This window comes from Alteromonas sp. ABE4_545, assembly GCF_056161325.1.
The window spans coordinates 1-57,414 of sequence record NZ_JBSWYY010000018.1; the positions used below are offsets into that span (position 1 = coordinate 1).

General features: G+C 45.3%; 59 protein-coding genes, 1 tRNA gene and 1 riboswitch (1 of these 61 only partly in view). Of the genes, 29 read left to right on the plus strand and 31 right to left on the minus strand.

Going from position 1 to position 57,414, the window contains the following annotated elements:
* Window positions 1–473: 473 nt before the first annotated feature.
* Window positions 474–1,427, minus strand: coding sequence for a bifunctional helix-turn-helix transcriptional regulator/GNAT family N-acetyltransferase (locus ACXAH6_RS14750; RefSeq protein WP_474878019.1), 954 nt, complete (start codon window positions 1,425–1,427; stop codon window positions 474–476).
* Window positions 1,428–1,598: 171 nt separating this feature from the next.
* Here ACXAH6_RS14750 and ACXAH6_RS14755 point away from each other — a divergent pair, with 171 nt between their 5' ends.
* From ACXAH6_RS14755 to ACXAH6_RS14765, 3 genes are read left to right on the plus strand one after another with little or no spacing between them, the layout of a single operon-like run.
* Entirely contained in the window at window positions 1,599–1,781 is a 183-nt protein-coding gene (locus ACXAH6_RS14755; protein WP_474878021.1) for a hypothetical protein, read from the plus strand.
* 1 nt (window position 1,782) lies between these two features.
* On the plus strand, window positions 1,783–1,971 hold the full coding sequence (locus ACXAH6_RS14760) for a hypothetical protein (RefSeq protein WP_474878023.1): 189 nt from the start codon (window positions 1,783–1,785) through the stop codon (window positions 1,969–1,971).
* 23 nt (window positions 1,972–1,994) lie between these two features.
* The gene (locus ACXAH6_RS14765) at window positions 1,995–2,315 is read left to right on the plus strand and encodes a hypothetical protein (protein ID WP_474878025.1); all 321 of its coding nucleotides are present in this window, start codon (window positions 1,995–1,997) and stop codon (window positions 2,313–2,315) included.
* A 52-nt stretch (window positions 2,316–2,367) separates the two neighbouring features.
* Here the strand turns inward: ACXAH6_RS14765 and ACXAH6_RS14770 are convergent, their stop codons facing one another.
* A complete protein-coding gene (locus tag ACXAH6_RS14770; protein ID WP_474878027.1) occupies window positions 2,368–3,276 on the minus strand; it encodes an acyl-CoA desaturase in 909 nt (302 codons plus the stop codon).
* Between the two features lie 14 nt (window positions 3,277–3,290).
* The gene (locus ACXAH6_RS14775) at window positions 3,291–4,256 is read right to left on the minus strand and encodes a hypothetical protein (protein ID WP_474878028.1); all 966 of its coding nucleotides are present in this window, start codon (window positions 4,254–4,256) and stop codon (window positions 3,291–3,293) included.
* 78 nt (window positions 4,257–4,334) lie between these two features.
* Here ACXAH6_RS14775 and ACXAH6_RS14780 point away from each other — a divergent pair, with 78 nt between their 5' ends.
* Window positions 4,335–4,664, plus strand: a complete 330-nt coding sequence (locus ACXAH6_RS14780) for a metalloregulator ArsR/SmtB family transcription factor (protein WP_474878030.1) — start codon at window positions 4,335–4,337, stop codon at window positions 4,662–4,664.
* A 29-nt stretch (window positions 4,665–4,693) separates the two neighbouring features.
* Here ACXAH6_RS14780 and ACXAH6_RS14785 read toward each other — a convergent pair whose 3' ends face one another.
* The 6 genes from ACXAH6_RS14785 to ACXAH6_RS14810 form a co-directional block, all read right to left on the minus strand.
* Window positions 4,694–5,875 (minus strand): BaiN/RdsA family NAD(P)/FAD-dependent oxidoreductase, encoded by a 1,182-nt coding sequence (locus ACXAH6_RS14785; RefSeq protein ID WP_474878032.1) that lies wholly within the window; start codon window positions 5,873–5,875, stop codon window positions 4,694–4,696.
* 80 nt (window positions 5,876–5,955) lie between these two features.
* Window positions 5,956–7,554, minus strand: coding sequence for a carboxylesterase/lipase family protein (locus ACXAH6_RS14790; RefSeq protein WP_474878034.1), 1,599 nt, complete (start codon window positions 7,552–7,554; stop codon window positions 5,956–5,958).
* 74 nt (window positions 7,555–7,628) lie between these two features.
* On the minus strand, window positions 7,629–8,102 hold the full coding sequence (locus ACXAH6_RS14795) for a redoxin family protein (RefSeq protein ID WP_474878036.1): 474 nt from the start codon (window positions 8,100–8,102) through the stop codon (window positions 7,629–7,631).
* 9 nt (window positions 8,103–8,111) lie between these two features.
* Window positions 8,112–8,927, minus strand: coding sequence for a class I SAM-dependent methyltransferase (locus ACXAH6_RS14800; protein ID WP_474878037.1), 816 nt, complete (start codon window positions 8,925–8,927; stop codon window positions 8,112–8,114).
* Window positions 8,869–10,941 (minus strand): ATP-dependent DNA helicase RecG, encoded by a 2,073-nt coding sequence (gene recG, locus ACXAH6_RS14805; protein WP_474878039.1) that lies wholly within the window; start codon window positions 10,939–10,941, stop codon window positions 8,869–8,871. The genes ACXAH6_RS14800 and recG overlap by 59 nt, the downstream gene beginning before the upstream one ends.
* 127 nt (window positions 10,942–11,068) lie before the next feature.
* Window positions 11,069–11,707 (minus strand): peroxiredoxin-like family protein, encoded by a 639-nt coding sequence (locus ACXAH6_RS14810; protein WP_474878040.1) that lies wholly within the window; start codon window positions 11,705–11,707, stop codon window positions 11,069–11,071.
* A 533-nt stretch (window positions 11,708–12,240) separates the two neighbouring features.
* Here ACXAH6_RS14810 and ACXAH6_RS14815 point away from each other — a divergent pair.
* Complete coding sequence (locus ACXAH6_RS14815) at window positions 12,241–12,504, plus strand: hypothetical protein (RefSeq protein ID WP_474878042.1); 264 nt, start codon at window positions 12,241–12,243, stop codon at window positions 12,502–12,504.
* Here ACXAH6_RS14815 and trmH read toward each other — a convergent pair whose 3' ends face one another.
* The 5 genes from trmH to gmk form a co-directional block, all read right to left on the minus strand.
* Entirely contained in the window at window positions 12,505–13,215 is a 711-nt protein-coding gene (gene trmH / locus ACXAH6_RS14820) for a tRNA (guanosine(18)-2'-O)-methyltransferase TrmH (RefSeq protein WP_474878043.1), read from the minus strand.
* A gap of 3 nt (window positions 13,216–13,218) precedes the next feature.
* A complete protein-coding gene (locus ACXAH6_RS14825; protein WP_474878045.1) occupies window positions 13,219–13,605 on the minus strand; it encodes a RidA family protein in 387 nt (128 codons plus the stop codon).
* A gap of 22 nt (window positions 13,606–13,627) precedes the next feature.
* Window positions 13,628–15,739, minus strand: a complete 2,112-nt coding sequence (gene spoT / locus ACXAH6_RS14830) for a bifunctional GTP diphosphokinase/guanosine-3',5'-bis pyrophosphate 3'-pyrophosphohydrolase (protein ID WP_474878047.1) — start codon at window positions 15,737–15,739, stop codon at window positions 13,628–13,630.
* A 135-nt stretch (window positions 15,740–15,874) separates the two neighbouring features.
* Window positions 15,875–16,147 (minus strand): DNA-directed RNA polymerase subunit omega, encoded by a 273-nt coding sequence (rpoZ, locus tag ACXAH6_RS14835; RefSeq protein ID WP_474878049.1) that lies wholly within the window; start codon window positions 16,145–16,147, stop codon window positions 15,875–15,877.
* Window positions 16,148–16,248: 101 nt separating this feature from the next.
* Entirely contained in the window at window positions 16,249–16,890 is a 642-nt protein-coding gene (gene gmk, locus ACXAH6_RS14840; RefSeq protein ID WP_474878051.1) for a guanylate kinase, read from the minus strand.
* Window positions 16,891–17,039: 149 nt separating this feature from the next.
* Between gmk and ACXAH6_RS14845 the strand changes: the two genes are divergently transcribed.
* The 6 genes from ACXAH6_RS14845 (at window position 17,040) to ACXAH6_RS14870 (ending at window position 22,405) form a co-directional block, all read left to right on the plus strand.
* Complete coding sequence (locus ACXAH6_RS14845; RefSeq protein ID WP_474878053.1) at window positions 17,040–17,711, plus strand: alpha/beta hydrolase; 672 nt, start codon at window positions 17,040–17,042, stop codon at window positions 17,709–17,711.
* An 81-nt stretch (window positions 17,712–17,792) separates the two neighbouring features.
* Window positions 17,793–18,728 (plus strand): hydroxymethylbilane synthase, encoded by a 936-nt coding sequence (gene hemC, locus ACXAH6_RS14850; RefSeq protein ID WP_474878055.1) that lies wholly within the window; start codon window positions 17,793–17,795, stop codon window positions 18,726–18,728.
* Between the two features lie 4 nt (window positions 18,729–18,732).
* Window positions 18,733–19,443 carry a uroporphyrinogen-III synthase gene (locus ACXAH6_RS14855; RefSeq protein WP_474878057.1) on the plus strand — a complete coding sequence of 237 codons (711 nt, stop codon included), beginning with the start codon at window positions 18,733–18,735 and terminating at the stop codon, window positions 19,441–19,443.
* A gap of 4 nt (window positions 19,444–19,447) precedes the next feature.
* Complete coding sequence (locus ACXAH6_RS14860) at window positions 19,448–20,647, plus strand: uroporphyrinogen-III C-methyltransferase (RefSeq protein WP_474878059.1); 1,200 nt, start codon at window positions 19,448–19,450, stop codon at window positions 20,645–20,647.
* Window positions 20,644–21,819: a heme biosynthesis HemY N-terminal domain-containing protein gene (locus tag ACXAH6_RS14865; RefSeq protein WP_474878061.1), complete on the plus strand. Its 1,176-nt coding sequence runs from the start codon at window positions 20,644–20,646 to the stop codon at window positions 21,817–21,819. The genes ACXAH6_RS14860 and ACXAH6_RS14865 overlap by 4 nt, the downstream gene beginning before the upstream one ends.
* A gap of 118 nt (window positions 21,820–21,937) precedes the next feature.
* On the plus strand, window positions 21,938–22,405 hold the full coding sequence (locus ACXAH6_RS14870) for a MarR family winged helix-turn-helix transcriptional regulator (RefSeq protein ID WP_474878063.1): 468 nt from the start codon (window positions 21,938–21,940) through the stop codon (window positions 22,403–22,405).
* Window positions 22,406–22,484: 79 nt separating this feature from the next.
* On the opposite strand, the gene feoB is transcribed toward ACXAH6_RS14870, so the two are convergent.
* Window positions 22,485–24,299, minus strand: a complete 1,815-nt coding sequence (gene feoB, locus ACXAH6_RS14875; protein WP_474878065.1) for a ferrous iron transporter B — start codon at window positions 24,297–24,299, stop codon at window positions 22,485–22,487.
* A gap of 45 nt (window positions 24,300–24,344) precedes the next feature.
* The gene (locus ACXAH6_RS14880; protein ID WP_474878066.1) at window positions 24,345–24,575 is read right to left on the minus strand and encodes a FeoA family protein; all 231 of its coding nucleotides are present in this window, start codon (window positions 24,573–24,575) and stop codon (window positions 24,345–24,347) included.
* A 269-nt stretch (window positions 24,576–24,844) separates the two neighbouring features.
* Window positions 24,845–24,961, plus strand: a riboswitch (TPP riboswitch).
* A 92-nt stretch (window positions 24,962–25,053) separates the two neighbouring features.
* On the opposite strand from ACXAH6_RS14880, the gene thiC reads away from it, so the two are divergent.
* The 6 genes from thiC to thiH are packed head-to-tail and all read left to right on the plus strand — an operon-like array spanning window position 25,054 to window position 31,267.
* A complete protein-coding gene (thiC, locus tag ACXAH6_RS14885; RefSeq protein WP_474878068.1) occupies window positions 25,054–26,955 on the plus strand; it encodes a phosphomethylpyrimidine synthase ThiC in 1,902 nt (633 codons plus the stop codon).
* Between the two features lie 10 nt (window positions 26,956–26,965).
* Window positions 26,966–28,444, plus strand: coding sequence for a thiamine phosphate synthase (gene thiE, locus ACXAH6_RS14890; RefSeq protein ID WP_474878069.1), 1,479 nt, complete (start codon window positions 26,966–26,968; stop codon window positions 28,442–28,444).
* Entirely contained in the window at window positions 28,437–29,183 is a 747-nt protein-coding gene (locus ACXAH6_RS14895; protein WP_474878071.1) for a HesA/MoeB/ThiF family protein, read from the plus strand. Before thiE ends, ACXAH6_RS14895 begins: the two co-directional genes overlap by 8 nt.
* On the plus strand, window positions 29,180–29,380 hold the full coding sequence (thiS, locus tag ACXAH6_RS14900) for a sulfur carrier protein ThiS (protein ID WP_474878073.1): 201 nt from the start codon (window positions 29,180–29,182) through the stop codon (window positions 29,378–29,380). The genes ACXAH6_RS14895 and thiS overlap by 4 nt, the downstream gene beginning before the upstream one ends.
* 1 nt (window position 29,381) lies before the next feature.
* Complete coding sequence (locus tag ACXAH6_RS14905; protein WP_474878074.1) at window positions 29,382–30,155, plus strand: thiazole synthase; 774 nt, start codon at window positions 29,382–29,384, stop codon at window positions 30,153–30,155.
* Window positions 30,152–31,267 carry a 2-iminoacetate synthase ThiH gene (gene thiH, locus ACXAH6_RS14910; RefSeq protein ID WP_474878076.1) on the plus strand — a complete coding sequence of 372 codons (1,116 nt, stop codon included), beginning with the start codon at window positions 30,152–30,154 and terminating at the stop codon, window positions 31,265–31,267. The genes ACXAH6_RS14905 and thiH overlap by 4 nt, the downstream gene beginning before the upstream one ends.
* 53 nt (window positions 31,268–31,320) lie before the next feature.
* Here the strand turns inward: thiH and ACXAH6_RS14915 are convergent, their stop codons facing one another.
* Window positions 31,321–32,166 (minus strand): LytR/AlgR family response regulator transcription factor, encoded by an 846-nt coding sequence (locus ACXAH6_RS14915; protein ID WP_474878077.1) that lies wholly within the window; start codon window positions 32,164–32,166, stop codon window positions 31,321–31,323.
* A gap of 65 nt (window positions 32,167–32,231) precedes the next feature.
* Between ACXAH6_RS14915 and ACXAH6_RS14920 the strand changes: the two genes are divergently transcribed.
* From ACXAH6_RS14920 to ACXAH6_RS14930, 3 genes are all read left to right on the plus strand, one after another.
* Complete coding sequence (locus ACXAH6_RS14920; RefSeq protein WP_474878079.1) at window positions 32,232–33,458, plus strand: acyltransferase family protein; 1,227 nt, start codon at window positions 32,232–32,234, stop codon at window positions 33,456–33,458.
* Between the two features lie 144 nt (window positions 33,459–33,602).
* The gene (locus ACXAH6_RS14925; protein ID WP_474878080.1) at window positions 33,603–33,800 is read left to right on the plus strand and encodes a hypothetical protein; all 198 of its coding nucleotides are present in this window, start codon (window positions 33,603–33,605) and stop codon (window positions 33,798–33,800) included.
* Between the two features lie 11 nt (window positions 33,801–33,811).
* Window positions 33,812–34,060, plus strand: coding sequence for a hypothetical protein (locus ACXAH6_RS14930; RefSeq protein WP_474878082.1), 249 nt, complete (start codon window positions 33,812–33,814; stop codon window positions 34,058–34,060).
* Between the two features lie 67 nt (window positions 34,061–34,127).
* On the opposite strand, the gene ACXAH6_RS14935 is transcribed toward ACXAH6_RS14930, so the two are convergent.
* The 4 genes from ACXAH6_RS14935 to ACXAH6_RS14950 form a co-directional block, all read right to left on the minus strand.
* Window positions 34,128–34,973: a helix-turn-helix domain-containing protein gene (locus tag ACXAH6_RS14935; protein WP_474878083.1), complete on the minus strand. Its 846-nt coding sequence runs from the start codon at window positions 34,971–34,973 to the stop codon at window positions 34,128–34,130.
* Window positions 34,974–35,077: 104 nt separating this feature from the next.
* Window positions 35,078–35,881: a DODA-type extradiol aromatic ring-opening family dioxygenase gene (locus tag ACXAH6_RS14940; protein WP_474878085.1), complete on the minus strand. Its 804-nt coding sequence runs from the start codon at window positions 35,879–35,881 to the stop codon at window positions 35,078–35,080.
* 216 nt (window positions 35,882–36,097) lie between these two features.
* A complete protein-coding gene (locus tag ACXAH6_RS14945) occupies window positions 36,098–37,015 on the minus strand; it encodes a DUF697 domain-containing protein (RefSeq protein WP_474878086.1) in 918 nt (305 codons plus the stop codon).
* An 8-nt stretch (window positions 37,016–37,023) separates the two neighbouring features.
* Window positions 37,024–38,403: a YcjX family protein gene (locus tag ACXAH6_RS14950; protein ID WP_474878087.1), complete on the minus strand. Its 1,380-nt coding sequence runs from the start codon at window positions 38,401–38,403 to the stop codon at window positions 37,024–37,026.
* A gap of 274 nt (window positions 38,404–38,677) precedes the next feature.
* On the opposite strand from ACXAH6_RS14950, the gene ACXAH6_RS14955 reads away from it, so the two are divergent.
* The 4 genes from ACXAH6_RS14955 (at window position 38,678) to ACXAH6_RS14970 (ending at window position 42,589) form a co-directional block, all read left to right on the plus strand.
* Window positions 38,678–39,904, plus strand: coding sequence for a threonine/serine exporter family protein (locus ACXAH6_RS14955; RefSeq protein ID WP_474878089.1), 1,227 nt, complete (start codon window positions 38,678–38,680; stop codon window positions 39,902–39,904).
* 156 nt (window positions 39,905–40,060) lie between these two features.
* A complete protein-coding gene (locus ACXAH6_RS14960; protein WP_474878090.1) occupies window positions 40,061–41,182 on the plus strand; it encodes a hypothetical protein in 1,122 nt (373 codons plus the stop codon).
* Window positions 41,179–41,841, plus strand: a complete 663-nt coding sequence (locus ACXAH6_RS14965; RefSeq protein WP_474878092.1) for a sulfotransferase family 2 domain-containing protein — start codon at window positions 41,179–41,181, stop codon at window positions 41,839–41,841. The genes ACXAH6_RS14960 and ACXAH6_RS14965 overlap by 4 nt, the downstream gene beginning before the upstream one ends.
* Window positions 41,828–42,589: a glycosyltransferase family 2 protein gene (locus ACXAH6_RS14970; protein ID WP_474878094.1), complete on the plus strand. Its 762-nt coding sequence runs from the start codon at window positions 41,828–41,830 to the stop codon at window positions 42,587–42,589. The genes ACXAH6_RS14965 and ACXAH6_RS14970 overlap by 14 nt, the downstream gene beginning before the upstream one ends.
* A gap of 5 nt (window positions 42,590–42,594) precedes the next feature.
* Here ACXAH6_RS14970 and ACXAH6_RS14975 read toward each other — a convergent pair whose 3' ends face one another.
* The 4 genes from ACXAH6_RS14975 to ACXAH6_RS14990 all read right to left on the minus strand — a co-directional run bounded on the left by ACXAH6_RS14975 (window position 42,595) and on the right by ACXAH6_RS14990 (window position 46,797).
* Window positions 42,595–43,644, minus strand: coding sequence for a hypothetical protein (locus ACXAH6_RS14975; protein WP_474878156.1), 1,050 nt, complete (start codon window positions 43,642–43,644; stop codon window positions 42,595–42,597).
* 318 nt (window positions 43,645–43,962) lie between these two features.
* Entirely contained in the window at window positions 43,963–45,252 is a 1,290-nt protein-coding gene (locus ACXAH6_RS14980) for an alginate export family protein (protein WP_474878096.1), read from the minus strand.
* Between the two features lie 104 nt (window positions 45,253–45,356).
* Window positions 45,357–46,223: a DNA ligase gene (locus ACXAH6_RS14985; RefSeq protein ID WP_474878098.1), complete on the minus strand. Its 867-nt coding sequence runs from the start codon at window positions 46,221–46,223 to the stop codon at window positions 45,357–45,359.
* 145 nt (window positions 46,224–46,368) lie between these two features.
* The gene (locus ACXAH6_RS14990; protein ID WP_474878099.1) at window positions 46,369–46,797 is read right to left on the minus strand and encodes a DUF3010 family protein; all 429 of its coding nucleotides are present in this window, start codon (window positions 46,795–46,797) and stop codon (window positions 46,369–46,371) included.
* An 825-nt stretch (window positions 46,798–47,622) separates the two neighbouring features.
* Here ACXAH6_RS14990 and ACXAH6_RS14995 point away from each other — a divergent pair.
* Window positions 47,623–48,141 carry a hypothetical protein gene (locus ACXAH6_RS14995; protein ID WP_474878101.1) on the plus strand — a complete coding sequence of 173 codons (519 nt, stop codon included), beginning with the start codon at window positions 47,623–47,625 and terminating at the stop codon, window positions 48,139–48,141.
* Between the two features lie 59 nt (window positions 48,142–48,200).
* On the opposite strand, the gene ACXAH6_RS15000 is transcribed toward ACXAH6_RS14995, so the two are convergent.
* From ACXAH6_RS15000 to ACXAH6_RS15010, 3 genes are all read right to left on the minus strand, one after another.
* Entirely contained in the window at window positions 48,201–48,503 is a 303-nt protein-coding gene (locus ACXAH6_RS15000; protein WP_474878102.1) for an STAS-like domain-containing protein, read from the minus strand.
* A gap of 6 nt (window positions 48,504–48,509) precedes the next feature.
* Window positions 48,510–49,460: a hypothetical protein gene (locus ACXAH6_RS15005; RefSeq protein ID WP_474878104.1), complete on the minus strand. Its 951-nt coding sequence runs from the start codon at window positions 49,458–49,460 to the stop codon at window positions 48,510–48,512.
* A gap of 159 nt (window positions 49,461–49,619) precedes the next feature.
* A tRNA-Arg gene (locus ACXAH6_RS15010) sits at window positions 49,620–49,696 on the minus strand.
* A 256-nt stretch (window positions 49,697–49,952) separates the two neighbouring features.
* Here ACXAH6_RS15010 and ACXAH6_RS15015 point away from each other — a divergent pair.
* Window positions 49,953–50,348, plus strand: a complete 396-nt coding sequence (locus ACXAH6_RS15015) for a c-type cytochrome (protein WP_474878105.1) — start codon at window positions 49,953–49,955, stop codon at window positions 50,346–50,348.
* Between the two features lie 106 nt (window positions 50,349–50,454).
* A complete protein-coding gene (locus tag ACXAH6_RS15020) occupies window positions 50,455–53,064 on the plus strand; it encodes an EAL domain-containing protein (RefSeq protein WP_474878107.1) in 2,610 nt (869 codons plus the stop codon).
* A 1-nt stretch (window position 53,065) separates the two neighbouring features.
* Here the strand turns inward: ACXAH6_RS15020 and rep are convergent, their stop codons facing one another.
* Window positions 53,066–55,087 carry a DNA helicase Rep gene (gene rep / locus ACXAH6_RS15025; protein ID WP_474878109.1) on the minus strand — a complete coding sequence of 674 codons (2,022 nt, stop codon included), beginning with the start codon at window positions 55,085–55,087 and terminating at the stop codon, window positions 53,066–53,068.
* Window positions 55,088–55,240: 153 nt separating this feature from the next.
* Between rep and ubiK the strand changes: the two genes are divergently transcribed.
* Entirely contained in the window at window positions 55,241–55,486 is a 246-nt protein-coding gene (ubiK, locus tag ACXAH6_RS15030; protein ID WP_474878110.1) for a ubiquinone biosynthesis accessory factor UbiK, read from the plus strand.
* Between the two features lie 57 nt (window positions 55,487–55,543).
* On the opposite strand, the gene ubiA is transcribed toward ubiK, so the two are convergent.
* Window positions 55,544–56,416, minus strand: a complete 873-nt coding sequence (ubiA, locus tag ACXAH6_RS15035) for a 4-hydroxybenzoate octaprenyltransferase (RefSeq protein WP_474878111.1) — start codon at window positions 56,414–56,416, stop codon at window positions 55,544–55,546.
* A 4-nt stretch (window positions 56,417–56,420) separates the two neighbouring features.
* Window positions 56,421–56,966 (minus strand): chorismate--pyruvate lyase family protein, encoded by a 546-nt coding sequence (locus ACXAH6_RS15040; RefSeq protein WP_474878113.1) that lies wholly within the window; start codon window positions 56,964–56,966, stop codon window positions 56,421–56,423.
* 158 nt (window positions 56,967–57,124) lie between these two features.
* On the opposite strand from ACXAH6_RS15040, the gene ACXAH6_RS15045 reads away from it, so the two are divergent.
* Window positions 57,125–57,414, plus strand: the 5' portion of a protein-coding gene (locus ACXAH6_RS15045; RefSeq protein WP_474878114.1) for a flagellar basal body-associated protein FliL. Its footprint extends 127 nt past the window's final position; only the first 290 of its 417 coding nucleotides appear in the window; its start codon is at window positions 57,125–57,127; its stop codon lies off the right edge, out of view.

The window sequence follows — 57,414 nt, forward strand, 5'->3', positions numbered from 1 at the left end:
TGATCAAACTCTTCAATTAAATATATCGAAATATGAATTGTCGTTGTGACACTCTTTAACGAGTGCCCACACAGATTGTCTTGTTATCAATTTTTAAAGAACAGTGCGAAACTTATCTCTTACAGAGAGTTTTCGCTGCTTCGTGAACTCTTTTAAGTTAGCCCCGAAGCGGGATGCGCATTCTACGCTCCTGGCTCTCTGTGTCAACACTTTTTTGAAAATTAATTTTCGAAGCGTTTCACTGAAACCCGCTTCAGACAAGGCCTGAAGCCCTTCTACGTTTCGGGCTGTTTGGCCTTCCCCGTCGAAGTGGAGCGCATTATAGAGAACTCACTCCTAGGGTCAACACCTTTTTTGAAAAACCCGCGATCTTTTTTCTGATCGCACAAAATGCACACGAAACGTGTGATTTTCATACGAAAAACCACACGTTTCATACGGATCCGTTCGTTACAAAGGGATCAACTGGATCCTCATGCTAATAAATTGAGTTCCATCTGAATATCACAACGCTCATAAGGTGACGCTATACTCTTTACTTCTACAAACCCCAACTTGGTATAAAGGTGAATAGCAGGAGCGAGTTTACGGTTACTTTCGAGAAATAGTTTTGATGCACCCTTGGATTTTGCAAACTTGATGGCTGCATAACCTAGCTTTTCACCGATCCCTAGACCTTGATAGTTGTCATCTACCGCCATCTTAGCTAACTCATAAACACCTGGGTTCATTGCGATCAGCGCGACCGTGCCGCAAATATCTCCGTTTTTCGTCTGAGCGAGTAAAATCTTTCCACCATTATCAAGGATATATTCCTTTGGTGATGTTAATGCTTTCAGATCTGCAGGCTCTAAGGTGAAATACCTTTGTATCCAACGTTTGTTTAATTCATAAAATGCGTTTTGATATTCCAGATCGAACTCAATAATCTTTATATCAGTATACTCTCGCTGTCTGCGCTCGGCTTTAACTCGGTTATAAAATGATTCTTGGTCTAATGCGTTATCCAATCTATCCAACCGTTTTACAAATTCACTATCTACTTCTTCTAATAGAGTTTGCATCGCGCTAGATACATCTGAAAGTTGTGGTTGTAGCGCTCGCCATTCTGATAGCCCTTTTTCCGTCAACGCAATCTTGTTTATTCGTTTATCTTTTGCCGAAGGTAGAGAATGAACAAGCTCTTTTGCCTTCATCTGTCGAATGGTTTTACTAATAAAAGGGTGCGACTGACCTGTTAGGGAGGCTATTTCAGTAATTGCGACACTTTTGTGATCAGACAGGAGATATAAAATCGGAAACCAACTAGGCTCTAACTCCACGCCATACCACTTGTACAAACTAGCCGCATCAGCTGTGAACTTTTCGGCCAGACGCCTAAAACGACTACCCAATGCCGCCGCACCGACTTGTTGCAAGATATCCAAAATACTTTCCCCCTATAAATGCGTAACTAGTTACATTGTTTTACATCAATTGAGACATAAATAGAAGCCGTTTTTGAATTCAGGAGCTCAGTACAGTTATTTTTAACTCTTTTAGATGTTCTTATTTATTTGCTTTTGTAAAAAGCAGACTTTTTGACATAGGAGCAAAGTATGAAAGAAATAACTCGGAACGAAATTGAATGTGTGAGTGGAGGTGTAGTAGTACTAATTCCACCAGCTTTGGGATTAGCAGCAAAGATTACCGGTATCTCCCTAGGGATTACCACTAGTGCTACTATCACTTATCTAGGATTGACTTCAGCTTATCGTTCTCTTTTCAAAGAGGATAACTAGCGTGAAAGAACTCAATATCAACGAAGTTCAAATGGTATCTGGTGGCGCATCAAAGAAAACTGTCGCTCTCTCAGCTGCCCGTATTATCGCTAAAAATGTGGCCAGAGGCTTTTTGTTTGGTTCCGGTGTGGGTACTGTCCTAGCGGTAGCGTGGTTTACTTATGATGTTATTAACGCAGCCAGTAATTAACGATAATTAATCCGGAGGAATACATGACATTTTACAGCAAAGTCATTGCATTAGTTAACCTTGGTGCATTGCTAGCATTACTGTTAAGCCAGAAGCCTGAATTTTACTTACCTGTTCTATTGGGGTTAGTGAGCTCGTTGTGTATTTTCTCCGCGCAAAAACAGAGCGATAAGCTACATCACATTGGTATTATATTTTTATGGCTACAATTAATTACGTTTTTTTTCGTTGCCTATCTGAAAGTGGGTTGGTTGGCAATTGCATTAGGCTTGTTAGCAATGGTTATAACCCGTTCAACTCTTCGCTATGTCGAAAAAGTGCAAGATGAACCTCCCTTCGAGTAACTGCTATGAGATTAAATACCGTCCGTGGTGAAAAATACTATTATGTGAGAATCTACAAATAGGTCGAATCTTCTATACGCTTTAATTCAGGTCTTTCAGGTAAGCTCTCTGGCAAAACAATATTCCACACCAAACCAAAGCGCGATAGCAATTTTAATACATTCCAACCTAAATCTATCTGTCCATCATGCAATGCTAACTTTGCCGAACCAGGGAATGCATGATGGTTGTTATGATAACTCTCGCCCATTGTAAGAATCGCAGCAAAGGGCACGTTGTGACCTTGAACACAGGCACCATTAACATGCCAATCTCGATGACCTTCATTATGAGCATGATAGCCTATTAACCAATGCCCAAAGATAGATACTGAAACTCTAACAAACACTCCCCATATTACCCATGATACGCCGCCCAACATGAACAAAAGCATTGCAATCGGTAACTGTTGGAGCATCCAAGTTTTCTCCATCAATTGATAGACTTTGTCATTGGCTACTTCAGGTTCAATTTGTATTTTTGGAGGGCTTTTCAATTTAATATCGCAAAACAACTGCCAATAAAAATCAGTAAACATCGGCTGTTGATGACCGAAATAGCTGTGACACTGTTCCTGCCTCTGTGCCCAATCACGAATATCATGAGTCCGCATCATACCAAACGGGCCTGCAAGTCCAACGATAACTCCCAAATGAACAAACAAATACTCCATCCATTTAGGGCACTCATAACTTTTATGTATCAACCGCCTATGCATTCCAAGTGAATGCCCTAAACACAAAGAAATCGCTGTCGAAACAATAAATATAATAACGGCATTCCACGAGAATGTGAGCCAACCTCCGATTATCGCTACTAAGAATACGCCACCGACCCAAAACAACTTCAATGGAGACATAATCACTTGCCCTTTACTCGCATTGGCTTGTTGCCCCGTGATAACTCTCTCGTTGCTATACATATTTGAGTCCCCCATCAGATATCTTGGACAGAATGTGGTACGAACAGCTCAGATAAGAGAAGCTCTGCCGTTTTACCAATTGCATATTCCTGCAACGGGCCGAAATACCAGACTGGATCAAGAAATCGAGTGTAATGTATCGTCAAAGTAACTTTAGTTTGTTCGTTATCGTGTTCTTCAAAACGAATTTCTGTTCCCTTTAAATCCATGTAGTTACTTATATAACTAGTATCTTCTAGAAATGTGGTTTTTATGTAATCGTCTGATACTTCAGTCAGCTCAAGTGACATTGACCCAGAGTGCGTATTGGTTACAAACCAGCGGTGATATACAAACTTTATATTATGAACATCTCCAGATGATAGGCTTCCAGCTTCAATATCGGTTGGCATTGGGAACAGGCTAAGTAACCAGTTTCGATCAACATCAAGCTCCATTGGTTGCTTTAATTGAGCTTGAATAACTTCCACAGGCGCATCAATCAAAATATCTCGGCTAACTGAGTAGTCCCGATCAAATTCGAATGAAGGCACAACTCCTTCAAACGCACTGACAACGATTAAAACAGGAAGGGCATGAGCATGTAATGTATTCTTCTTTTTATCATGTAGGCGAAGAACCATTGTATGAAAGAGGTACATGAGAAAAAGTATAAAGAAGTAGATTGGCATGAAAATAACAACACAAACAAAGCCTTCAAACAGTATTATCGAAGTGCCCAACATCACTATAAACGACCATTTCGAAGCATAAACGTAATAAGATCCGACCGTGTCATGCTGTGGTTTCTTTAAAATAGCTAACAATGCTATAGCGACAAAAAATGGTATCCCTACATACAAAAGAGCAGAGGTTTCAAATTCATAAGAATAAAGCAGGCGAATAAATACAGACGTAACACCTATCAAAACGAAGATAAGTATGTTGCGTTTTCTGCTGCTTATTGAAGGCTCGCATCCTTGCTTTTCCGATTCAGACATAGAGTTTTCCTTTCAGCTTAGCTATTATATTCTTATGTCGAATTTAGTTAATTAGCTTTTTAGCTAAATATATAACTCATGAATAACGTATTTCAAGCATTATCGTCATCCGTTAGACGAAAAATATTAGCTTACCTATCTGAGGCGAATTTAACTGCTGGCGAAATAGCAGAAAGATTTGAGATGAGTAAACCCTCGTTGTCAAAGCACCTAAATACTCTTGTTAACGCAAATTTAATTACATCAGAAAAAAAAGGCCAGTATGTCCACTACAGCTTGGTCAGAGAAAATTTGTTCGCGAGTATTAACGATTTTTTGGTGGACTTTTGCCCAGAAGGAAAGCCTCTTAAAACCGAAAGTAAAATGGTGGCTGATCAAAAATCTAATAAGGTAGCGGACTCAGAATAAAAAGTTTTTATGTGCGAAATTCAATCAAACTAAAAATCTTGCGCTGCTGCCCAGGCTGAAGACCACGCCCATTGGAAGTTGTAACCCCCTAACCAACCGGTAACATCCACCACTTCACCAATAAAATAAAGGCCGTCTACCTGCTTCGCCATCATAGTTTTCGATGAGAGTGCATCCGTATCAACACCGCCTAGCGTGACTTCTGCGGTGCGATAACCTTCAGTGCCATTTGGTTTTACTTGCCAGTTGTTCAGCATACTGCCAATGGTTTCAATTTCTTTATGAGTAAATTGCTTAACCGGTTTGTTGGCCCAACCGTTCATCTCAATTAGCGTTTGCGCCACTCGCTTAGGATAGAACTTTGACAAACAGGTTGATAATTGAGTATCAGGGGATTCTTTTTGTTGTGCAAACAGTGCTTCCGTTGCGTCTTCAGTTGGCAGTAAATCAATCGTCAAGGTATCGCCTGCTTCCCAAAATGACGATACTTGCAGCATTGCTGGCCCACTTAACCCACGATGGGTAAATAGCATAGCTTCTCTAAAGCCTGTATTTTGGCTGCTGGCGTAACAATCCACTGCCACACCACTCAACGGAGCCAGTTGTGCTTTGTCTTTATCGTGCAGCGTGAACGGCACTAAGCCAGCTCTGGTCGGCAATACGTTAATACCAAATTGCTCAGCGACTTGATAACCAAAGGGTGTTGCGCCTAGCTTAGGCATGCTCAAACCACCCGTAGCTATAACCAGCTTATTGCATTGATACTCGCCTAACGAAGTGTTCAGTGTATACCCTTCTTCTCGCTTCTCAAGGTTGAGAATTTCACAGCGCGTCGTCACTTTTGCACCGTATTTCTCACATTCAGACAGGAGTAAATCAACGATATCTGAGGCGCTATTGTCACAAAAGAGTTGGCCCAAGGTTTTTTCGTGATAAGGGATACCGTATTCCGCCACCAAGGATATAAAGTCCCACTGGGTATATCGACTTAATGCAGACTTACAAAAGTGAGGGTTTTGGCATAGATAGTTTTCGTGAGACGCATACATATTGGTGAAGTTACACCGGCCTCCGCCAGACATTAGAATTTTGCGGCCCACTTTCTTGGCATGGTCGAGTACTTCGACATTACAGCCACGCTGCGCCGCTTGGGCGGCACAGAATAACCCCGCCGCACCTGCTCCAATAATAATGACGTCTCTTTTTATCACACTAAGTCCCCTCAAATGAGGCGCGGATTATACGTGAAGTCTCATTGAGTCAAAGTACTTTTATCCACCATTGCTAGTATCTATTGTCGGCTCAGTTCCAATGCTTTTTCGACCAAGTCTAATCGTGGGGTCCAAGGATCGGGCCCATGTTGAGCCACACCATCCATATTAAGCAATAGCATATTATGTTTGTTGGTGTCATAAGGAAGCCAGTTAGGTAGACCTGGGCCATTAGGATCGCCAAACTGAGCAAAATTCATCAAATAACGATGCATAATTTTACCCGCCTGCTTATCTTGATCCGTCATAGTTGGCCCGTATTTTTCCGCCACTGTACTGAAAAAATAGGGAATATCAGACGCATGTTGCGCACCTTGCCCGTCTCGGATGTACTGAGCAACGTAATCAAACCGATAATAAAAGGCGTCTTGCCCCATTACCGTAACTTGGTTGGCAATAAACCGCGCTGGCTCTTGCATCATGCGATCTTGACCCACCTGGTATCCAACCGCAGCCAATGCCTTTTCACCATTAGGGTCATAAGTGGCTTTTGCCTCATCGGCAAGTTCACCAAAACTAGCAAACAATGCCTCTTTAGAAGGGAAAAAGGAAAAGCCAATATCTTGGCTGGTTGCGCCAACCATTACTGGCACTTTCGCAATGCGCTGCTGTTCGAATTGTGCCTCAAGATTGTCAGTCATAATACTGCCATCCATGATCGGGCCTGAATACGTGGGTATGCCCTCAAATTTAGGCGACATTGCCGCCAAATTTAAACCATCAACAACCGCCTCGGCAGGTAATGCACGCAGAGCCGCAAGAGTCTGTGATTCGGCACTATCAGGATTGGTAATCTGCTGACTTTTCGCAAAATTGACGCCCACTGCTTCGGCAGACAAGTTTGTATCACTTGAAAGTGGCATTGCCGCAAGTAGCCCTCTTCCACCACCTGACATGATGGCCGCGCGATGATATAAACCTTGAGCTTGTTGGGCTTGCAGAAGCGCTTGAACAGATACCGCCCCCGCAGATTCTCCAACAATCGTTACATTGTTTGGGTCACCTGCAAATTGGGCAATATTGTCTTTCACCCAATTTAGCGCCGCAATTTGATCCATAAATGCATAGTTGCCTAGCTGTGCATTATCACCCTTGGCGTTTGCTTCTGCCGTTAGCGCTGGGTGAGCAAAAAAACCAAAGCGACCTACGCGGTAATTAAAACTAACGAAAACCGCACCATATTTTGCGAACTGAGCGCCATTGTATACGTCGGGAGAAGAACCGCCATTAACGAAACCGCCCCCATAAATCCAAACAATAACGGGATATGCCCCTTCTTTCGGGGCTTTTTTAGGGCGCCACACATTGGCGTACAAGCAATCTTCTGCAGGCTCAACGCCAAGTGGAGCGGCGTCACTAGGAAAGGGAAGTTGCATACAATCTGGGCCAAAATCAGTTGCCGCTTGAATGTTCTGCCAAGGCCGGACTGGTTGAGGAGGCTGCCAGCGAAGATCCCCAATAGGCGGCGCTGCATATGGAATGCCTTTATAGATTATTGCCTTGCCCTCAACAATGCCTGTGATGCTCCCACCTGTTACCTGTACTTCAGTATTCACATCACCACATCCAGCTAACGCCACAACCAATGCCACTATCAAAGCCCAACTGTTTTTAAACAACTTCTTTCCCCTCACCGATAAAAACAAAAAAGCCGCGACGATCAACGACGCGGCAACAGCCTAATTCAATTCACTTATAGTGCGTTTAGCATAGTTTCTGCGTCGCTGACCTTAAATTGGCCTGGGTCGTCTACAAACAACTTCAATACAACACCGTCTTCCACCAACATCGAGTAGCGTTGAGAACGAATACCACCAAAGTTACTGGTATTCATCGACAAGCCAATGGCGTCAGAAAAATACGCGTTACCATCGCCAACCATCAACAATTCTTCGGCGTTATTTGCTTTGCCCCAAGCATCCATAACAAACGCATCATTTACAGATACGCAAATAATACTGTCGACACCTTTTGCTTTGATTTTATCTGCCAAGGCAACATAACCGGGCAAATGCGCCGCAGAGCAAGTTGGCGTAAAGGCACCGGGAACGCCAAAAAGTACCACTTTTTTATCGCCGAATAATGCGCCTGTGTGCGGGTTTGTCATTTCGCCGTTTACTAACAAGCTAAACGTGACTTCGGGTAATGTACTACCAACTTGAATCATTACTGTCTCCTAATGGTTTTGACAAAGGTAAACATCAAAGCGATGTTTTTTACTGGTTATTGCCATAGATGGCTGTTGGCCAGCGAGCACCTCTGCGGTATTCGGGCGTTTCACCACCACTCTTTTATTTGCTACTTTTAACGCTGGGCCAAGTAAATCACATTGATCGTCATCTGGCCCTAACAGTTGTTGAAAAAGGCGCATTTCTTTTTTAACCAAGGCCGACTTCTTTTTATGCGGGAACATTGGGTCTAAATACACACTATCAACCACATCGCCCTGCCACTCGGCTAGCACCTCTATACTGTTACCATGTATCAAGTTTATCTTTTCTGCAAGTTCTGGCGCTTGGTTTTGCAAGCGATAAATACCGTCGTCTAGCAGCGCAGCCACGATGGGAGAACGCTCAATTAGCGTGACATTACAGCCTACAGCAACCAAAACAAAGGCGTCTCGGCCCAAACCCGGTGTCGCATCAATTACAGTAACGGGTTTATTACCTTTAACACCCACTGCTTTTGCAATCGGTTCTTTTACCCCACCACCGTGTTGTTTTCTATACTGACTACCACCAGAAAGAAAGTCGACACTCACGCCATTCAGTTTAGGCTCATCGAAGTCTTTCAGGACTAGCATTTCTGCTTCCCAGCTCAACCCTAAACCTGCGGGTTGCTCGTTATTAATCGTTAAATGATAAGCCTGAGCTAGCGCAGCTGAACGTTGTCGCTCGTATTCAGAGGCATCTTCAGCTAGATAAATCACGATATCAGGCATGGCCATATTGTTCTTTAGCTCCAATCCAGCGATTAATAATTGCTTGCGCATGGCGCGGGTACGCTTCCCACAGTGTAGTCGCTATCTGCTGTACTTGAGGGATCAACTCGGCGTCGCGCACCAAGTCTGCTATTTTTAGTTCTGCCATACCGGTTTGTTTTGTACCCATCAATTCTCCCGGCCCTCTAATTTCCAAATCTTTTTGGGCAATGTAAAAACCGTCATTCGACTCTCTTAATACGCCAAGTCGTTTAGTCGCAGTTTTGGATAGTGGAGATTGATAAAGCAGTACGCAATGGCTTTCTACTGCTCCACGCCCCACTCGGCCGCGCAACTGATGCAATTGCGCTAACCCTAACCGCTCTGGGTTTTCAATAATCATTAAGCTTGCATTAGGCACGTCTACGCCCACTTCGATGACCGTAGTTGCCACCAATAAATCCAAATTACCGGCTTTAAATTCCGCCATGACACTCTGTTTTTCTTGCGCCTTTAAGCGACCATGAACCAGGCCTACTTTTAAATTTGGTAGAGCGGTTCGCAAGGTCACTGCTGCATCCTCTGCCGCTTGGCATTGCAACACTTCCGACTCATCAATTAACGTACACACCCAATAAGCCTGACGCCCTTGTTCCGCACACGCCTGTTGTACTCGCCCAATCACATCTGCCCGTCGCGAATCCGGCAAAGCGACGGTTTTTACCGGTGTTCTGCCCGGAGGAAGCTCGTCTATAATCGAGGTATCTAAATCGGCATACGCGGTCATCGCTAAAGTTCTTGGAATAGGTGTTGCAGTCATGATCAATTGATGTGGGAAACGCCCTTGTTGCTCACCTTTTTCGCGCAATGCTAAACGCTGATGTACGCCGAATCTGTGTTGTTCGTCTACAATCACTAGCGACAATTGCTGATAATTCACGTTTTCCTGAAAGATCGCATGCGTACCTACGAGCATTTGAATATGGCCGTTTTCCAATTCTGTCAGTACTTGCTCTCGCGCTTTTCCTTTGAGTTTACCGGCTAACCAGCCTACTTCGATCCCCAGTGGTGAAAGCCACTCTCTAAAATTATTGGCATGCTGCTCGGCAAGGAGTTCTGTTGGTGCCATTAGCGCAACTTGATACCCAGCACCTATGGCAGAAAGTGCAGCTAATGCTGCCACCAGAGTTTTACCCGAGCCCACATCGCCTTGCACCAACCTCATCATAGGTCGAGGCTGGCGCATATCCTGTTGAATTTCTTCCACCACTCTTTGCTGCGCGCCGGTCGGAGAAAACGGCAAAGCACTGAGGAGTTTATCGATTAACGGTTGGTTTATGTTAATCGCAATACCCGGTTGCGCGTCTGATTGCTGACGCACTTTTAGCACACTCAAATGATGAGAAAGTAACTCTTCGAGAATGAGACGTTTTTGGCTCGGATGCGCGCCCTCTTCCAATAAACTCAGATTAATATCTGGCGATGGTCGATGCACTGTGTACAACGCTTCTTTAAGCGATACTTGTTGCTGATACATGCCACTGGGCAGTAAATCTTCTAACACGCCCTTATCGAGCATTTTTAACGCTTGCTCGGTTAAGTTGCGTAACGTCAATTGCTTTACCCCGTCAGTAGTGGGGTACACAGGCGTTAACGACTCTTGCATGTCATTATTGTCTTCATCCACTAATTGGAATTCTGGGTGCATCATTTCTAGCCCCCACTTTCCGGTACGGATTTCGCCGAAACACCGCAGTACATTGCCCGGTGTCATTATTGCCCGTTGGGCAGCTCCAAAATGGAAAAAGCGCAGCGTGATCCCACCAGTGTTATCAGCTAACTTCACCACCAACATGCGCTTTTTGCCATATTGGATATCAGCCGTCATCACCGTACCCTGTATACTCACATGAGTGAAGGGTCGGCAGTCAGCTAATGGATAAATGCGGGTGCGATCTTCATATCGAGAAGGAAGATGAAATAGAATATCTTGAATTGTATTGAGACCAATTTTGGCCAACTTTTCTGCCACTTTAGCCCCAACACCTTTCAATGCTGTAATAGGCGTGGCCGCAAGAGACGGCATTAACGCAACCCTGTGTTTTCGTCGTAATTTATTCGATTTGCAGTGTACTCGATTGCGCTAAGGTTGGCGAGTTGAACCATCTCGCCAACCTACGGAGGTAGCCCCTCCACTCTCATTTGAATCTTAGCTATTCTGTCATCCCGGTAGCTTTGAGGGCTTTAGCAACCTGCTTAACTAATTCGGCTGAGGGACGTACCTGATAATTAGGGTTCACATAACTAAATTGGACACGCCCCTGCTTATCCACAATAAATATTGCGGGTGCAGGTAAAACAGGTTGGCCAGTTTTGTCTTTGGTCAGCACAATGTTGTAGCCCGCGTATTTGATACTCGTTGCTTTATCTACATAGTAGGCAATACCAAAATCAGTGACCGCGGAAAGTGTATGATCGGAAAGAATGGTTGCCTGCATCTCAGTTTTTAATTTCTGGGCATTGAGGCGCTCAACACTTTCAGGAGAAATAGCGAGAATTTGGTACCCCATCGCCACCAAATCACTTTCAATATCTTTGAGCTCAGCTAACTGTCGATTACAGTAAGGGCACCAACCACCGCGATAGAAAACAATAATAGCCGGCCGGTTTTTAACCGTTTCAATTAATGAGATAGCCTCACCGTCGGCGGTAAATACCTGACTATTTGGAATTGTAGTGCCGTCTAACAGCGGCGTTACCTCTTCTGAAGAATCCGCAATACCCGACCCAGCCCAAACAGGCTGGCATAAAAGTGTCAAAAAACTGGTGAATAATAACGCAGTGAAACGCATAGTATGTATTCCATTTAAAACCTAAGTACACACAAGACCTGTTTATTCGGAAAATGCTTTCAAATATGCTGTGTCGACTCAATTGGGTATTCAGTGTTTACAGACTATGTTGCTTGATTTTACAGTGAAAAAGTTAATTTTTGTCGACAAATGTAGACGAATCGCTTTCACTCAGGCAAACTGCTCTTCTGAACATTCGTATAATTTACGGTTCAGACTATTGTGAGAAAACTCCCACAATAAAAGGAGTAGTATTTAGTTTGCAATCTGCTAACTAAAATCAAGGAAAGGCTTCATTTGTGATAGCGTTTTTAGCCATAAAGCAAGACGTTAAAACTCATCTACCTTTTTTTCTTGAAATTGAATGCGGTCTTAACGGCGAGAGTTTTCGTCTGTCAAGCGCAAGGCCACGTCTGAAGTGAAAACGTGCATGCTAAATTTGCTTTAAACACTGAGCATTAGCGGTAATTAGTACGAATTTTAGATCGGTATCAATTCGAGTGATAGATCTTGTGCTAGTATAGGGTGGAGCTTTGGCAGTTAAGCATGCTAGGAAAGAAATTGTGCAACATGGAGCTAAAATGAGTTCAAAATTTAGTATTTTGTTAATGCTCACTGGGATTGTATGTCTATATACAAACCACCTGATTGCAGGCGTCATTGTGATGTTGATCGGAGTACTTTGTATTCCTCGTCAAAGAACAGAACAACAAGCCGCAAAAAAGGAAAATAAGCCTCAACCGTTCGTAAATGGCGGGCTGGCAGGCACTACAGAAACAGGGTCTAAAGGGGGCTAGTTATTTCAGCCCCACCTCATCACTAAAAGCCGCTTTCGACAATTGTAATTGTTGCCACCACGTTTCATCTTCATCAATTTTACCATCAGCATCAATCTTCGGGTATTTCATCCCTTTCTGTTTTACTACTGGTAATAATCGCGGGTAGCCGCCTTCAAACAGCATACGCTGGCATTCTTCTTCATCGAGATGTTGCACATCGTACATGCCCGCAATTTGACGTTGTCTTTGGGCTTCGTACAACACCAATGCCGCTGCCACAGACACATTGAGAGATTGCACCATGCCTACCATGGGAATAACAATATCTTGATCCGCCATGGCAATAGCTTCGTCAGTGGCGCCATATTTTTCTTGGCCAAATAACACTGCAGTAGGTTTGGTGTAATCAATCTCTCGAAAATCTACCGCTTTATCAGACAAGTGAGTAACGAGCACTTGCATGTTTTGCGACTTCAAATGCCCAATTGCATCACCAATGGTATCGTGATTGGTTACTCTCACCCACTGCTCACTCCCCATCGCCGTGCCAGCGCGCAGCTTGTATTTTTCTTCCCATGTCGTATGTACGCGATGAATGCCAATAGCATCACAGGTACGAACGATGGCAGAAACATTATGGGGCTTATGGACATTCTCCAGACAAACCGTCAAATCCGTTTGTCGCTTGGCCAGCATGTCTCGAATTCGCTGGTTTCTCTCTGGAGACATGCTTTACTCCGGTAATTCCATCACGCCATCAATTTCAATTTGCGAACCTTTTGGCAATTCTTTGATGCCAATTGCCGCACGTGCAGGATAAGGCTGAGTAAAGTACTTCGCCATAATTTCGTTAACAGTTGCAAAGTTACCCAAATCAAGTAAGTAAATATTTACTTTCACTAGGTCATTTGTTGTACCGCCAGCGGCATCACATACCGCTTTGATATTTTCAAACACTTGTGTCGCTTGTTCGGCAAAGTCTTCAGACACAATTTCCATGGTTTCAGGTACCAAAGGGATTTGGCCAGAAAGGTATACCGTCGTGCCAGCTTTTACCGCTTGGCTATAAGTACCAATAGCTTGTGGCGCTCGATCGGTTTGAATAATCGATTTAGACATAATAATTCCTGTTTTCTTGACGTTATTGTTGTCGAGATTGACTGTGTCTGGAAACTCGCTGCACTTCAGGCATAGTGCGAATTTTTCGCATTACATTCGCTAAGTGCACACGGTTATGCGTGGTTATCTCCAGGTCGATAAAGTATACATTACTTTCCTTTTCTTCGGTCTGGAGACCAATAATATTTGAATCACAACTCGCAATGGTGTTGGTGAGTGTTGCCAACGTACCCTGATGATTGAATAACTCTACGCGCAACGACGCCTTAAATTCGCCTTGTGCGTTGTCATCCCATTCCATCGGCAAAACACGTTGTGGCTCTTCCTTGGCAAGTCGACGAATATTGGTACAACCGGTTTGGTGAATCGTCATGCCCTTACCAGGACTAAGCACAGCTACAATTTCGTCATCGGGGATCGGGTGACAACAACGCGAATAAGTGACCAACAGACCTTCGGTCCCACGAATTGCCACGTTGCCTTTTTTCTCAGGCAGATCAGGGCTTTCACCCATCAAGCGGCGGGCAACAATGGCACTAAGCTCATTGCCTAAACCAATATCTACCAGTAAGGATTCAAAATCCTGATGTTTGGTTTCTGCCACCACGCGGTCGATATCAGATTGCGCAATGTCATCTAACTTCACCGTGCCCAAGGCATGGCGAAGCAAGCGATTACCCATGTTAACTGCTTCTTGAGACTGCTGCTTCCGCAGATATTGCCGGATACGGGTACGAGCACGAGCACTGACAACAAAGTTAAGCCAGTTGGCGTTGGGTTTCGCTTTCGGCGAGGTGATAATTTCTACCGTCTGACCGTTTTCAAGCGGCTTGCTTAAGCTGTAGTTGCGGCGTTCTACACGCACACCTACACAGGTGTTACCCACATCAGAGTGAACGGCATAAGCAAAATCTACTGCAGTCGCACCAGCAGGTAGCTCTATAATGCGACCATCAGGGGTAAACACGTAAATTTCATCGGGGAACAGGTCAGTTTTTACGCTCTCGATAAACTCGAAAGAGGAACTCGCGCTTTGTTGTAGTTCCAACAAAGTTTGCATCCACTTGCGCGCGCGCAATTGCGCTGTTGTATCACTGTCACCGGGTTCTTTATACATCCAGTGAGCCGCCACCCCTTTGTCAGCCATTTGATCCATGGCTTCGGTACGAATTTGTACTTCAACGGGAATTCCATGAGGCCCAATCAAGGATGTGTGCAGTGACTGATAACCATTGGTACGCGGGATCGCAATGTAATCCTTAAAGCGTGTTTCAATGGGCTTATATAAACCATGCATGGCGCCCAACGAGCGATAACAATTATCGACACTTTGCACCACAATACGAAAGGCGTAGATATCCATGACTTCATTGAACATCAGCTCTTTGTTTTTCATCTTGCGATAGATGGAATACAAGTGCTTTTCACGGCCCAGTACGGTGGCTTCAATCTGATACTCATCCAGTCGGGTCGCCAATTCTTCCCGAATGTTTTCAATGATTTCTTTTCGATTGCCTCTGGCTTGCTTCACTGCTGACTTTAATGCCCGATGACGCATGGGATACATAGCCTGAAAGCCTAAGTCTTCCAGCTCGTTTTTCACGTCATGAATACCCAAACGATGGGCAATCGGCGCATAAATCTCCAACGTTTCTAATGCAATTCGGCGGCGCTTATCCGGTCTTAACGACCCCAATGTACGCATGTTGTGAGTGCGGTCAGCGAGCTTAATCAATATCACTCGAATGTCCTGCACCATCGCCATCATCATTTTGCGAAAGTTTTCTGCCTGAGCTTCTTGCTTAGTACTGAAAGCAATTTTATCAAGTTTACTCACGCCTTCGACTAATTCGGCCACAGTTTGGCCAAACGCATCAGCGAGGTCTTCAAAAGTAAAATGGGTATCTTCGATCACGTCGTGGAGCAAGGCTGCCATCAATGTTTCGTGATCAAGGTGCATATCGGCCAAAATACTGGCCACGGCGACAGGATGGGTAATATAAGGGTCACCGCTAGAGCGCATTTGACCGTCATGGGCTTCATGCGCCAAGACAAAGGCATCTTGTACCAGCTGAACGCGTTCAGACGGCAAATAAGCGGACGCTTTTTGTTTTAACCCTTCGAATAGATACACGTGTTAGTGTAACTCCAGCATTATCATAGAGTTTTAAGAATACGGGGTAATTTTCGAATTGCCAATGGCAAAACGCCAGTGAGTAACATACTTTACTCACTGGCGCTGTCATATTTGACTTACAGCTAGTTGACCTTATTGGTCTGCAAGAATGTTTGCAACCGATGCAAACTCTGCACGCTCTTGCTGCTCTTGATCACGCAACTCTTCTTGTTCGATAGAAGCAGAAGTGACAAGACCTTCTTCGATTTCACGCAAAGCCGTTACTGTTGGCTTGTCGTTACTTACATCAACAAGGGGCTCTTTGCCTTCAGTCGCGATTTGACGTGCACGACGTGCCGCAACTAGTACTAGATCAAAACGATTACCAATTTTATCTACAGCATCTTCAACTGTTACGCGAGCCATGTCTCTCTCCGAATGCGACGGGTTATCTCTAAAATGGCCGCGTAGTATACAATAACGCAACCGTACAGGGTAGCCCTAGATGCAAGGATTTTTAGCGATCTTTACTGATCACCCACTAATTGATCCAATAGATCTTGATATCTCAACTGCTGTTTCGCCGTTAATTGGCGTTGAGCGGCAACAATATGGTTCAGCGAAGACAAGGCTGTATCAAAGTCATCATTGATCAACACATAGTCAAATTCATCATAATGGGACATTTCAGATACCGCTTCGCTCATTCGCGCGGCGATCACTTCTTCACTGTCTTGCCCGCGATTGGTTAGGCGTTCTTTTAACACAGCAACCGACGGTGGCAGAATAAAAACCGTACACGTTTCAGGCATAAGGGCTTTCACCTGACGCGCGCCTTGCCAGTCGATATCTAAAAATACATCGACACCTTTATGCAGAGTTTGTTCGATGGTTTCCCGTGATGTGCCGTAGTAGTTACCAAACACTTCTGCGTATTCAAAAAAGACGCCTTTGTCTATTAAGCGTTCAAACTCTTCGTGGTCAACAAAATGATAATGCACGCCGTCTTCTTCACCTGGGCGAGGCTTACGCGTGGTATGAGACACAGATACTTGCACTGGAAAGTCGGGATGAGAACCGTGTTTTTCCAATAGCGCTTTGATAAGGCTTGATTTTCCGGCTCCCGAAGGGGCGGCAAGGATAAATAGATTTCCGAGTAAAGCAGACATGTAGTAACTAATTCATCATTCAGTCGGTTGGCATACGTCGCAAGGTTAGCATAAATCGATGCATTGCGCCTATTTTACTGATTTCACCCGTAAATCTATTCATGCTATCTTCATAACCCAATAACAGATTATCAAAGGCCTTGTACGGTATGTCAGACACCTTGTTACCCTATGTTGAAATTAACCCAAGTCAAACCCCTACCGCTACCGTGATATGGCTGCATGGTTTGGGTGACTCCGGCCACGGGTTTGCGCCAATAGTGCCCGAGTTACAGTTACCAGATTCAATGTCGGTAAGATTTGTGTTCCCACATGCGCCAGAAAGGCCAGTCACCATTAACAATGGGATGCGGATGCGCGCTTGGTATGACATCAAGTCGTTCGATTTTAACAGCCGCGCCGATGTTGAAGGCGTCAAGGATTCTGCTGAGCGCGTAGAAAAGCTCATTGAAGCAGAAATTGCTCGGGGTGTACCCGCCAACCGCATCATACTCGCCGGGTTTTCACAAGGCGGTGTGATTGCTCTGCATTTAGGTACGCGTTTTGGTACTCAACTGGCCGGTATTTTAGCGCTATCAACTTATATGAGCGAACCGGGAACGTTGGCGTCTCAGGCTCATGAAGCCAACAAATCTACCTCGATCATGATGGCTCACGGTGAACATGACGAAGTAGTACCTATTTTTATGGGGAATGCCGCTTACCAAACCCTTAAAGAGAATGGCTACGATGCAAGTTGGCACACCTATAATATGCAACACAATGTATGTATGCCTGAATTAAAAGACATCGCTAGCTGGATGCAGAAAGTGTTGCCTTAAAGATCGAGATCAATCTCGTTCACGCACAAACGTAGATAATAGCCAGACCTTTCTGGTCTCAATTGAAGTAATAGGTGAGTCATGACTCAAACCTCAGCACGCACAATTCGTATTGCCACGCGCAAAAGCGCATTAGCCTTATGGCAAGCCGAATATGTAAAAGCCGCCCTTGAACATCATCACTCGGGGTTGAGCGTAGAACTGGTCCCGATGAGTACACAAGGCGATCGCATCTTAGACACCCCTTTAGCCAAAATTGGCGGTAAAGGTTTGTTTATAAAAGAACTGGAAGTTGCCATGTTAGAAGGCCGAGCTGATATAGCGGTGCATTCGATGAAAGACGTGCCAGTGGCGTTTCCTGAAGGGTTTGGTTTACATGCGATTTGCGAGCGCGAAAACCCTTTTGATGCGTTCGTTTCCAACCAATATGACGCTATTGATGCCTTGCCGCAAGGTGCTTTGGTGGGCACATCAAGCCTACGCAGGCAGTGCCAATTACGCAAATATCGCCCCGACCTTGTGATCAAGGATTTACGCGGCAACGTGAATACCCGCTTGGCTAAGCTGGACGCAGGAGAATACGACGCAATCATTCTCGCGTCTGCAGGGCTTATTCGCCTTGGAATGGCTGACAGAATCACCCAACCCATTCCTGCAACCCTCTCTCTGCCAGCCGTTGGACAGGGCGCGGTGGGTATTGAATGTCGCGATGATGACCACGAACTGATTGCCCTGTTGGCGCCACTGAATCACGATGCTACGGCCACGCGTGTCACTGCAGAACGAGCGATGAACGCTACGCTAGAAGGAGGCTGTCAGGTACCAATTGGCAGTTTTGCGACTATCGATGAGGATCAGCTTACACTAAAAGGCATGGTAGGCAGCGTCGATGGAGAAACCTTGTTATTTGCTGAAGCCTCCGGTGATATAGCAGATGCTGCAGCGATTGGCGATAAAGTTGCCAATGACTTACTCGCCCAAGGTGCAGGTGAGCTGCTCAAAGCATTATACGACTAACCGCATGTATTTATTAACCCGCCCATTGGAAAAGGCACAGACCAGTGCTGCGGCTTTTGCCAATGCGGGGATTAGCGTTAATGTGGTGGCGTTAGTGTCGACGCCACCAACGCCAACAGCCCTATCCCAATTCACGCAATTATCCCTTGCGCGGCCAGATATAATGGTTGTCACCAGTACACAGGCCGCAAAACTCATTGTGCAGCATTTGTCGCCAAACACCATACAAAACCCCATGATCGCCATTGGCGAAACAACCTATGGTTTACTGAAAAATGCAGGCTTCAACACACTTTGCCCAGCAGAGCATACCTCAGAATCCTTACTTGCTCTGCCCATCGTCAAGCATGTGAATAACAAGTCGGTAGCAATAGTCAAAGGCGCTGGCGGCCGCACGTTGATCAATGATGCATTGTTTGAACGTGGTGCTATCATCACTCAATACAATGTATACGAAAGAAAGGCACTAACGCCGGCTGTCGCCACGGGCGCTGTTGATAAATCTCTTGTCAGTGGCGTGATTGCCACCAGTGCAGAGTTGGCTCATTTACTGATAAAGCAATACCCTTGGCTTGCCGACCATCCAGTTCCTTGGTTAACCGTGAGCGAACGCATCGCTGAAATATTGAAAGAAATGGGTATGACCAATATATCGGTAAGTACTGGCGCAAGTGACAAGGCATTGATAAAGTGGGTGCAGGATTTTTGGGAGTAAATGAATGAACGAAGGTTCAGATAAGACGGGCCAAAACAACAAGCTGGCCGAGTTAGAAGCAAGCTTGACAACAAAACGTACTGCTTCGAGTACAACGGCAAGTCGTAAGAAAAGCGAAAAAGACACAGCTCAATCGAACCCTAAGCCTAAAACCGTGATGTTATGGGCCTTGGTGGTATTGAACTTCGCGATACTGGCCTGCGCCCTTGCTGGCGCGTGGTATTTTGTTTACCCCAAATATCAATCACAACAAATGATGGAAGCCGATTACGCTCGCCTTAAGCAGCGTATGCAAGCACAAGAACAAGATTTATCACAAACGAAATTAGCACTCACTAACCAACAACAAAAGAATGAAAAGCTGGCGCAACAAAGTACAGCTGAAATTAACGCGCTGGCTAACCAAGCTAAAGAAAATGCCCAATCATTGTACGAAGCAACCAGCAAGCTCGAGTCGCTAGATGGCCGCCGCCCTGCAGATTGGCTCATTGCTGAAGCAGATTATCTGGTACGTATGGCTGGCCGCAAAGTTTGGTTAGAAAAAGATACACGCACGGCGATCATGTTACTCGCTAACGCCGACCAACGTTTGTCTGAATTAGCAGACCCTTCATTGTTACCGGTAAGAAGTTTGATCGCGGAAGATATTCAAACATTACGCCAAGCTAACCCTGTCTCACTCACTAGCATTGCTCTCGCGTTGAACGGCTTAACCGCAAAAGTGAACTCTCTGCCATTGAACACAATTCAACTCCCTGACCTCACTCAGGCCGAGCAGGACACCGAAGTAAGCGACTCAATAGCCGATTGGCGGGCAAACTTAAGTAAAGCATGGGACGACTTTACATCTAAATTTATCCGTTTACGCCATCGTGAAGCCCCCGTAGAACCAATGATGACACAAGCTCAAGAATGGTTAGCGAAAGAGCAACTAAAATTGCAGCTGCAAACAGCACAAAGTGCGGCGTTGAAAGCTCAACCCACGCTCTATCAAGCAGCTTTGGATCAAGCGCTCACCATTATTCACGAGCAATTCGATACCCAAACCCCACAGGTACAAGGGTACATCAACGGCATCAACCAGCTTAAATCCAGTGATGTGGCTGAAGTGCTGCCTAGTGAGTTAGCCAGCCAAGCGGCATTAACACAATTGCTTGAGAGTCGTGTTAATCATGTATTCGGTCAAGGAGCGAATGCATTATGAGGCGTTTAGTCATTTACCTCGTGATTTTTGTATTGGCGCTATTGGCCATGATAGTCGCGCCATCACTGGTGGGCGAAGAAGGCTACGTACTTATTTCATTGGGATTATGGACCTTTGAAACCACCGTGGTTTACGGTGTCTTTATACTTTTGATAACAGGTTTCGCCGTTTATCTACTCGCCAAGCTGATTTTAAAAAGCTTGGGCATGATGAAAGGCTCCAGCCACTGGCTTGGTACTTGGGGAAGCCGCAAGAAGCAAGCCGCCTTCGAGCGAGGATTACACGCCATGATCCAAGGTGATTTTTTGGCTGCTCGTGAGCACATGAAAAACACTGAGTCGGGCGATTTCGATGGGGTTAATTACCTCGTGACGGCTCAAGCGGCAAAGGCGTTAGGCGAAGTAGACAAAGTTGACTATCTTTTAAACCGAGCGGCAGAATCACCGGCTGCTGAATATACCGTGCAAATAATTAGAGCAAGGCATGCTATTGAAGCTAACGATGCAAAATCAGCCCTGCGCTACCTCGATAATGTCGACGAAAACAAAAAACACACTGCCGCATATAAAAAGTTGTATGCCAGCGCGTTAGCCGCCGCGGGAGAGTTTGAAAAGCTGGAAGGTTTACTCAAACCCTGGAAAAAAGCTCTAGGAAACGAGTATCAACACTGGCAACAACAAATTGCAAAAGGCAGGCTGTCTGAAGTGGCAAGTAAACAAGGCGCAATTCAATTAGACGCTTTTTGGCAATCTCTACCAAGAGCGCAGCGCAACGACTATGGCTATCGCGCAGCGTACATTGAACAATTGTTGGCGCAAGGCATGCACCAGAACGCAGAGCGTTATTTGCTAGAATGGCAAAAGAAGTCTCCCGACAACACCTTGTTACCGTTAATGGCTAAACTACAATTAGCCAACCCTGCAAGTGCAATAAAGCGGTTGGAAAATTGGATTAAACAAGATAGCGATAACGCCGAGTTATACAGTATTCTTGGGCAAATCGCTTATCGCGCCAACGACTTCGTTTTAGCCGAGAAAGCATTACAAAAAGCGGTGTCTCTATCGCCCTCGCCTACAGATTTACAATTGTTAGCCGCAATTAAAGAGCATGAATCTCAGCCCGACCAAGCCTTGGCATTGTATAAACAAAGCATTGGCTCTCGACACGAGTAACAACGCCGTTACCAACATTTTGAGCGGTTTTTACAACAACAATTAACGTAAAGACTGTTGTGTGCTCATTCTTGTGCGGTATGATGAAACGCATAATAATTATGCTTAGATACTAATTGTGATTGGCGAACGTTCCAGCTCCTGCTGCTCTTTAGATTCTCTTGATCCTCTGGCTGACCTAGGGAGGCTTACTGCCGGTTTTAGAAACTTGCTAATTCGACAAATCGATATTGAATTAGCCCCCTTAGACCTCACCGCCGCGCAATATGGCATTATCATTAATATCGCAAACGGCAATGCCACTACGTTAGTAGAGTTGTGCAACAAAATGGATTACGACCGCGGGGCCATGAGTAGATTACTCAATAGGTTGGAAAAAAAAGAGCTGATTGAAAAGAAGAAGTGTCCCGATGATGCCCGTTCAAGCCGGTTAGTGTTAACAGCAAAAGGCCAAGCCTTCTTCCCCGAGTTAACCCCAAAAATCCGCGCCATTTATCAACGCGCCATGACAGGTTTCAGTGACGAAGAGCAACACGTATTCACCACATTGCTTTATCGCGCAGCCATGAACCTTCAGGCCCCTTAATTGGCCAAAACCCACTGATAAAAAAAAGCCCGGCAACTAATCAATGGTTAATTGCCGGGCTTAGTTGTTGTTGAAAGCGCTAAAAAATCGCGTTTACCGCTACCGCAATCACGTACGCAAGTATGCCGTAGGCCACGTACAGCCCCCACGACAGCTTGTTACTACCACTCTCGCCTTTTAGCATCGCTACGGTTGCTACACACTGCAATGCAACGACGTAGAAGAGCACCAATCCAAGGCCAGCACCTACGGTTAAGCCATCAGCCTGAATACGGTCTGCTAGCCCACCAATATCTTCATCAGCACCATCCATATGGAATAGTGTACCTAGAGCGCCAACAAATACTTCACGGGCAAGAAATGAAAGTAAAATCGCAATGCCGTATCGCCAGTCTAAGCCCATTGGTGCGAAGACAGGTTCAATAAAGTGACCTATTTGGCCCAACCACGAGTCTTCTAATGACGAGTTCATCGGGAAGTATCCCAACACCCAAATTGCCATCGACACCATAAAGATAATCGGTCCTGCACGACGTATAAACTGCAAACCACTATTGATAACGCGATAAACCAAAGGCTTCCAATGAGGCAAACGATACGTCGGCAATTCTAGAATAAAAGGCATGTCTTTTTGTTCGAGATCTTTCGGCAACAGTTTGTTTAACACCTGACTGATAATTAGTGCCATCACAATACCGAAGAAATATAACCCAAAGAAAGCCGTACCCTGCAGGTTAAAGATGCCAAGGAACGTTCCTTCCGATGGCACAAGTACCGCGACAAGCAAAGCGTAAACGGGTAATCGCGCTGAACACGACATCAAAGGAATAGTGAGCATGGTGATCAATCGCTTGTGCGGTGATTCAATAGTTCGCGCCGCCATAATGGCAGGGATCGCACATGCGTGACCCGATAAATAAGGAATAAAGCTACGGCCTGATAACCCAAAGAAACTCAAAGGGCGATGGCACATCAAGGCCGCCCGAGCAAGATACCCACTGTCTTCGAGCAATCCGATAACAAACGTCAGCACCATTATTTGCGGTACAAACACCAAGAATGACCCCAAACCGGCAAAAATAGCGTCGTTGAAGAAGTCGGTGACAATGCCTTCTGGTGTAATTTCACTCACGCCACCAGCGGCCTGTTCAATCAGCGCCTCTACACCATCCATTAACGGTGTGGCTAGCGTAAAGATACTCTGGAAAAGGACAAACATCACCGCAATAAAGGCAACACTTCCAAACCAACTGTTGAGCAAAAAGGCGTCAACCGTGTTTTGGTTTTTCAACACCACATGTTGTTGCACCCCAAACACTTTAGCAAGCTCGCGGCTGCGTTCAATGGCAGGCTCGTCTTTCACTGCTTCTGCGTTGATTGCTTTTTCTTGGGGAGCGGCGGCCATTTCAAGTAGCCCCACTTTGAACTCGTGCAAGCCGTCTAGTGTGCGGGCTGACAGGGCCATTACTGGGCTACCAAGCTCTTTCGACAATGCTTCAACATCGATATTTTCACCAATGCGGCGTACTTCGTCGATAAAGTTTAAGGCAAACATCATTGGCTTGTTGTGCTCAAGTGCGAGTTTTTGCACTTGCAACGCCAACACCAAACTACGCTCTAAGCGCGTGGCATCTAATACACACACCACCATCGAGGTATCGTCTTGCGCCATGGCACGCTTAATTTCATCCACCGCGACTTTTTCATCTTTGCTCAAACTCGTCAGTGAATACGTTCCTGGCATGTCGACTAATTCAAAATCGCCACAACGACCACGTTTTACTTCAACGGTAATACCTGGGTAATTGGCGACTTGCTGTCTTAAACCTGTGAGCTGGTTGAACAACAGACTTTTACCAGAGTTGGGTTTACCAACCATTAGAATGCGTTGCATAGGGTATATTCTATCCTGAATTTATTACTTAAAAATGGACGCGATTTAGTTCGCGGTGACAGCGATATTTGTGGCTAACTCATGCTCAATTGCAAAAACACTACCGCCTAATTGAAGCACAATGGGGCCGCCAATCGGGCCGCGACGTAAACATTCTATTTCTCGTCCTTTATCCACTCCCATCTCACGTAAACGGTGAATAACGTCACTATTGAGTGAACTGTCGAGTTCAATAACTGTTGCTTTTTGGTTTTTAGCAAGTTCCCACAGCGTCATAACACTTTCTCTTTTATTCGCGTTATTATGAGGTCTCAAATGTTAGCAAGCATTTACCAACTACCGAGCGAATCAAATAACAATCATTTCCATTTAGCGTAACAAAATCTGCTACTTCACACTAGTTATAATATCTCAATTGTCTACCACATAACGTGGAATATTAATGATTCAACGCAGTGTGATTCCGTAGTTGATATTTTTACGGCCACCAATATAACCGAAAAAAATCAGTTGAAGTTTGATTTTAAATCTTCTTATACTGAAAAAAACACTTGTCGGAGTGCTTCGTTATTTCGTAGAGATAACAAGCTGAGACCGCGAAAGCGGGATCCGTTGAACCTGATCAGGCTAATACCTGCGAAGGGAACAAGGCTACATCGTACACACATTACTCACTGCTAGGCGAGTTCTGTGTGTCGTTCGTCTTATCTCACTCCTGACAAGCATTACTCCATCACAAACAAGGTGAAATGCTATGTCACAACGACGTCAACAACGCGAAAACGCAACCCAATTTATTCACGGTTTAACCGGGAAGACATTTCCTAATTCCTATCGGCATTTTGAGCAAAGCGAAACTGGTATTCGCGTTGCTATGCGAATGATTAAGCAAACACCCACCGCAGTTGGTCAAGACGAGGCCGACCTAACTTGGGAGCAAAATCCTGATATTCCGGTTTACGATACCTCAGGCCCTTACGGAGATCCGACGGCTTCCATTGACGTGAGAAAAGGCATCGAGCCTATCAGAAAGTCATGGATTGAGAACCGAGCTGACACCACGTCTTTGGCAGATCTGTCCTCAGACTTTGGAAAAGCTCGCCGACAAGATATCGCCCTTGATGATCTCAGATTTAACGTCACCCATAACCCACTGCGGGCGAAACCTTCCCACTGTGTAACCCAACTGCACTATGCCAGACGCGGCATCGTCACGCCCGAGATGGAATACATTGCAATTCGCGAAAACATGGGGCGAGCGAAACTTGCTGCCGATCCGGTAAGCGAACAACACGCAGGGCAGAGCTTCGGCGCCAACACGCCCACGGAAATCACAGGTGAGTTTGTTCGCCAAGAGGTCGCAGAAGGCCGAGCGATTATTCCCGCGAATATCAATCATCCCGAATCTGAACCTATGATTATCGGCCGTAATTTCTTGGTTAAAGTGAACGCCAATATAGGTAACTCGGCGGTCACGTCTTCTATCGAAGAAGAAGTGGAAAAGTTGGTATGGTCAACCCGCTGGGGAGCCGATACGGTGATGGACTTATCAACCGGCAGAAACATTCACGAAACACGCGAGTGGATCCTTCGCAATAGCCCGGTTCCCATCGGTACAGTGCCAATTTATCAAGCGTTGGAAAAGGTGAATGGCGTTGCTGAAAAGCTCACTTGGGATGTATTCAAAGACACCCTCATTGAACAAGCCGAACAAGGCGTTGACTATTTCACAATTCACGCGGGCGTGAGGCTGGCGTTTGTCCCACTCACGGCTAATCGAGTAACTGGGATAGTGTCTCGCGGCGGCGCGATAATGGCAAAATGGTGTCTGTTTCATCACGAAGAGAATTTCCTGCATACCCACTTTGAAGAAATCTGTGAAATTTGTGCGCAATACGATGTGTCATTGTCGTTAGGAGATGGATTGCGCCCAGGTTCAGTGGCCGATGCAAATGATGAAGCACAGTTTTCTGAACTTCGAACATTGGGTGAATTAACTAAAATTGCCTGGAAACACGACGTTCAAGTGATGATAGAAGGCCCAGGTCACGTGCCAATGCACATGATTAAAGAAAACATGGAAGAGCAACTAACCCATTGCCACGAAGCGCCTTTCTACACCTTAGGCCCACTCACCACAGATATTGCACCGGGATACGACCATTTCACCAGTGGTATTGGGGCGGCGATGATTGGTTGGTATGGCTGTGCCATGCTGTGCTATGTCACGCCAAAAGAGCACTTGGGCTTACCGAATAAAGAAGACGTAAAACAGGGCCTGATTACCTACAAAATTGCCGCTCACGCTGCTGATTTGGCCAAGGGCCATCCCGGCGCGCAAATTCGCGACAATGCGATGTCGAAAGCACGCTTTGAATTTCGTTGGGAAGACCAGTTTAATCTGGCTTTGGACCCTGAAACCGCCCGTGCGTATCACGATGAAACCTTACCTCAAGCATCTGGCAAAGTTGCCCACTTTTGTTCAATGTGCGGGCCAAAATTCTGCTCTATGAAGCTGTCTCACGAGGTGAAAGCCGGCCGAACAATTCCCAATGAGAAAGCGGCCAAAGCAGGCATGAAAGAAATGTCAGAGGCGTTTGCGCAAAGTGGTGCAGATCTCTATGTCCCTCAGCAAGCAGTGACAACCGAAGACTAAGAGGTTCATCATGTTAGACTCTGTAATTTGGTGCATTGGTGCCATAGACAGTAGTGGCGGAGCTGGCCTGGCAGCCGACGCCCGTGCGGCCAATAGCTTGGGTGTTGAAGCTTGCCTTGTAACCACGGCACTGAGCGTTCAAAACCACACTCAGTGCGTTAATGTCACGGCCACCAGCTTGTCTGTGCTTCAACAAACCATGACACTGCTGTCACAGCAGCGACTGCCTGATGCAATAAAAATTGGGGTGGTGATCGACGATCATCAAGCCCGGCTCATTTCTCATTACATTAGTGTTGTAAAAGAGCAAGCACCGCACATCACCGTAGTGTGGGATCCAGTATTTAGCAGCTCCTCTGAGGGTGAACTCAGTCAACTTTCCAGTGACGGAATACGACGCCTTGCTACCGTAACCGACCTAATAACGCCCAATATTGATGAACTGCGCTTTCTATCTGGTACAGAGATTATCAATGACGATAGCGCGCTAAACGCAGCTCAATTATTACTACGCAAAAAAGTAAAAGGCGTATTGGTAAAAGCTGGGCATGCTTCGTGGCAATCGCAACCGGCTGATATTTGCGTTTTGGCAAATCAAGGGTTTCAACTGCAATATAGTCGCCACAACAACACTGCTGTTCGAGGCACCGGCTGTACCCTTGCCAGCGCTATCGCCAGTGCTTGCGCCCTCGGATACGAGCTAAAAGACGCGATTTGCCTTGCGGGTAGCTACCTCCATCAAGCGAGAAATCACACCCTTTCGGTAACGCAAACACACCGTGTTTTTAGCCAAGCTCCGTGGCCGAATAACAGCGCGCATTGCCCCCGAGTTAACCCTCTGCATCGCTCGCGTCCGTTGTTAAATAAAGGCTTCACGCCTTTAACCAATGAGCAAATTGGGCTTTACCCCGTAGTAGACAGTGTGGCTTGGCTTAAAACCCTGTTGCCTACTGGCATTCGTATGATTCAATTGCGTGTTAAGTCTGATGATCCGGCTTTTTTGCATGACGCAATTGGTAAGGCGATTGAACTGTGTCGTGATACACACAGCCAATTGTTCATTAATGATCATTGGGAACTGGCCATTGAGCTAGGCGCGTACGGTGTGCACTTGGGACAAGAAGATCTCGACACCGCAAACTTAGCCGCGATTCAACAGGCTGGTTTGCGTCTGGGCATTTCAACCCATGGCTACTATGAAATATGCACAGCGCTCAGTCTGCAGCCCTCTTATATCGCGTTAGGGCATATTTTTCCGACAGAAACCAAAGTCATGCCTTCCTCTCCGCAAGGTTTAGAGCGTCTAAAGCGATATGCCGATTTATTATCGTCTACCCCTACGGTTGCCATTGGCGGCATTGGTCTGGACAAAGCCGAAGCCGTGGCTGCATGCGGGGTGAACGGTGTCGCTGTTGTTACGGCGATTACCAAAGCAGCAGACCCCATTGAGCAGACCTTAGCACTTCAGCGCAAGGTGGGCCATGCTTAGTCACCAACAGCAAATACGCTACAGTCGGCAACTGTTGTTGCCTGAAATAGATGAAGCGGGCCAACTCGCCTTAGCCAAGGCGCGTATTCTCATTGTGGGTTTAGGCGGTTTAGGCTGTGCAGTATCAGTCTACCTTGCCGGTGCTGGCGTTGGAGAGCTAATACTCGTCGACGATGATGTGGTATCACTGAGCAACTTACCTCGCCAGTTGTTATATACCTCTGAGAACACTGGTCAGCGCAAAGTCGACGTGGCCAAAAAGCACCTGCTCGGCATCAACCCCGACATCACCATTCACACACAAGCAGTGCGCCTTACTCATGACACACCCTATACAGAAGGCTCGCCAGATATACTAATAGACTGCACCGATAACCTTTCTTCTCGCTTCTACCTCAATACATTAAGTAGACAATTTGGTGTACCGCTAGTGAGCGGTGCAGCGCAAGGCTTTGATGGACACTTTATCGTGTTTTCGGGGCATCCGACATCAGCGTGTTTCGGCTGTTTGTATACCCCATCACAACAAGCTGACGGCGATTGCTTATCACAAGGCATATCTGGCCCTGTTGTCGGTATGATTGGCATGATGCAAGCGCAAGCTGTACTCAACTATATTGTCGGCATCACGCTTCCCTCCAATAGTTACCTACATCGTCTGAATGGTAAAACACTGCAATGGCGGCAGTTGTTGGTCAACAAAAACCCAAACTGTACAGAATGTGGAACACGACTATGAATATTACGCTTAACCACAGCCGTTATGAACTGAATGACGGCACCCCCGTCACGTCACTTATTCAAGCGCTGGCATTAGCACCTAACGGGATAGCCATCGCGATAAACCACACCATTATTCCACCGTCCGACTGGCACCTTCACGAGCTAAAAGAACACGACGTGGTAGATATTTTTAACGTTGTCGCCGGAGGATAATATGCTGACAATTGCAGATAAAACGTTCACCTCAAGACTATTTACCGGCACAGGTAAGTTCTCGTCGGCAACCGTGATGGCCGACAGCATAAAGCGCAGTGGCAGTGAACTAGTGACCACCGCGATGAAACGCATAGATTTAACCCACACATCAGACCCAACACTACAAGCTCTCAATGATTTGGGGGTAAATCTATTACCAAATACGTCGGGGGCGCGCACCGCCAATGAAGCGATTTACGCCGCACAACTGGCGCAACAAGCACTGGGAACAAATTGGGTTAAATTAGAAATTCATCCAGACCAACGGTATTTACTACCCGACCCAATAGAAACCCTAATTGCAGCTGAAACCTTGGTTAAACTTGGCTTTGTCGTGTTGCCGTACTGTGGCGCAGATCCCGTGTTGTGTAAGCGTCTTGAAGAAGTTGGTTGTGCCGCAGTGATGCCACTTGGCGCGCCTATCGGCTCCAACCAAGGGCTACAAACTCAGCCATTTCTTGAAATTATTGTAGAACAAGCAAAAGTGCCAGTTGTTGTTGACGCGGGGATAGGTAAGCCTAGTCATGCGGTTGCAGCGATGGAACTCGGCGTAGATGCAGTTTTAGTCAATACTGCTATTGCCAGCGCAAAGGATCCCATCACGATGGCAGACGCATTCCGACAAGCGGTTGACATAGGTAGACAAGCCTTTCTATCAGGCTTGGGGCAACCCCATCAACACGCGGTGCAATCCAGTCCTTTAACCGGCTTTCTTGACGAGGCGCTAGCATGAGTTTTTCGTCATTACTGCAACCGACGTTTTGGGATGAAGTGAAACTCGCTCTCTTCTCCGCTACTCACCAAGATGTTATACGCGCAATAGAAAAACCCCGAAAATCTATGCGCGACATTGCCGCTCTGATGTCTCCGGCAGCCGAACGCGATATAGAGTTGTTAGCGAATGAGTCGGTGCGGCTGACACGGCAGCGGTTTGGCTATACGCTGTCGTTGTTTGCCCCGTTGTACCTATCGAACTTATGCGCCAATGAATGTACCTATTGCGGTTTTACTATGAGTAATCGCATTAAACGTAAAACGTTGTCCAAAGACGAAATACAACAAGAAGCCGAGGCGCTGAAAGCCGCGGGGTTTGACGCAATACTACTGGTTTCTGGTGAACACGAGCGCAAGGTAGGCATGCCCTACTTTCTTGATGCTTTAGCAATTCTACGCCCTTATTTTTCGTCTATCGCGATGGAAGTTCAGCCCTTATCCGTAAGCGACTACCAAGCCTTGAGAAAAGCCGGCGTGAACAGTGTGCTGGTGTATCAAGAAACCTATCATCCACGACAATATGCGCAACATCATAAACATGGGAAAAAAACCGATTTTGATTGGCGGCTCGCCACACCTGAACGACTAGGCCAAGCAGGGATTAACAAAATAGGTTTAGGGGCATTGCTAGGTTTAAGTGATTGCTGGCGCACCGACAGTGTGATCTGCGCCTTACACGCGCAATACCTGCAAAATCACTTTTGGCGTAGTCGTTATTCAATGGCATTCCCTCGTTTGCGCGCTTGTGTCGGCAACGCCCACCAGCAGCAGCCTGTGAGCGACCGTCAACTCCTGCAACTCATTTGCGCCCATCGCATCATTAACCCTGAATTAGAAATCAGTTTATCAACCCGTGAGAATGCACATTTCAGAGACAACCTGTTGCCCCTAGGGATCACCACACTGTCAGCAGGTTCAAAAACACAGCCCGGTGGTTACAGTAATAGCCATGATGACGCGTTGAGCCAATTCGATACTGAAGATAAACGCTCAGCACAAGAGGTCGCGAGTGTCATCCACAATAAAGGATTTGAGCCTATTTGGCACGACTGGTTACCCGCCTTCTGCTAGCTCAAAGTTTGTTTAAATTGGTCTTTATAACGGCGAGACAAAGGTAAGCGGTTTCAAGTTTTTAATGTAATAACACCATCGCCACTTTTTTCATAAGAGATCGACTCAATTGCACGATGGGCGACGCCGTAGCTGCGATGCACACGACTAAAGCCCCTCGACGCCAATTGCGTCGTGAGCTTATCCATGGTCGTGCGCAATGGATAAATACGCCCATTACTGTGCAAGTTCACGTAGTTACCCGCAGACTCTAGCCATTGAATATCGTTCACATTAAGCAAAAACTCTTTGTCTAACTTTTTGACCAACAAATGTTCTGCGCATTCATTCACCGGCTGAGGGGTATTCGCTTCGCCTTGGGCAACCCAGTTTGCTTCGCCTTTCATACGCACATAGATATAGCGCGCAATATAAAAATAGGCGTAGAACATCATGTAACCCCAAGCATCTTTTCGATACTCGTACCAAAATTCACGCATTACTGGACCAAAATTGTAATCCCCGCCTTGCCAGGAATAGATCGCCTCACGAAAAGTAACCATTAAACAAATGTGTGCAGCAGAAAATAAAACCGTAAGGCAAAGGTGAATACCCAGCCAACGAACAGGAAAAGAAAGCGTGGGAGGTAACCGGCGAAACAGCCAAATCAAGATGGGGGCGAGTATAAATGTGGAAAGTGCACTCGAATATTCCCACGTAATTGGCTCCCACAATCCAATTTCTACTGCACCGTCACGGTTGTGTTCGGTCCATGTTGAGAAAACATTAATGGTGTTATTAATGATCAGGTATACCGCGAGCAACAAATAACCGTAGGCTGCGGGGTGTCGATCAATTTTAGCGAATAATTTCGCCCCGCTATTCCACCACTTATCACTTTTTTCAGTCTTATTAAGCATTTAACGCTGTTCACATTATGAGTTCGCAACCAGTATGCGCGAAAAGCACTCACAAGGACAAGCTTATGCCATCCTCTTCATCAGCAGTTTCAACACGACATTACGACATTGACTGGTTGCGCTTTTTGGCGTTTGGCTTATTGATTTTTTATCACTTGGGCATGTATTACGTTAAAGACTGGGGCTGGCATATTAAAAGCCCATTTCCCCAAGCGTGGCTGCAAGACGTAATGATATTGCCCAATCAGTGGCGCATGTCACTGCTGTTTTTTATCAGCGGTTTGGCGTTGAGTGTTGCATCAAACCATCAATCAAACTCGACACTGTTTTTACGTCGAACAAGCCGCCTACTTCTTCCCTTACTCTTTGGTATGTTTGTGATTGTCGCTCCTCAAGTATACATAGAAGCGCGCTCGCAACACTTAATAGAAGAGGGCTTTATTCAATTTTGGTTGGCTTACATCAACCCAAATACACCTTTACTCAAGGCACATCAAAGCATAATTGGGTTACTCACATGGAACCACTTGTGGTTTGTGCCTTATCTTTGGGTGTACACGCTACTTTATATATTGTGCCGCCCTTTTATTAGCAAAGCGCTATCACTCCCACCGTTTAGTGAGCGAGGCTTGCCTCCCCTTGTTGGGGTAACCATGGTGTTAGTGGGTATGGCCGTGGTTTGGGTTTATCTACGCAACGCCTTCCCTTCAACTCACGCGCTAATAGGCGATTGGTACAACCATGGTAAATACGGGCTCGCGTTTTTTATCGGTGTGGTATTCGTCCGCTCTCATCATTGGTGGCAATGTACTATTCGCTACCGGACGTGTTGGCTGGTGAGCGCACTATGTTGTTATTTACTGATTATTGCAGACAGGCATGAATATTTTACTGAATGGGTAGAACACAACCAAGACGCCCTGTGGTTTCGGCCCTTTGTCGGCCTTATATTGGCCCTCAATATGTGGAGTTGGATATTCGCTGTGGTCGGTTATGCGGGCAAGTATCTCAATGCGCCCTCGCCCTTCATCATTAACGCCAACCGCGCCATTTATCCCAGCTACCTCCTGCATCAAACCTTAATCATAGTGTGTGCATGGTGGCTATTACCTTATTCGCTGCCACCACTGTGGGAAAGCGTGGTAATTCTGATTTTTACCCTGATGGGATGTTGGTTGGGAGTCAAGTTTGCGCAATTAACGCCTTTCACAGCCAAACTGATGGGCTATGTAAAAAAGACGCCTGAAAAAATGTCTGTTAAAAGCGACACTATTACAAAGCATGAACAATAGACTTTTATGCCAATCACTAAGTAAAAATCGATTTCATCAATTAATTCAGTTACTTAATTTATTTTTACAAAGTTGGCAAGCTTATCGCATTATGAATTATGCATTCACCGTTTTTTGCAGTGTTTTCGCGATAAGGAGAGCATCATGATTTTGTTATTAGTATTGTTTAGCACGTTAGCGTTTGTAGGCATCGCTGTGCATTATGCTGGTATTTCAGGCTCAATATCAGGCATAGGTAAAGCGCTACTGTTAAGTGTGTTGTACCTCGTGTTTTTTGGCTTTCTCGCATCAACGTTTCGCAAAAAACGTCATACGCCAACCAAAGATGCAATGCCGTCTTAAAGGAGAACTGCATGAAAACTATTAAACAACTATCTACCTTCGCTTTTATCGCACTTTTTACGTTTACGCTTTCAGCCTGTAGTGATGACAACGCCGAAGAGGCTGGCGAGAAAATTGACGACATGACGCAAAACGCGAAAGACTCAATGAAAGACGCCGGTGACAAAATTGATGAAATGGCAACAGACGCAGGTAACGCCATTGAAGACAAATGCGAAGAATTGAAAGAAGAGACGGATATGAAAGACACCGACTGTTAACTCAACCAGTCGCTCCCGTAGCGCGCATCGACAACCTCGGTGCGCGCTTTTTTTCGGTGATGATGTTTTAGTGCGTGGCGAAACCACGCTGCCTAAACTGACCTGCCGTAATCCCAACAATTTGCTTAAAGAAACGACTGAAATACGCAGGGTCTTTAAAGCCAAGCGACAGTGCCACTTCCTCAACGCTCTCTTGACGATAGAGCAATCGCTGCTTTGCCTGACCAATAAGATAAAGATGTATCAAATGCTTGGGAGATTGCCCTAAGTTCGCCTGACATAAGCGATTCAAAGTCGACACAGAAATACCCATGGCTTCGGCATAATCTTTCACCGAAATATGCGTTAGGGCGTGTTCTTCTATCAAACCGCGAAACACTTTAAGCATTTCGCCATTCGATGCGTCGGCATGATTTTGAATTTTTTGATTTACATGCAAATCAACCAATAGCGACTCACAACGCTTGGCTAAGCTCAGCGCCTCGCTTTGTTGATTAGCATTCAACTGCTCATTCACATCAAGTAACGCTTCAAGCAATAAGTACAGTTTATCTTGTACATCGCTGGTAATGGCAAGCACCGCTTTTTGCTCAAAGACTTCATGTGTGAACACTTTCGGCGACAACGACAACACAACACCCGACACAGCATCGTCGAATTCAATGAAATGTGACGTGCCAGCAGGCACAATTACAACCGTGGTTGCTGGCGCGACTAGAGGATCGGTCGCGCCATTCACCAAAGTAACCGGAGTAGAATCGGTCGACAACACATACACTCGAATGGCATGTGAACTGACTTTTCCTTCGTCGCCTACTCCTTGATTAATCGGTTCAATATAAACAGATGTGGGGACATCCATTTTGAATTGCTTGCCAATGAGATCACTCAACAACAGTTCAGCTCCTGACATAAGTACACCTTTTTACAAACTACTTCTAATCTGTATTAAAAAGTACAGTACCTTTCCCCATATTTGTATTATCACAAAGGTTAATTTTCACGCAAAAACACAAGTTAAACGCCATTCTTTGCCCATAAAAACATGCTGGCGTGCTTGTTGACTATCTTTAAGGCGAAAGTTTCATCAGGACCACGATTAGCCAGGCCGTAACAAATATGCAGCGGGATTAGGTGTTCTTCTCTCGGATGACTAAACCGGCCACCGGGGGCTAGATGCCATTCGATCAAATGCTGCTCACGCTCAGCTTCAGATAAAGCAGGCGACGTTAACGTTGTTTGTAACCACTGATCAAAAGCAAGGTTTTGGGTGTTGGCACTAGCATCCTGTGAGAAAAACGCGCGCATGTTATGAAACGAAAATCCAGATCCAATAACCAACACATCGGATAGGTCGACTGCCGCAAGAGCCCGCCCCAGTTGAATATGGGCCTGTGCATCTAAGTGCTGCATCAAAGAAATTTGAATTACCGGAATATCAGCCTCTGGGTACATTAACAGCAGCGGTACAAACACCCCATGATCATAACCACGCTCTTCACTCAACATGCTTTCGATACCCGCTTGCGACAATGCACTTTGCACTGATTTCGCCAGTTCCGGAGCGCCTGCACACGGGTATGTCAAATCATAAGCCTGCGCGGGAAACCCATAGTAGTCGTAAATTAAACTGGGATTAGCCCCCGCCGTAATGGTCGGTTTGCGTTCTTCCCAATGTGCACTAAACACGATGATAGCCTTGGGCTTGGTAAGCTTTGCACTGATCGATTGCAAGGTGTCGACCATTTCTTGATGGCTTGGGTCGCCCAACAAGGGCATGGGGCCACCACCATGAGATAAATAAAGAATATCGGGTTGCATAGACTTAGCTACTTGTCGAAATGAGATACCCTAATAATGCGGGGTTTTACCCAATAATTCTCTCGCAATTATTGGGACGATTTGAATCGAATAATCGAATTTACGGCGCACAATTCACGTTTTGTATAACGTCATAATGTTCAAAACAGGAACAGATGCCGTCTATCTATTAAGAGTACAGTTAGTTTGTAAATACTCGCATACTAGTTAAATAGGTTATTTTTCACTTTCCAATAACTGGATCAACGCTTTGCCCAACCTTACATTTAACGCGCCTGCGGCAATAGCTTCGGCAGAGTTTTCGAGAAACTTCGCCGTTAACGAGCCACTTATCTGATTTGTTAATTCATCAGTGGCTAAGTCAAGAAAGCTCTGAGCGGCAATATTTTGCGCAAGTACCTTTAATAAACGCCACGTACCCATGGTGCCTGGGCGGATACCATAAACCTGAGCGAGTCGACGAATAGTACGCACGCTGATCCAAATCACTACCAGCGTCTGAATCACATTATTCGGGCTAATAAAAGACAAACTCCCGCTAACCATCGACTCTTTCTTCAGCACTTGGTTTGCTTTGTCCTTCACCGGCTTTTCAACCATTGTTTGATACAAGCTAATAATTTCTTGCTTGGTTAGGTCGGCGTTCAAGGCGTGAGAGTATTGCAGATAGGCGCGCGCAGCATAACTATCGCGATGAAACGTTTTGGCATGTTCAGCTAATTGTTTTTGTGCAGATTGTTTGTCAGCGCATTCGTGCAGTGCACGGTAATCTAACTTGTGCGTCATATACCGTTTTACTGCAAATAAGCCTCTGACTTCTTTACCAATTAGCGTAACAACACACGCCACCAGCGCAAACAATAGAGCACCGAGAATCGACGTGGTGATGGGGTAATTGTCAAATTGGGAGACCAATGTGTCTACTGCGTCAAACGCGGAAAAACCCACAAAGCAAATCACCGCCAGAAGCAACACACTGAGGGAGAGTGACAAGCCAGTTTTGGTGTTGTCATCCCCAACCCAAGGTTCTACGTCAACCCGCTGGGGCATATGAGCTTTTGGCTGTTCCGCGTCTAGGGTGACTTCTTTGATCCTAGAGCGATACTGTGGCTTTTCATTTGAAGATACCGTCATGGTGACTCCTATTCATCAAGCAGAAACTGAAACAATCGGTCCAAACCTCTGCCGTTTAGTATTCGCGGTAAATAATCACTGGGCAACGCTGGCTTGATCAAGGGGTAATGTTCATCAGCCGCCATCGCTTTAATGCTCTCGGGCAAAGGCTCAAACTGAGCCTCAACATAGTTCCCAGTGTTGTTGGTATAGCGCAAAGCGTTACTTTGCTCCCCTCCGTCGGTCGCCTGAATGGCAGAAACAAGAAAATGCTCAAACTCGATAGCCTGACTGTCAAACTTGGCTCGCGCTCCAGCGGTCACTTCTTCGAGTAACCGTAGCATATCTGGCTTAAAGCCTTCTGGGATTAAATCCATTTTGGTGGCGACAAAAGCCACTCGCCCAATTTTGTGTTTGCGAAGCACTCGCTTTTCAAACCAATTTGTATTGCCATACACAAAGGTTTCAGCCAGATGACTCAATGTTTCTTTTAGTTGGTATAGGTGCTGCTTACTGTGATTCAGCCCTTCGAACATATCGACCAAGATAATCTGTTTGTCTGCTTTAACAAACGCATCTGCACGCAAGGGCGTTAACCACTCTGTTTGAAACACAGTAAAGTGCTGGGTAAATACCTGACACCAAGGGTGAGAATGGTCATGGGCTATTTTTGAAGGCAACGGAGTAAACCCATTTTGTCGCCAGTTAAAGCCGTGCTCATCAATTAAAAAGCTTCCCGGCTGAAGCATTGAAATACCACCCGCTTTAGCCGCAGCCAAATAACCGCGATAGGCCTCAACCAGTTCTTGAATTGCAGCATCGGTGGGAGCTTGGTCAAAATCAAAGTGTTTAACTTTTTCATGCCATGTATGTGCAAAGGCGCTTTGTGGCTCGCTCAACTGCTGCGCCCAAGAAGAGTCAGACCATTGGCCGAAGCGCGTATTCAACATGGGCAAATCGGTGATCCACTCACCGGGATAGTCGAGAAACTCAAAAACAATATCGGTATACGGCAACAAGTGCTTTTTCAGCCCGTGGGTTTGCTTTAAACGCACAACCAGTTTGAACGCATAAACTTGTTCGGTAGGTGCAGGCCACTGCCCTTTTTCTAATGATTGCAAATGATCATCAAGAGGGAACATCACCTGACCTTCTGCATCTTCCACCCACATTGCGTCAACCTGCTCCATAGGCAACCGCGTGAGCAGCGGTAAGCATTGGTATTTTTGCTCTGACCGATACTTTAATATTGTCATCAAACTGGTGAACAACATTGATTTACCACTCCGGCTCAAGCCAGTAATGGTAAATTTATGATGTTGTTTTAAAAACCAATGCTCTAATTTATCTGTACTTTTGTCGTACAAAGCATCAAAGCGCTGGCTAATTTGATTAACGATATTCTTCATGCATGCCTTGCTATTGAGTTAAACCGGTTTCACGCGCATTTAAAGATGCGATATAAACAGTATTGGGGTATTTTTGCTTAAAAAAAGCACGCAAATGGTGAGGAATTGTAAACGGGTGTGTATTGCCGCTCAAACCATGCATTTTTGCCTTAGTTTTTCTAATTCACCACCCTTACTATTTATGTATTGATAAGGGGTGAATCGAGCACTAGAATTCGCGCGTTTTTTCGACACGCCCTTTTTATTTTTTCGCTAATGACATTGAGAGACAACGTTGGATACCGCTGAGTTTATTCAAATTCGTAAATTTATCGTGAAGCTTGGAAAAATGCTGCACAAGTACGGTACACCTGCTTTTCGGTTAGAAGCTTACTTGGCCGAGGTTGCCACCTATTTAGGTGTAAAAGCGTCGTTTATTTCCACTCCGACGTCGTTAACTTTTGTCATTTGGAGCGATCGTCACGAAGACGAATACAACCATGCGGCGCGCTTAATGCCAGGCGACCTAGACATGAATGCCCTGTCTCGAACCGATGATTTAGCTAATGAGCTACTCGCAGGCAAAGTGACGCTGCAAGAGGCAGACAAACGTCTTGATGACATCGACCAGCTACCAAGCCCCTACGGCAAAATCATTACGGGTATTGCGTTTAGTTTATCCACCGGCGCATTTGCAATGTTGATGGGTGCCTCTTGGGCAGAGATATTGTGGTCGGCCTTATTAGGTCAAGTAACGTATTTTTGGACCTTGTGGGCACAACGTTCAAAACGCGTGAACTTAATGTTAGAGCCAGTCACATCATTTCTGGTCGGTTTGTTTGCTTGCGCTATTGGTCGTTACCTCGACCCAGGGATTAATATTCCTCTTATTGTGCTTTCAGCGGTCATCATTCTAGTGCCCGGCTTAGCCTTAACAATGGGTCTTTCTGAATTGGCGTCGCGAAATATGGTCAGCGGCACAGCAAGGGTAATGGACGCTTTAATGCAGCTGTTCAAGCTCTACTTTGGCGCGTTCTTAGGCGTGGCTATTGGTTTTAGTTTGTTTGGCGAAAACGTGTATACGCCCGCTGAGTCATTGCCGTATTGGGCCACATGGTTGTCGGTATTGCTGTTGTGCATCGGCTTGGTCGCTATCTTCCGTACTCGACTAAAACACATTCCGTGGGCAATGGTATCGGCAATGTTGGCCTACAGTGCCAGCGTGTGGGGCGCATTTTATATGGACCAGGGGCTAGGTACCTTTGTCGGCGCTTTTGTATTGGGGATTTACGCCAATTTGTTTACCCGACTGACCAACCAGCCTTCCACCATTGTAGGTATGCACGGTCTTATTGTTTTGGTGCCGGGCTCTAAAACCTACATAGGGCTAAACTCATTCATATCAGGCATAGACTTTGTGCAAGCGGATCACGTTGGCCAAGAAGTGTTTCTCATTTTCATGTCTCTTGTCGCTGGCTTGATTTTCGCCAACGTGGTTTTGCCCACTAAAAAAGCCCTATAGCACTGTTGGTGCCAGCTAATTGGCACCAACAAGCTACCCCTTTAACTAGGGTATCACTACAAAATATTCCTTCTCAGCCATAGACATTTTCGTGGCAGCTGATTTACTCTTTATGTTTGTGTTTTAAACAACAATAATGCCAAGGAATAAGCAAGCGTGGCTAAAAACGTATTAGTTATTGATTTGATTAGTCACAGTGAAATGCACCTGCCCTTTAACGAAGGCTTTTTGGCATTCCTGTCGAAACACCATCACGACTCACAACTCACCTTTTGTGCATGTGAAGGGCACATCAATAATTTAGTCATTCGCAGAGACAACTTGGCGTTTCGCTCGATCCCCAATTTACGTGAAGCATTGGGATCGCACAGTATTCACGACCCATTTAAGACTATCCCTTTAACCAAGCGTATTATTTCACAAGCGCTGAACGCCGAGTCATACGACATGGTGTATATTTGTGGCGCGTACGGCCCCATGATTTACGCCATCAGCCGTGTGTTAAGCCGTATCCCCACAAGAATTGTACAGCATGATCAACTGGCTACGGCCATGGCATGGCAACCAAGAAACCCGTTGATCAAATTATTCAGTTACCCAAGTGCGTTGAAGTGGTTCTTGTCGAAGCGACATCAAATGATTATGTTGGAATTGGGTTTAACTAGCGTGATACGCCAAATTTCAGCGCGCGCAGCGCAACAAACGGTTACTTTAGAACATCCAATACTGACAACCGAACATCAGTACAAACCCTTCGACCATACCAACCCCAAATTCGGTTTTTTGGGGCATTGTGACCCCTCAAAAGGTTTTGATATCTTTTGTGCTATGTCGGTCGAATTCCAAGCATCTAGCTTTGTTGCCATCGGTAAAGACAACTATTTAAAACACGGTGATATTGCCCATCATTTGGCTGTCCCCCCTACTGAAAGTCATCTCAGCCGCGAAGAGTTTCTTGCTCGCTTGCACAGTGTCGATATCATATTACTGCCTTTAAAAGGGAACACCTCCTATGTCAGTAGCGGCTCAATAATCGACGCCATTGCTAGCCTCAAACCTATGATAATTCGACGCAATCAGTCTATTGCAGCGATAGCCAAGAAATACGGTGAGTTTTGTTTCACCTATCTGGACGAAGCGGAAATTCCCGCCATCATGGCGCAAATTATCAGCGGTGAAAAGCAACATGAAATCGATAGCTTCATTGCTGTCATGAGCGAAATTCGCAGAGCAAGAGCACCTGAAAATCTGCAATTCGAGGTAGACAACTACTCATGAGTGTTAAAGCAAAAATACGCCAATTAATGGGTCATTGGGAAGAAGAAAAGTTTCTTCGCGGATGCGAAAAAGGGCCAATACCACAAGCCGTATATGAGCAACAATGTATCTTTATTCATATCCCTCGTACCGCAGGAAGTAGTGTGGTTAAGGCAGGCGTACAAGAAGTTTACGGCCATTTGGGGATAGATTGGTATTTTAACAAAGACGCTGAATTTGCAGCAAAAGCATTAAAAGTGGCTTTTGTGCGAAACCCGTGGGATCGCATTCACTCGTGTTATCACTACTTAGCTCACAAATCTGGGCACGTAAGAGACACTAAATTCAAAAAACGTTTTTTAGCGCACACTCACTCCTTTGAAGAATTTGTGATGACAACCTTGCACCTACCCGACGTGCAACGCTTCATGCATTTTAAGCCTCAGGTTGACTATATTACTTATCGAAATGAGCCCTGTATTGATTTTATCGGGCGCTTTGAGTCGCTTCACCAAGACGTTCATAAACTGGGTGACATGATTGGAAAATCACTTAACTTGCCCCACGTTAATGAATCAAATAAACAGAAAACAGGGCAGGTATACAACAAAGCAATGATTGAGAAAGTGGCCAGTGTTTACGCCAAAGATATCGAGGTGTTCAACTATGAATATCAGTAACATTGGCTTTGTGCTACCAGTGTACAACAACGCGGCAGTAGTAAAGCGTTGCTTGGATACGCTACTAGCCACTATTCCTCAAGAGCTACATCAGTACGTTGTGATCTCTGACGACGGCAGCAATGAAGAAACACAAACACTCATTCATAGCTATACCGATCACAATGTTGTTGCGTTGTTTGGCGAGTCAAATCAGGGCTACACCGCCAATACTAATCGCGGTATTGAAAAAGCGCTCTCTTTAGGTTGTGAGTATATTTATTTATTAAATAGCGACCTTGCTTTTCAACCCGGATGGCTACAATTCAGCGCACGCTACCATACCTCAAATACACTGCTTAGCTTCTTCTACAGTAAAGAATTTACTCCCGGTCGCCTGTTGAACCGCCATAAAAAACTTGCCCACAAACTCGAATTCTCTTGTGTGGGTATTCCTGCGCGCGCGTTTAACGAGTTAGGCTTACTAGCCTCTGAGCTACCTAAAGGGTATTACACAGATGATGATTTTTGCCTACGGGCAATGATTGCAGGCTTTGATCTTGTTGCGCTGGAAAACCGCAATAACCGGTACGTGAGCCATGAATGCGGGGTGACTTTTGGTAAAGATAAGCGCAACGCAGTAATGAGAGAATGCAGCGTGATCATGGAAAAGAAGTGGCGTTCAATACTAGCAACAACCACTTCCCAAGAAGAAAAACGAATTATACAGCGATATTTTTCCGAAAACTTTTGGGTTCCCGACAACTAACACGCTCACCCAATCAAATCATGAATTTCATTGATGGGCGGTAGCAAGTGTTCAGGTTGATAGAACAAACGGTTTAGTCGGCCCAAGAAGTTCACCGTGCGCGAAGGGTCATGCGCTTTCACCCGTCGGTGGCTTTCTGTTTGCAAAAACTCTATGGGTTGTAACGCCATTGCTTCAATATCTCGTTCGGTAATCCCCATTCCTAATACCGTCGATAGAATCCGCTCAGTTTTACTCTCGTTACTCGGTATCAGTTGACTCCCGAGTAATTGCTCAACGGTGTCGCCAATAACACAAAGGGTTTCGTTGATCGCCGCCCATATATCATCGTGTTCAATTTGCGCGCCTGTCTTCGCATAATAGCCCATCACTTCCCATTCCAGCTCTGCATTACTTACAGCAATAGAGCTGTCAACTTCAGGCGCGAAAGACAAATCAGGACGGGCGCCAATGTTATAGGCGTCTACTGAAAAGCCCACACAAATAGTCACATCGGGTAAGTGTGATGGCGTATAAAGCGACTCAAAAGCCGCCCGCTTCACTCCCATCCAGCCATACACTTGGCTAGGTTGCTGAATAAAATGGCGCACATCATCAGGCAAGTCTTCGCCAAATTTATCAATAAACAGAGAAGTTGGATCTTGCGTGGGGTCATCTTTTGGCAACCACACTTCATATTCCTGACGGTTGTCTTCTTTGCCGCGACTTTTAATGCCAAACGACAAATTCACTGGCCGGCAAATACTTCTGTCTTCGTCTACACGATGAAAATACTCACTGCGTAGACGCTTAATAAAAGGCGCATCAGGACCAGCAAGCGCTGCTGTGGGGTATCGATAGCCTATTTCACTTTGTGGCACATGCGATAATGAAGGAATATGCTGACTTAACAGCGACTTGATACCGGCAAGAACATGTACAGACGGCGCAATGACACTCCGCTCAGGTTCGATATTCAAACGCTGGCCATTTGGCGCAATAAATTTAGGGGTTTTGTGGAATTCATGCCCTACTAGCCCTAGCGTAGCAGCGGCATTGTCACGAATTTTCGCCATTTCGACGAATAACACAGAATGGTCACGTATGTGTTTGAATAATGGTCTATTCACTGCACGTTCCTTGCTTGAGTCTGACTACACCTCCAGTGTGCCACAAAATACCGATTCAGCTATATATTAATCATCGTCTATATATTCAATTCTCACAATAGAGCGCCTGACTAAGTACATAAGCGTACTATCAGGCGCTTGTGTCCTTTCACGAAGCAGCAATCACCATACCGTCATGGTCGATGCATACTGATTCTATGCCAGCCTGCAAAGAATAAAGCCAAGCGATATTCATGTTGCTGCCCCTTGTGTGGTTGTTACACATTAGAACTTATACAAAAACGCTGTATAGCCGTATACAGAATCGTCTGGATAGTCGCCTCGCTCAAAACCATCGCCTTTATTCAAATAAGCACCGCCAAACTCCAAACGTAGCGACTTAATAATTTGCCAGCGCCAGCGAGCCTCAACTTGATGACCAATGAACTTGTCGACGGCGTCAGGCGCTTTGTGATACCACATTGCTTTATAGCCCAACATCACTTTATGCACAGAATCGAACGTACTATTGCTGCGCAAGCCCACTGCCAACAGGTTGCGTCTAGGCATTGCTTGGTAAACATCGGTGGGACCAAAATCGAAACGTCGAACACCGTATAACCCATCAAACGCTTCGTATTTATCGTCGGCGCTGTTGTTGTCGCCACTGGCAAAGTCAAACTCACCTCGTAAGGTTGTGGTCTCGGTAATTTTCTTACCCAAGGTACTGTGAACCATCCATGCTCTTACATCGACATCGTTGGTATCAGTCGCAGCGGTAGAGAGTCGTGTAGTACCAGTTTGCCCAATCACTTCCACGTTGGCTTTCCAAACGTCTGCAATGGTAGTGGTATAGTCAACCGACGCAGTGTACAAATCGCGGTTTTTGGTCGCTAAATTCTTACCGTCGCTCTCTTTAAACCAGTAACTGTGTACCTTCCACGTTTTATCATCTGATTCAGCATAAAAGCCAAATAGCTTGCGCTCTGTAAAGCTTTTATCAAAGGCGCGCTCATTGTCCCACACATCGGCTTTCGCGGTCGGTAAACGACTCACAGGAAGCAAATACAAGCCTCTCACATTCCAATTATCGAACTTCCAGTCAACCAAAGCCCCATCAAAGGTATTAATCGTATTTCTAAATACCCCTTTAGCGATTAATCGTCTCGAACCGTGATCGATAGCGAAGCGCCCCAAGGTAACAGCCTGCAAGCCTTGTTCATCTTCTGGATTGTAACTAATAAAATATTGTAGCGGCTCAAGCGTATTCACTTGAGAAGAGCCTATTGATGGGTCACCATCACTCAACCAAGCACGAGAATCTTCAATTTCAACGGTTGCGTTGAAGTTGTCCCAATTGGCCTCGCCTTTTAGCAATAATCGAGAAGAAATTCGTTCGTTATTTTGCGGCCGTTGCTCTGCACTACTGGGAAAAATAGGGTTGTGTAAATTCTCATAGCGCATTCGCCATGAACCAGAAAAATCAAACTCGACATCACTCGCCTGCGCGTGTGACACCAAACCAAATGCACTTCCCAGTACAACCCCAAACAACTTAACCCGTATATTTTTCATATGATATAAACCCTAAAACTCAACACCTTCGGTGTTAGCGACAACTTTATGGCTTTAGTATAGACAGGATTTTCTCTCCCGTCCGTTGTGCGTATATTTTTTTATTAATTTGAATTAGATAAGTCTACCTCAGGCCTAACACGAAGAAAGCTAGCAAATTTAGGCTTGTTATTTTTTGTTCGCCCGTAAAACTTAAATGTGACCCAACTGCCAATAGATGGCGGATGTTGCCGCTGAGCCAAGCTAAAACCCGTTCCAATCTTAAATCGCACGCCGTTTTTACTCTCTACCTGCAAAGCACCCAACATGCCAGCGAATTTTCCTTTGCCTTCAACGTAACCCACCACTTTTGCCTCGTCATCTTCAAAGCGTTTTACTTTGAGTAATGCGTTGCTCCTCCCCGCTCTATACCTTGCATCTTGATGATGCAGCATAACCCCCTCACCACCAGCACTCACTATTTGGTCTAATGTTTCTTCAAGTGCTTGATGCGAATTAACTTTCCATTGAGGTACAACAGCCAGATAGCGCTGCGGGTAGGCGTGTACTAGAGTTTCCATCGCCTTCACGCGCGAATGAAATGGGCCTTCTTGCTCAGGTAGGTCGAACATCATCATGCGTACTGTTCGCCAGCGCTGATCAGGCACATCGCTCAACACTATGGATACGATGTTTTCAAAATCATTTCGCTTTGTCCAAAGCTCGCCATCCATGGGAACATCAGGCCAGCCTAGCGTAAACCAAGCGGGCGCGTGAATGCGGTTGCCATTTCGCGTTAGCAGTTCAGTGCCCGTCCAGCGAGCCCTTACTCCATCGAGTTTTTCACTGACGAAATAGTCTCTGACTTGAATATGTTTGTGGTACACCTTAGCGAGTTGAACCCGGCCAATAAATTGAACCGGTTCAGGCGTAGCGAAACCATGCAGAGGCGAAAGTAAGAGGGCATACAAAAGCCAAGTCCAAATTCTCATAGCGATAATCGTTAGAAAAAATTTGGACACAGCTTTGCAGGTAATCTGTTTGAATATAACTGAACCGATAGGTAGTTATATGCAACACAGTAGATAAAACCCTATCGAGTTACGTTGATGTTGGAACTCAGCCTTACAGGGAGAATTACAGGTGTTTGCTCATATAGGCCAGTGCGGTTTCAAACGCAGGTTTCTGGAAAACTTTTAATCCGGTCTCGCTAAAGTCCACGTACATGTGGTTATCTTTTAACGCTGCATTGATCTCGGTTGGTGGCATCACGATAACCTTTACGTCGTGGAGCAACTCCAGTGCCGCCTCTAATTTAAAACCAATGGCACCACCGGCAAACTTGCCCTTCATCGGGCGCTGGCGGATAACGATGGTTTCGATCTTGTAATCCTGTACGAGCTGCGCAAAGGATTTCTGAAAATACTTAAGCTCATGGGCGGTAGCGGCTTTTTGCAGGCTCACTTTACGAGTACGGCAGTCAGGAATACGAAACATGCCATTATCCAAATTCAGTAGGGCAATGTTTGCATCATTTCCCGCAAGTTCTACACCACATACACGCATTACAAATCTCCACCTTCAAATGCCATTCCAGAGTATATCGAATTTAGCGGCTACGCGGGCTGATTTTATTACTCATAGAAACTAACTATTAATGAAAAAACAGGTTTGATTAAACAAAGTTGGTTTGATGGGCTAATTACAAAGAAACTAAAAGGGATTATTCATAATGGGGCATGAAATCATTGCACGAATTCACGAATGGCGTTTGGAACATCGGTTTGAGAAAGCCGAACCGGCTTTTTCACTTTAACTTGGAGTTCTGTAAATAACTGTACCGAAAAATTTTCCGATAGCGTGACCGTACAAATTCCCCTTAGGATCCCCATGAGCACTAGGAGCACCGGGAGCACACAGGAGCACTATGATCACTCGGAGCACCGCGAGCACCACAGCCGCCCATTAAGGCTTTGATTTAAGTAAATTTTTAAAAAAAGTTAAATTAAAATGGTAAAAATTTATAACAGCTCACAAGGTGAGTTTCTTTAAATTGTACAATAATCAGCAAAAAGTGCTCACTCCGCGTATAAGCCAACACAAACCATACAACAATTAACTCATTGTTATATAAGAATATTTTTGCAATCATAAGCTCGAAGTGAGACAAAGTTCAATTTGCTCTTTGCGGCGTCCAATCCCGCTAGCGCTTTATTGCAAATTAAACGAGTTGGTGTCCAAAGCCAACTATCACCTGACCGAGCCACGGCTGGCCTGATTACATAATGTTTTTTTGAGCGTCCAAAACTTAAAAGATTAAACATAGTAATGATACAGTGTCCAAAACTGAACGTCTCTCAGGCCAGCCCTTATACTATTACGGATAATCTTATGAATTTAAAACAAAAAAGTGTCAAAGCCAAAAAAGTATCAGAACAAAAAATGGCTCTACGAGAAGAACTATGGGGAAAAGTAGATGAGTCACATATATGGAGTCGCAAAAAGAGTAATGGTTTTACTACGATTCCCAGAACTTTTCCTCTTATTGCCAAAATATTAGATAACCTGGCGAAAAAAGGCTCTCCGTTGTCAAATACATATATGACTATTTGGTGCAGAGTATTTGACGAGTCCTTTATAGAGATTGAAAATCCATCAGTTTTGGCTTCCGAATCCGGCTTTTCTGGCCAAAGAGCAGTTTCAACTTGGAATAGTAGGATGGCAAAGCTACAAGAATTTGGGTTCATCAACGCTCAGAAAGGATCGATATCAGACTATCAGTACGTATTGGTTTACAACCCATATAAAGTGATACAAAAATTGAATGATGATGGATTAATACAAAGAGAGTTGTATTTAGCCCTATTTAAAAGGGCACAAGAAATAGGCGCTGAAGATCTAAAAAAGTAAATTAAGACGGAAACAGTAATTAAATAACAAAAAGCCGACAATTAAGTCGGCTAAAATATTCATATCGCGTTATTCAGAATAGTTTTGTTTCTTCTATCTATCACAGAAGCAACTTTTTTCAAAACTGAACGACTAGCATTTGTTATAGTTAGCTTTTCAAGCACATAGTCAATTCCGTTATTGACAACTAACACACCAAAAATCTCATCGGCATATGATTCTGACATTGAAAGTACGTCACAACAGTTTACTAATAAATGCTCATTTTCATTTAGCTGCTGTTCTATGGCAACTCGTTGCCCTATAGCTCTTTGCCTTGAGGCAAGATCACCAGCAGGCAACTTAATTTCACAATTAATCATGCGAAGCTACCTCCTCGATATTAGTCTATCCATGATATTTTGCTGACTTTCAGACACATAATCATCTGCTGAATTTAAGCAAGACTCTTTAATCCTACATGATAAAACTACACCTTGCCAGAAATTTTCATTTATGCTAAACGATTCACGACCATTAGAGTCAATAGACAAGGTTGCATTACCACTCACTAAATCCAGCTCTCCAGAGTAACCTTTAACAAGCCTCAAAAGGTGATCTAATCCTAATCCTTGGTGATGATTGGCTGAAACCCGAGTTCCAACAGAATAGGACATGGGATTTCCCCCCACCAAATCTGCGGGAACGGTTTGAGCCCACTCGTCTTGATTGTCCGAGTGCTTAGTAGAATTACCCTCCCTCACACACCAGTCTATAGCCTCTTGATGTGATTCAATATTAAAGCCCGCTCTTTTCATCTCCCGAAGAAAGCCAAGGCCAGAATCGGCCAATGCAAACTCAAGGTAATGATCTTCCCCATTACTGTAGGGCACTTGATATTTTTGCGCTAAAGAAAATCCAGTTCCCATTCCATGAGACCAGACATTATCGTGAAGCTCTCCTACGACATAAGTTAGATTAGCAAAACCATCGCTTCTATTAGGAGTCATATTCCTTAGGCAATTATTTATATTAGTAGTACACCTATCAGTGTTATCCGCGGAATTTAGTCGAGTCATCATGGAATAATTACTGCCGCAACCTACTCTTTGGTATGGATAATCGTCAACCTCCCATATCGCCAGAGAAAGACCTATGGCATTAAAATATCCTACGTTATCAGAATGACAATCAAACGATTGATAATTCACATTTCTGAAATCTAGATAGGAAGCTAACGCAACTAAATAACCAGGTCTGTAATAAGCAGCAGGTAATGAACAACTATTGTGCTCATCGATTATTCTATGCAAACCGTTAATAGCGTCGAGCAAATCCAAAAACTTCTTCCTTGATCAGGTGTTAACGTTCTCAATACCCCCAAGTTTATCAAAATTCATTGGCAGTTAGGAATAAAAACCAAAACTGCTACATTTTTGCTACATATTTTGAAGAGAGAGTTTTTCGACTATAGAAATCGGGCTACAGCCCTTTAAAAATGGCGCACCCGATAGGATTCGAACCTATGACCTTTGCCTCCGGAGGGCAACGCTCTATCCAGCTGAGCTACGGGTGCTTTGATGAATGCTGCCAAAGTACTGATTAATAACGAGCACAATCACAGACGCGGCGTATGATACTGAGCGTCACACTTGGGTTCAACTCATTTATTGCTTAATCAGTTCAGCATTACCTGTTTTTGATCAAATAAACGCCGAATTAAACCTACTTTTTGTAGGTAATTAGGCTCAAATGCTTGTAGCGTCTATATTAACTATTATAATCAAAGCGGTGACCATTTCACCGTCGACATATATTGCCTGGAGAAAGCCGTGAAAGTAAAAACGTGGTTGGGTTTATTGGTAGCTGCACTCGCAATTTTTGCTGTTCAAGCTCAAGAAATGACAGACGAAGCAATTAAAGAAAGAATTAAGCCTGTTGGTTCGGTACACATTGCGGGAGCCCAAGCGCAAGCCGCGAATGTGGCTATGTCGGGAGAAGACATTTTTAATAATGCCTGTGTGGCGTGTCACCAAGCGGGCGTATTGGGCGCACCTAAACTTCACGATGCCGCTGATTGGCAACCGCGATTAGATGAACGGGGCTTTGATGGCTTGTGGAAAAATGCCATTAATGGCTTCAACGCCATGCCACCAAAGGGCACGTGCATGAAATGCAGCGACGACGATATTAAAGCCGCTATCGAATATATGATGGAAGGAATTTAACCCTCGTTTGGTGGTTAAATAACCGAAAAGGTAGTTTTTTATTCGTGAATAAGGTAGTTTAGCGAATTACCTTTTTTGTTCATTCTCAGTTGCACTAATAATAACAATGTCATCATCGCAGCAATATGAATTGTCTGAAGAAGAATTGCGTGAGCTAATTCCGCAACTTCAGCAACTCACAGACAAATACAAGCGCGCTGAGCGAGTGCAAAAAGCACTCTTTGACATCTCTGAACTGTCCAGTTCTATTAGCAACCTGCCTAACCTGTATCCAGCCATTCATGAAATCATTGGCGATTTCATGAATGCTGATAATTTCTTTGTTGCCTTTTACGATTCAGCTAAAGAGTTAGTCGATTTTGCCTACTTCGTTGATGAGTACGACGAACAGCTTCTTAAACAAACGCCGGCAGATCAGATTAAAGACGGTATTACAGGGTTTATTTTACGCACAGGTAGAGAAGTATTTTTTGAGCGCAAAAGCAAAGATAGATTCTGCGAAGAACACAAAATTAGGCTGGTAGGCTCGCATCCACACCAATTGATCGGTGTGCCGCTTAAACGCGGTAGTCAGGTGATTGGCGCAATGGTTGTGCAGTCATATGACGAGCGAGTAAGCTACAGCCGCGAAGACCTTGAAGTGCTCTTGTTTGTGTCGCAACACATTGTGACTACGGTTGATCGGGTAAAGAGTCGCGAGTTAACCGAAAACACCATTAGAGAGCGCACACGACAATTACGTAAGATGAATGACGAGCTACAAGAAGAAATTCTTGAGCGTCAGAAGGTCGAGTCGCTTCAACAAGCTTTGTTTGAAATATCTGAACTAGCGGCAACGCTGGAAGGCGATATGGATGCATTTTATAAGCATCTCCATGATATTCTAGCCCGCCTTATCAGCGCACCTAACTGTTATATTTCAACGGTGTCTGAAGATGGCACTCACTTAGAATTTCCCTATTTTAGCGATACTCAAAACCCCTACCCCGTTAAACGGGAGATTGGCTTGGGTTTAACCGAGCTGGTATTGCGCTCTGGCCAAGCTGAACTAATTAACCCCCCTCGCGTGTTGTCTTTGGCGGAAGAAGGCCAAATTGATGTTTCTGTGGCACAAGCAATGCTCCAGAATGCGAACTCTTGGCTCGGTTCACCTTTAGTTGTTAAGGGCGAAATATCGGGTGTTATTGCCGTGCAAACCTATGGCAAATTTGCAAAATACAATGCCAGAGATTTAGAGCTATTGCGGTTTGTATCGCACCACATTGCGGTTGCGATGGAGCGTAAACGCAGCACTGAAGCAATTCAGGCTTATAATCAACAACTTGAACAACGCGTACAAGCTCGTACCGAAGAGCTAGATAAAGCCAACCAGTTTTTAAAAGAGCAAATAGAAGAGCGTAAAGAAATTGAGCTAAAGCTCATTCACGACGCTCACCACGACACGCTGACAAACCTGCCAAATCGCGCCATGTTTACCAGCCGACTCGAATTAGCGATTGCCAATAAACAGCGCTACGCAGAGAACTTGTTTGCCGTACTATTTATCGATTTAGACAGATTTAAGGTCATTAACGATACCTTAGGCCACCACGCAGGTGATGAGTTCTTAATCGAAGTGGCTAAACGTATTTCACTGTGTATTCGCGGCCATGATTTGTTGGCGCGATTAGGTGGCGATGAGTTCGTATTGTTGCTAGATAATTTCGAAAGTCATGCCGACGTAGAAGAAGTAGCAGCCCGCATTATTGAGTCTATCGCAGCTCCCTTTTTACTCGAAGACAAAGAAATGTACTCGGGAGCCAGTATCGGGATTACTCACTTAGAGCCATACTACCAAAGCGCTGAAGAAGTTTTGCGTGACGCCGATGCCGCGATGTACCAAGCCAAAACACTTGGCCGCGGACGTTTTGTTATGTTCGACAAAAGTATGCGCGAGCGCTTGTTGGAGGAGTTGGAATTGGAAAATGAATTCCGACGCGCCCTTCGCGACAAAGAGTTTGAATGCTATTTGCAGCCCGCCGTCGACCATGTATCAGAAAAGGCGATATACCACGAAATGTATATTCGTTGGGAGCATCCAACTCTGGGCAAAGTCCCCCGTGAACAGTTTAGAGAAGTCGCGGAGCAGAGTGGTTTAACCCTGGATTTTGATTTATTCCAATTAGCTAAAGCGTGCGAGCTTATCAGTGAATGGAAAAACCAAAATCACGTGATGCGCGACGAGAAAATTGCCGTTAACGTGTCGATCAATCACCTTTTGCAAAATGCCCACGTTGCCAAAATGCTCGACATTATGCTTTCTACTAAGGTGTCTCCCGAGCAACTTGTTTTTGAATTTGATGAAAACGACTTAAACCGACGCTCACAATATATTTTACCGGCAATTAAGAAGCTAAAACGTGCAGGGGTAACTCTGGTACTCGACAACTTTGGTAGCGGTTTGGCGTCGTTGAGTTATTTATTCTCCTACCCCTTTGATTTTATTAAAATCGATCACCGCTTTGTGAAGTCGCTACCACGCTCGCAACGCAATGCTAAGCTGATCCAGTCTGTTATGCTGGTGGCAGAACACCTCAAGTTTGCAGTGATTGCAGAAGGCGTAGACGGCCCAGCACAACTCGAAGCGCTGCAAGACATTGGTTGTCGTTATGTTCAGGGTAAATACATAGGCCGTGCAACGAACATCTCAAGCGAAACAATTAGTCGCGTAGGATAAACTACGACTTATTTTGCCCCAGCATACTGCGTAAATTAGCAATACTCGCCTGCCCTTTTTGCTGACGCACTTCCGCACTTTCTTTTTGTTTTTTGTTTTCCCAAACCAAATCATCTTGAGGCAACTCATACAAAAAACGGCTGGGCTCTGGATTTAGCACTTCGCCAAATTGGCGTCGTTCTCGCGCTAATGAGAATATTAATTCTTTTTGCGCCCGCGTTATTCCAACATAAGCCAAACGGCGCTCTTCATCCACATTGTCTTCATCAATGCTGCTTTGGTGAGGCAGTAAGCCTTCTTCCATTCCAACCAAGAACACATAGGGGAATTCAAGCCCTTTTGACGCATGCAGTGTCATTAACTGCACTTGGTCGGCCTCGCTATCTTCTTCGCCCCGTTCCATCATGTCGCGCAGAATAAGGCGGTTTACCACCTCTTGTAAGGTCATAGGGGCGTCTAGTTCGTTACCCTCTAGCATATCGGTTATCCAACCAAACAGCGTACTTACGTTGGCCATCGCCATTTCTGCCGCCTTAGGGCTACTACTGTGCTCGTAGAGCCACTCTTCGTACCCCATGGCCCTGATCATGCCTCGCAATGCGGCAATAGTATCGCCACGTACCGCTTGGTCAGACAGCTCCACCATCCAACGCGCAAAATTACTCACCGACAAATACGCAGTGCCTGACAACACGCCACTCAAGCGATCATCACAGGCGGCTTCAAACATAGACACACCCAGCTCATTAGCAAAATTACCGAGTTTTTCTAATGTTGCGCGGCCAATGCCTCTGGTGGGAGTATTGATGATGCGCAACAGCGCATTGTCGTCGTCTTGGTTCACCAACACACGCAAGTAAGCCATGATATCTTTGACTTCTGCTCGGCCAAAGAACGACATGCCTCCACTTATCTTGTAAGGAATACGGTTACTCATTAACAGCTTTTCGAAGAGTCTGCTCTGATGGTTTCCGCGATACAAGATTGCATAGTCTTTAAAAGATGTATTCTGCATAAACTTGTGTGCAATGAGCTCAGCAACCACACGCTCGGCTTCGTGCTCTTCATTTTTAGCCATGAGGACTTTTAAAGGCTCACCATAGCCGAGTTCAGAATACAGTTTTTTATCAAACAAATGCGGGTTGTTTTGAATAAGAATATTAGCGCAATGCAGTATACGGCCTGACGAGCGATAGTTCTGCTCAAGCTTAATGACTTTTAGGCGCGGGAAGTCTTGTTGGAGCAAGTGCAAATTTTGCGGGCGAGCACCACGCCAAGAATAAATAGACTGGTCGTCGTCGCCAACCACGGTAAAACGCGCCCGCTCGCCAACCAAGAGTTTAACCAGTTCATATTGGCTGGTGTTGGTGTCTTGGTATTCGTCCACCAGCAGGTAACGAATTTTGTTTTGCCATTTTTCACGGGCTTGCTGATTAGACTTCAACAACAACGTGGGCAACAGAATAAGGTCGTCAAAATCAAGAGCGTTGTACGCTTTTAAGTGATTTTGGTATTGCTGATAGACCAAGGCAAAATCGCGCTCGCCAGGGCTAATCGCTTGTTTCAGTAGTGCCTCTGGTAACAACAAGTCGTTTTTCCAGTTGGAAATACAGCTCTGCAGCAATTGCAGTTGGTCTTTATCGCCATCAAGGGTGTCGGCGGTTAAATCAGTTAACAACGCCATGGCGTCTTTGTCGTCAAACAAGGAAAAGCCCGCTTTTAAACCCAGCGCTTTCACTTCTGATTTAATGATATTTAAGCCCAACGTATGGAAGGTAGACACCTTCAACCCTTTCGCTTCTTGTTTACCAAGCGTTTGTCCCACACGCTCTTTCATTTCCCGCGCTGCTTTGTTGGTAAAAGTGACCGCCGCGATATGGCGTGCCATATAGCCACACTCACGCACCATGTAGGCGATTTTGTTTGTAATTACACGGGTTTTACCACTGCCTGCGCCAGCCAATACTAAGCATGGGCCAGAAACAAATGTCACAGCAGATTCTTGTGCGGGATTGAGCTTCATTTAAATACCTCTTGATACAGGCGCGCAGTGTATAGAAAAGCCCGTAAAACACCAAACCAATTGCGTGATGATCGCGTAAGGGTTAATAATAACGTTAAGATTCCCCCGTTAGTATGTAGAATGCTAACTTACTCAGGAAATGCAGGAAAGACCATGTTAGACCCCAAAAAGCTCGAAGAAATCGCTAAACAGCTTGCCGACGCTTTGCCAAGTGGCGTGAAAAATGTCGCAGAAGAAGCCGAAAGTAAAATGAAACAAGTGCTGCAAGCGCAACTGAGCAAGCTAGATGTTGTAACCCGCGAAGAGTTTGATATTCAAAGTCAGGTGCTTATTCGCACACGCGAAAAACTAGAAGCCCTGGAAAGCCGATTAGCGAAACTGGAAGCGCAGGATAAATAAGTGCGGTTACCAGCCAAGAGAGCATCACTGCTTTTGATGCTCTCGTGATAGCAGGTGTTATGGCCACCAATAATGGGCGGCTAACCCAAGGAGTACGGCTAACCCTGCATAATGGTTGTTGAGAAAAGCGTGAAAGCAAGGGTCTCGTTCGCGGTCTCGAATTAACCACTGTTCGTACAGGAAAAAGCCCGCCATCCCCACGAGCCCTGCATAAGCAGCTACACCCAAATCTAAACGCTGGAAAACCCAAACCAGTATAATCAACACCCCTAGCTGTAATAAGCCAATAATGAGCTTGTCGTGCTGCCCAAATAGCCGAGCAGTAGACTTAACACCTATTTGAATGTCGTCGTCGCGGTCAACCATGGCGTACATCGTATCGTAAGCTACCGTCCACAATAAGTTGGCGATAAATAACCCCCAACCCCACCATGGAATAGTGGCGTTGGTCGCCATAATCGCCATAGGAATAGCAAAGCTGTAAGCCGCTCCCAACACAAATTGAGGCAAGTGTGTAATGCGTTTCATAAAGGGGTAGCACGCCGCCAACCCTAGTGCCACAAACGACAACGCAATCGTTTGCCAGTTGAGTAACAGCACTAAACCAAATGCAACAAGTACCATTAGCGCAAACAACTGGAGCGCCTCTTTGGGGTGCACATCACCAGCAACAATTGGCCGTTGCTTAGTGCGTTTTACGCTGCCGTCGAAATGTCTGTCTGCATAGTCGTTGATCACACATCCCGCAGAGCGCATCACAACTACCCCAGCAACAAAAATGAGTGTTAGCCCCACACTGGGGTGCCCGTTACTCGCCATTAACACCGCCCATAATGTGGGCCACAGCAATAAGTAAATGCCGATAGGGCGGTCAAGACGCATTAAGCGGTAATAGTGGGGGGCTTGTGAAAAAGATAAACGCAAAGTCATATCGTTACCCAGCATAAGCAGGCGAACCAGGCAAAAATACCTCAGCCACACTCATACAAAATTGTTGATAGTAAAATCGAGAACGACGCCCCCACAATGCTTGTGTGGGTTTATCAATAATATGATTGATCGACTGATGAGGCTCAATACAGCAAAGCTCAAAGGAAGAACGCTCAAATCGGCTGTCGTTGAACAAAAACTTACCCAATGGCGTAGTGCCAAGTGCCTTAAGTGCAGCCTCTGTCAGTGCTTGCGGAATGACCGAACGCGCATAGACCCAAGGCTGGCCATCGCCGAGTAATACCACTTCACGCACATCGTATTGCACCTCACTTGGGTTTGACAAGTTATCTAACTCTTGAGCGAGTAATGGCGCATTTCCCTGACCAATTTTTTGCAATGAAAAGTGTTGGCATTGAGCTTGAAGTCTATCAGTCAGTGAACCTGTATTCAGTAGCCACTGTTTGAGGGTGCCGGCTTCAAGATTGACGCTTTCTGCAGGTTGCCATTCAACATCAAGGCCCTGAGGAAACCGAATATCAGAATACAAAACGCACTTTCTCCTTTCGTAAATTGACCTTATCGCCAATCAGACGCCACTTTACCCATATCAGTGATCCTGCGCAAAGATCTTATTAGCGATTTCTCAATTAAATTTGCTACACTGTACATAAAGAATATTGCATTAAAATCAAGGCGCTTGACATCATGAAGCTTTTCGCTCGATGGATTTCAGTTTTGTTGTTAACTTTGGGCTCATTGAGCTGGGCTTCTACGGCTGCCGCTCAAGGCACAAATAACTACGCTTACTTGGGCTTAGAACCCGATATTGTGACCAATTATTTGGGCTCTAACGCCAAAAAGCTCGGTTATGTACGTGTGACCGTGGAGCTGATGATCAACGATGTTGATCAACTTGAAATTGCAGAGCATCACATGCCTTTGCTGCGAGCTACTGCTATCGAAATTTTTGGCCGCCAACCACAGGACAAAGTGAA

Excerpts from the sequence above, each read along its gene's own strand:
- ACXAH6_RS14755 (WP_474878021.1), top strand. The coding sequence starts at position 1,599 with ATGAAAGAAATAACTCGGAACGAAATTGAATGTGTGAGTGGAGGTGTA.
- ACXAH6_RS14765 (WP_474878025.1), top strand. The coding sequence starts at position 1,995 with ATGACATTTTACAGCAAAGTCATTGCATTAGTTAACCTTGGTGCATTG.
- ACXAH6_RS14770 (WP_474878027.1), bottom strand. The coding sequence starts at position 3,276 with ATGTATAGCAACGAGAGAGTTATCACGGGGCAACAAGCCAATGCGAGT.
- ACXAH6_RS14775 (WP_474878028.1), bottom strand. The coding sequence starts at position 4,256 with ATGTCTGAATCGGAAAAGCAAGGATGCGAGCCTTCAATAAGCAGCAGA.
- ACXAH6_RS14780 (WP_474878030.1), top strand. The coding sequence starts at position 4,335 with ATGAATAACGTATTTCAAGCATTATCGTCATCCGTTAGACGAAAAATA.
- ACXAH6_RS14795 (WP_474878036.1), bottom strand. The coding sequence starts at position 8,102 with ATGATTCAAGTTGGTAGTACATTACCCGAAGTCACGTTTAGCTTGTTA.
- ACXAH6_RS14800 (WP_474878037.1), bottom strand. The coding sequence starts at position 8,927 with ATGCGCAAGCAATTATTAATCGCTGGATTGGAGCTAAAGAACAATATG.
- recG (WP_474878039.1), bottom strand. The coding sequence starts at position 10,941 with ATGCCGTCTCTTGCGGCCACGCCTATTACAGCATTGAAAGGTGTTGGG.
- ACXAH6_RS14810 (WP_474878040.1), bottom strand. The coding sequence starts at position 11,707 with ATGCGTTTCACTGCGTTATTATTCACCAGTTTTTTGACACTTTTATGC.
- trmH (WP_474878043.1), bottom strand. The coding sequence starts at position 13,215 with ATGTCTCCAGAGAGAAACCAGCGAATTCGAGACATGCTGGCCAAGCGA.
- ACXAH6_RS14825 (WP_474878045.1), bottom strand. The coding sequence starts at position 13,605 with ATGTCTAAATCGATTATTCAAACCGATCGAGCGCCACAAGCTATTGGT.
- rpoZ (WP_474878049.1), bottom strand. The coding sequence starts at position 16,147 with ATGGCTCGCGTAACAGTTGAAGATGCTGTAGATAAAATTGGTAATCGT.
- gmk (WP_474878051.1), bottom strand. The coding sequence starts at position 16,890 with ATGTCTGCTTTACTCGGAAATCTATTTATCCTTGCCGCCCCTTCGGGA.
- ACXAH6_RS14845 (WP_474878053.1), top strand. The coding sequence starts at position 17,040 with ATGTCAGACACCTTGTTACCCTATGTTGAAATTAACCCAAGTCAAACC.
- hemC (WP_474878055.1), top strand. The coding sequence starts at position 17,793 with ATGACTCAAACCTCAGCACGCACAATTCGTATTGCCACGCGCAAAAGC.
- ACXAH6_RS14855 (WP_474878057.1), top strand. The coding sequence starts at position 18,733 with ATGTATTTATTAACCCGCCCATTGGAAAAGGCACAGACCAGTGCTGCG.
- ACXAH6_RS14860 (WP_474878059.1), top strand. The coding sequence starts at position 19,448 with ATGAACGAAGGTTCAGATAAGACGGGCCAAAACAACAAGCTGGCCGAG.
- ACXAH6_RS14865 (WP_474878061.1), top strand. The coding sequence starts at position 20,644 with ATGAGGCGTTTAGTCATTTACCTCGTGATTTTTGTATTGGCGCTATTG.
- feoB (WP_474878065.1), bottom strand. The coding sequence starts at position 24,299 with ATGCAACGCATTCTAATGGTTGGTAAACCCAACTCTGGTAAAAGTCTG.
- ACXAH6_RS14880 (WP_474878066.1), bottom strand. The coding sequence starts at position 24,575 with ATGACGCTGTGGGAACTTGCTAAAAACCAAAAAGCAACAGTTATTGAA.
- thiC (WP_474878068.1), top strand. The coding sequence starts at position 25,054 with ATGTCACAACGACGTCAACAACGCGAAAACGCAACCCAATTTATTCAC.
- thiE (WP_474878069.1), top strand. The coding sequence starts at position 26,966 with ATGTTAGACTCTGTAATTTGGTGCATTGGTGCCATAGACAGTAGTGGC.
- ACXAH6_RS14895 (WP_474878071.1), top strand. The coding sequence starts at position 28,437 with ATGCTTAGTCACCAACAGCAAATACGCTACAGTCGGCAACTGTTGTTG.
- thiS (WP_474878073.1), top strand. The coding sequence starts at position 29,180 with ATGAATATTACGCTTAACCACAGCCGTTATGAACTGAATGACGGCACC.
- ACXAH6_RS14905 (WP_474878074.1), top strand. The coding sequence starts at position 29,382 with ATGCTGACAATTGCAGATAAAACGTTCACCTCAAGACTATTTACCGGC.
- thiH (WP_474878076.1), top strand. The coding sequence starts at position 30,152 with ATGAGTTTTTCGTCATTACTGCAACCGACGTTTTGGGATGAAGTGAAA.
- ACXAH6_RS14915 (WP_474878077.1), bottom strand. The coding sequence starts at position 32,166 with ATGCTTAATAAGACTGAAAAAAGTGATAAGTGGTGGAATAGCGGGGCG.
- ACXAH6_RS14920 (WP_474878079.1), top strand. The coding sequence starts at position 32,232 with ATGCCATCCTCTTCATCAGCAGTTTCAACACGACATTACGACATTGAC.
- ACXAH6_RS14925 (WP_474878080.1), top strand. The coding sequence starts at position 33,603 with ATGATTTTGTTATTAGTATTGTTTAGCACGTTAGCGTTTGTAGGCATC.
- ACXAH6_RS14930 (WP_474878082.1), top strand. The coding sequence starts at position 33,812 with ATGAAAACTATTAAACAACTATCTACCTTCGCTTTTATCGCACTTTTT.
- ACXAH6_RS14935 (WP_474878083.1), bottom strand. The coding sequence starts at position 34,973 with ATGTCAGGAGCTGAACTGTTGTTGAGTGATCTCATTGGCAAGCAATTC.
- ACXAH6_RS14940 (WP_474878085.1), bottom strand. The coding sequence starts at position 35,881 with ATGCAACCCGATATTCTTTATTTATCTCATGGTGGTGGCCCCATGCCC.
- ACXAH6_RS14945 (WP_474878086.1), bottom strand. The coding sequence starts at position 37,015 with ATGACGGTATCTTCAAATGAAAAGCCACAGTATCGCTCTAGGATCAAA.
- ACXAH6_RS14950 (WP_474878087.1), bottom strand. The coding sequence starts at position 38,403 with ATGAAGAATATCGTTAATCAAATTAGCCAGCGCTTTGATGCTTTGTAC.
- ACXAH6_RS14965 (WP_474878092.1), top strand. The coding sequence starts at position 41,179 with ATGAGTGTTAAAGCAAAAATACGCCAATTAATGGGTCATTGGGAAGAA.
- ACXAH6_RS14970 (WP_474878094.1), top strand. The coding sequence starts at position 41,828 with ATGAATATCAGTAACATTGGCTTTGTGCTACCAGTGTACAACAACGCG.
- ACXAH6_RS14975 (WP_474878156.1), bottom strand. The coding sequence starts at position 43,644 with ATGGCGAAAATTCGTGACAATGCCGCTGCTACGCTAGGGCTAGTAGGG.
- ACXAH6_RS14980 (WP_474878096.1), bottom strand. The coding sequence starts at position 45,252 with ATGAAAAATATACGGGTTAAGTTGTTTGGGGTTGTACTGGGAAGTGCA.
- ACXAH6_RS14985 (WP_474878098.1), bottom strand. The coding sequence starts at position 46,223 with ATGAGAATTTGGACTTGGCTTTTGTATGCCCTCTTACTTTCGCCTCTG.
- ACXAH6_RS14990 (WP_474878099.1), bottom strand. The coding sequence starts at position 46,797 with ATGCGTGTATGTGGTGTAGAACTTGCGGGAAATGATGCAAACATTGCC.
- ACXAH6_RS14995 (WP_474878101.1), top strand. The coding sequence starts at position 47,623 with ATGAATTTAAAACAAAAAAGTGTCAAAGCCAAAAAAGTATCAGAACAA.
- ACXAH6_RS15000 (WP_474878102.1), bottom strand. The coding sequence starts at position 48,503 with ATGATTAATTGTGAAATTAAGTTGCCTGCTGGTGATCTTGCCTCAAGG.
- ACXAH6_RS15020 (WP_474878107.1), top strand. The coding sequence starts at position 50,455 with ATGTCATCATCGCAGCAATATGAATTGTCTGAAGAAGAATTGCGTGAG.
- rep (WP_474878109.1), bottom strand. The coding sequence starts at position 55,087 with ATGAAGCTCAATCCCGCACAAGAATCTGCTGTGACATTTGTTTCTGGC.
- ubiK (WP_474878110.1), top strand. The coding sequence starts at position 55,241 with ATGTTAGACCCCAAAAAGCTCGAAGAAATCGCTAAACAGCTTGCCGAC.
- ubiA (WP_474878111.1), bottom strand. The coding sequence starts at position 56,416 with ATGACTTTGCGTTTATCTTTTTCACAAGCCCCCCACTATTACCGCTTA.